Raw genomic sequence first — 57,671 nt, forward strand, 5'->3', positions numbered from 1 at the left:
ATCTAGGGCGGTCCAGGACCCCTGTCCCGAAAGGAGGCGCCCCGCGGAGCTGACAGCTCCGCGGGGCGCCTCCTTTCCGGTCGAGTCGAGGGCACGGCAGATTCGGCAGCCGACACGGGGGGTCGGTGTGCGGCAGTGGATCGACGACTGCCCGACCCTCGCCGGCATGTCTCGTCCGTACGCGTTGACGCGACCGGGCGGCGCGTGGTCGGGGTCCGGCTGCGTCATCCGGGAACACGTAATCGGTGGAAATGTGCAGCAGGGCAGCGCGACTGTCCCCCGCAGGTCCGCGCGAGATGCCGGACGCCGGTGCCGCTCAAGATTGTGGCTGCCGCCTCGGCAGGTTCGGCGCCGTCGTCCGGAGCCGTTGTTCATGACAAAGGTGCCCGGACCGCGAGTTGTACCGATGGCCGAGCTGCTCCCTGATCGGAAACGCGGACGGTGCCCCGAGGCCGAAGCCTCGGGGCACCGCCCACTCATTCCCAGGTCAAGCGGAGAGCCTGTACGGCACCACCGCTCACACGGAAGTTACGACGCGTTGTGGCAGATCGCGTAAGCGGTGAGCGCTCCGAGAGTGTCGGAGGCCTGCCAGCCGTCGGGCGGCCCGGCGACGGTGTTGACCGGCTGACTCTGCTCGACGCCGTTGGCGCTTACGAGGGCGGACTGGTACCCGCCGCCGGTGGCAACGTCGCCGGCGTCGCACACGGCAGTCGACTGGGGTCCCTGGGTGCCGGTCCTGACGTAGGTGTCAAGCGTCGCTGCGCCCTGGGCGCCCTGCGCACCCTGGGGGCCGGCGTCACCCTGGAAGCCCTGCGGACCGAGGTCGCCCTGCGTCCCCTGGGGGCCGAGGCCACCCTGCGGGCCCTGTGTGCCGTCGAAGCCCTGGGGGCCCTGCGCTCCGTCGGTGCCGTCTACGCCCGGGGTGCCCTGGAGGCCCGTGCTGCCCTGGGGGCCGAGGGGACCCTGGGGGCCGAGGTCGCCCTGCGGGCCCTGTGCGCCGTCGACGCCGTCGACGCCGGGCGTGCCCTGGAGGCCCGTGCTGCCCTGGGGGCCGAGGGGACCCTGGGGGCCGAGGTCGCCCTGCGGGCCCTGTGCGCCGTCGACGCCGTCGGTGCCGTCGGTGCCGTCTACGCCCGGGGTGCCCTGGAGGCCCGTGCTGCCCTGGGGGCCGAGGGGACCCTGGGGGCCGAGGTCGCCCTGCGGGCCCTGTGCGCCGTCGACGCCGTCGGTGCCGGGCGTGCCCTGGACGCCTGTGGTGCCCTGGGGGCCTTGTGCTCCGTCGGTGCCGTCGGTGCCGTCGGTGCCGTCTACGCCCGGGGTGCCCTGGAGGCCCGTGCTGCCCTGGGGGCCGAGGGGACCCTGGGGGCCGAGGTCGCCCTGCGGGCCCTGTGCGCCGTCGACGCCGTCGGTGCCGGGCGTGCCCTGGACGCCTGTGGTGCCCTGGGGGCCTTGTGCTCCGTCGGTGCCGTCGGTGCCGTCGGTGCCGTCTACGCCCGGGGTGCCCTGGAGGCCCGTGCTGCCCTGGGGGCCGAGGGGACCCTGGGGGCCGAGGTCGCCCTGCGGGCCCTGTGCGCCGTCGACGCCGTCGGTGCCGTCGGTGCCGTCCACGCCCGGGGTGCCCTGGAGGCCCGTGCTGCCCTGGGGGCCGAGGGGACCCTGGGGGCCGAGGTCGCCCTGCGGGCCCTGTGCGCCGTCGACGCCGTCGGTGCCGGGCGTGCCCTGGACGCCTGTGGTGCCCTGGGGGCCTTGTGCTCCGTCGGTGCCGTCGGTGCCGTCTACGCCCGGGGTGCCCTGGAGGCCCGTGCTGCCCTGGGGGCCGAGGGGACCCTGGGGGCCGAGGTCGCCCTGCGGGCCCTGTGCGCCGTCGGTGCCGTCGGTGCCGGGCGTGCCCTGGACGCCTGTGGTGCCCTGGGGGCCTTGTGCTCCGTCGGTGCCGTCGGTGCCGTCTACGCCCGGGGTGCCCTGGAGGCCCGTGCTGCCCTGGGGGCCGAGGGGACCCTGGGGGCCGAGGTCGCCCTGCGGGCCCTGTGCGCCGTCGACGCCGTCGGTGCCGTCGGTGCCGTCCACGCCCGGGGTGCCCTGGAGGCCCGTGCTGCCCTGGGGGCCGAGGGGACCCTGGGGGCCGAGGTCGCCCTGGGGGCCCTGTGCGCCGTCGACGCCGTCGGTGCCGGGCGTGCCCTGGACGCCTGTGGTGCCCTGGGGGCCTTGTGCTCCGTCGGTGCCGTCGGTGCCGTCTACGCCCGGGGTGCCCTGGAGGCCCGTGCTGCCCTGGGGGCCGAGGGGACCCTGGGGGCCGAGGTCGCCCTGCGGGCCCTGCTCTCCGTCGACGCCGTCGGTGCCGGGCGTGCCCTGGACGCCTGTGGTGCCCTGCGGGCCCTGCGCTCCGTCGACGCCGTCGGTGCCGGGCGTGCCCTGGAGGCCCGTGCTGCCCTGGGGGCCGAGGGGACCCTGGGGGCCGAGGTCGCCCTGCGGGCCCTGTGCGCCGTCGACGCCGTCGGTGCCGTCGGTGCCGTCCACGCCCGGGGTGCCCTGGAGGCCCGTGCTGCCCTGGGGGCCGAGGGGACCCTGGGGGCCGAGGTCGCCCTGGGGGCCCTGTGCGCCGTCGACGCCGTCGGTGCCGTCGGTGCCGTCCACGCCCGGGGTGCCCTGGAGGCCCGTGCTGCCCTGGGGGCCGAGGTCGCCCTGCGGGCCCTGCGCTCCGTCGGTGCCGTCTACGCCCGGGGTGCCCTGGAGGCCCGTGCTGCCCTGGGGGCCGAGGGGACCCTGCGTGCCCGTGGTGCCCTGCGGGCCCTGCGCTCCGTCGACGCCGTCGACGCCGTCGGTACCGTCCAAGCCCTGGAAGCCCTGGGAGCCCTGGGTGCCCTGGGAACCGAGGGGACCCTGCGTGCCCTGCGTGCCTGTGCCGCCCTGGGGGCCCTGCGTGCCGCTCAGGCCCGGGACACCCTGGGAGCCCTGAGTGCCCTGGGAGCCGAGGGCACCCTGCGCGCCCTGCGTGCCCGTGCCGCCCTGGGGACCCTGCACGCCGTCCACGCCGTCGACGGCGTCGTCGCCGTCGTCGCCCGGCTCACCCTGGGGGCCCTGAGAGCCCTGGGGGCCACCGAAGGCACCCTGGTGACCCTGGTGGCCCTGGGGGCCCTGAGTGCCCACGCCCGTCACACCCTGCGGGCCCTGTGCGCCGTCGACGCCGTCCACGCCGTCCACGCCCGACTCACCCTGGGGTCCCTGCAGGCCTACTTGGCCCCGCGGTCCCTGCGGGCCCCTTTGTCCCCGCGGGCCCTCCGGGCCGCGGTCGCCGTCGCGGTCGGCACTGGTGGCGCCGTTCGGGCCCGGCAGCCCCATGCTGTTCTCGGTGCCGGACCTGTGGATCGCGTCGGCGATCGCCGCCGTGCTCGGGACGACATTGAGTACAACGGCAAGGGTGCCCGCAGAAACCAGCGTTGCGGTTTTGATGCGGGAGCTTCGGATCGTTTTACGGCTCACCTAGGGAACCTTCCTCACGGAATCTGGAGTGACCACACCGCGTGCGGGCGCACTCGATAAGCGCGGTTAATTTGCATGCGTGTCACGTCGCTAGCGGCCACGGACATCGGCATCCTTCACTCTCAGTGATTGAACGTGTGTGGAAGGTTCCGTGTCGTGGATGAAGATCACCCAAAGGGCGGTGATGTGCCGCAGGCACCATCTTCCTGTCGTATCTATGGAACCGATGAGGCGGAACTGTTGGCCTCCCCTGACCAGCGTGGCGATCTCCGGTCCGACCTCGGTGCAGGTCGCGAGGGTGTGCTGCGCCGGTGGACGAACTCGACTCCCCCTCCACGGCGGACGCCGCGCTGCACGGTTCGCCGGGAGGGGATGTCCTTCACGTCGCCACCGGACGGGACAGTTGGTGGCTGTCGCGGGCCCGAGCGCGAACGGATGCGCGAGTCGGGCGTGTGAGGTTCTGTGACGTCTCGGCGACTTCCGATGCAGTAGCGCTTGGCAACAGTGAAGAGTGCAAAAGAGTCGGGCCTGTCTGCGGGCGACGGCGGAAAAGTGGTTTTTGGATCACATTTCGTACCGCGGTCGCGGTTCGCTTGCCGCGCGGCTTTCCCGCGTATGGGCGCCGCGGCGTCTTCTTTCGGTACCGAGTGTTTGGTCCGACCACATGTCGTGTGTGACATAGTGAGATGAAGAGGCTGAGGCAGGGGGTGAACGATGCCCGTCGAGTGGCAACCCGTACGGCAGTCCCGTACGCATGAACTCGTGCTCCAGAGCATCGAGGAGCGGGTATTCGCCGGCGAGCTCAAGGCCGGGGACCGGCTGCCGCCCGAGCGGGAGCTCGCGCCGGTCCTCGGGGTCAGCAGATCCGCGCTGCGTGAGGCGCTGCGGGTGCTGGAGACGATCGGAGTCCTCGTCGCCCAGCCCGGCCGTGGCCCGGACGCCGGGGCGCGGATCGTACGCAACCCCGACGGCGCCCTCGGCCGGCTGCTGCGACTGCACTTCGCCCTCGGCAGCTACAGCCTGGAGGACGTCCTGGAAGCGCGCGTAGTGCTGGAGCGGTCCAGTTTTGAGGCGGCGGCCACACATGCCTCCGCGGAGGACCTCGACGAAACGGAGCAACTGCTCGTGCGGATGGCGGAACCGGACGTCGGCGTGGCCGAGTTCAACGACCTGGACACCCGGTTCCACGTCCAGATCGCCCGCAGCTCCGGCAATGAACTGACCTCCACGCTCACCTCCGCCGTGCGCGAGTCCGTGCGCCCGCTGATCCTGCGCGCACTGGAGGAGGCCGAGGACTGGCCGGCCACGGCGGCCGGCCTCAACGCCGAGCACACCGAACTCCTGCGGCTGGTGCGCGCGGGCAAGGGAGCGAAGGCGGCCGGTCTGGTCGAGCGGCACATCCGCAGCCTGCACGGCACGCTGGTGGACGAGAAGTCGTAGCCGCAACACGACAGCAACCAGGGGACGGTGCGAACGCGTGCCGTCCCCTCGGCATGTCCTGACCCTCTTCACGTTCCGGACCGAGGCTAGTATGGTCCGACCATACAAAGGCCAGAGAAACGATCGGAGAGGCCCCATGCGTATCGGACTCTTCGCCACCTGTCTGGGAGACACGCTCTTTCCCGAGGCGGTGAAATCCACCGCGGTCCTGCTCGCCCGCCTGGGGCATGAGGTGGTGTTCCCGCCGGAGCAGACCTGCTGCGGCCAGATGCACGTCAACACCGGCTACCAGCGCGAACCCGTCCCGCTCGTGCGGAACTTCGCCGAGCAGTTCGGCGACGCGTCGATCGACGCCGTCGTCATGCCCTCGGGATCCTGCGCCGGGTCGGTCCGCCACCAGCACGAGATCATCGCCGAGCGGTACGGGGACGCGGCGCTGCGCGCGGGCGTCGCCACGGTCAAGTCCAAGACGTACGAGCTGTCGGAGTTCCTCGTCGACGTCCTGGGCGTCACCGGTGTCGGCGCCTACTTCCCGCACCGCGTCACGTACCACCCCACCTGTCACTCCTTGCGCATGGTGCGCGTGGGCGAGAAGCCCCTGAAGCTGCTGCGGGCCGTCGACTCCATCGACCTCGTCGAGCTTCCCGAAGCCGACTCCTGTTGCGGGTTCGGCGGCACCTTCGCCGTGAAGAACGCCGAGACGTCGACCGCGATGCTCCAGGACAAGATGCGCAACATCACCACCACCGGGGCAGCCGTGTGCACCGCGGGCGACTCCTCCTGTCTGATGCACATCGGCGGCGGACTCTCCCGCATCGCATCGGGCACTCGGACCCTGCACCTCGCGCAGATCCTCTCCTCCACCCGCACCTCGCCGTACGTCCTGACGGAGGCCGTCCGATGAGCAGCACCTTCCTCGGCATGCCCGCCACCCCGCCCCGTTCCCCGTACGGGACGGGCAATCTGCGCGGCGACCGGAAGTTCCCCGCGGCCGCCCACGACGAGCTGCGCAACGAACAGCTTCGCCGCAACCTCGGCAAGGCCACCCGTACGATCCGCGCCAAACGCCTCAACGTCACCGGTGAACTGCCCGATTGGGAGCAGCTGCGCGACGCCGGCTCGGCCATCAAGACCGACACCATGAACCGGCTCCCCGAACTCCTTGAGCAGCTGGAGCGGAAGGTCACCGAGCGCGGCGGCACCGTCCACTGGGCGCGCGACGGCGTCGAGGCCAACGAGATCGTCGCCCGGCTCGTCCGCGCGACCGGATCGAAGGAGGTCATCAAGGTCAAGTCGATGGCCACCCAGGAGATCGGCCTCAACGAGCACCTCGAATCGATCGGCATCACCCCGTACGAGACGGACCTCGCCGAGCTCATCGTGCAGCTCGCCCACGACAAGCCGTCGCACATCCTGGTGCCCGCGATCCACCGCAACCGCGACGAGATCCGGCAGATCTTCCTCAAGGAGATCCCCGGTGTGGACCCGCGCCTCGACAACGTCCCCGCCCATCTGGCCGCCGCGGCCCGCGCCTATCTGCGCGAGAAGTTCATGACGACGAAGGTGGCGGTCTCGGGCGCCAACTTCGGGATCGCCGAGACCGGCACCCTGTCCGTCGTCGAGTCCGAGGGCAACGGCCGGATGTGCCTGACCCTGCCCGACACCCTGATCACCGTCATGGGCATCGAGAAGGTACTGCCGCGCTATCAGGACCTCGAAGTCTTCCTGCAGTTGCTGCCGCGCTCGTCGACCGGGGAGCGGATGAACCCGTACACCTCGATGTGGACGGGGGTGACGCCCGGCGACGGTCCGCAGGACTTCCATCTGGTCCTCCTCGACAACGGACGCACCGCCGCGCTCGCCGACCGGATCGGGCGCGAGGCGCTGAACTGCATCCGCTGCTCGGCCTGTCTGAACGTCTGCCCGGTGTACGAACGGGCCGGCGGTCATGCGTACGGATCGACCTACCCCGGCCCGATCGGGGCGGTCCTCACCCCCCAGCTCGCCGGGATGCACGCGGCCAAGGACGACCCCAACAGCTCCCTGCCGTACGCCTCCAGTCTCTGCGGCGCGTGCTTCGACGCCTGCCCGGTCAAGATCGACATCCCGTCGCTGCTGGTCGAGCTGCGCCACCAGCACACCGAACAGTCCGGTACGACGGCGGAGAAGCTGGCCATGAAGGCGGCGGCCGGCGTGATGAGGAGACCGACACTGTTCACGGCCGCGCAGAAGGTTGCGGGGCTGGGCCGGGTCCTCGCCGGGCGGGACGGGAAGTTCTCGCATCTGCCGCCCCCGTTCAACGGGTGGAGCGACAGCCGTGACACCGCGGCGCCGCCGAAGCAGTCCTTCCGCGCGTGGCTGGCGTCGGACGAGGGCGCCGCGACCATGCGGGCCGCCGCCGAGGACGGCAGGAACCAGCAGCAGGAGGAGGAGAAGTGACGACCGCTCGCGAAACGGTGCTCGGCCGGATCCGGGACGCCCTGGCTCTCGCACCCACCCCCGACACCACCGTCCCGCGCGACTACCGGACCGGCCGCACACTCCCCGACGACGAGCGTCTCGCGCTCTTCACCGACCGGCTCGTCGACTACAAGGCACAGGTGCACGCCTGCACCGGCGACCGCACCGCCGAAGTGATCGCGCAGGTCCTGCGGGAGCGTGGTGCCCGGAAAATCGGGGTGCCCGCCGGGCTCGACGAGCGGTGGCTCGACGCGTACGACGGAGAGGTCCAGCAGGACTGTGCCGACATTCCGGCGCCCCGGCTCGATGCGCTGGACGGTGTCGTCACCGGGTCGGCCGTCGGCTGCGCCGAGACCGGCACGATCTTCCTCGACGGCTCGCCCGACCAGGGGCGACGGGCGCTGTCGCTCGTCCCCGACCTGCACGTGTGCGTGGTGGATCTGTCGGCGGTCGAGGTGGGGGTGCCGGAGGCGGTGGGCCGGCTGGTGCCGGAGCGGCCGACGACGCTGATCAGCGGGCCGTCGGCCACCTCGGACATCGAGCTGGAGCGGGTCGAGGGGGTGCACGGACCGCGGTCGCTGGTGGTGGTGATCCGCATCGACGCGTAGGGCGGGGTCGTCCGCCGGACGGCCACGAGGCGGTCCGGCGGACAGATGGTCAGCGGTGCTCGACCTTCAGCGGTTCGAAGGCGATACGGGTCGTCGCCCCGTCCTCCGCCCAGCCGATCTCGACCGTGTCGCCGTCCACGTTCACCCCGCTCACCGCCGCCGCGAGCGCCGTCGCGTCCGGCTCCGCCGTCAGGGACGCGAGGGACACCAGCAGGACCGTCCCCTCCGCGTCCGCGCCCAGCCGCGGTACCACCGCCCAGCGGGTGTACGCCGTGCCCTGCGGAGCCCGTACCTCGTCCGAAGTCTCCCAGCCGTGCAGTCCGTGCAGCGCGGACCGTACGCCGTCGTCCGGGCCGGTCGCCCAGCCCGTCTGCTCCACCCGTGCCCCGGCCGGCGCGCCCAGCACCCGGTGCACCCGCAGCTCGTACCTCCCGCGGCCCACCGTGACGCTCTCGACCCGCAGCCCCGGCACCATCGGCGCACCCGACGTGAAGACGGGGCGGTGCCAGGACGCGGCCCAGCCCCAGCCGTCACCCTGTCCGGCGCCCAGCGGGCGGATGCTGCGGCGGCCGCTGCGCACCCCCGCGACGACGACGGCCAGATGGTTGTCCGCCGCGTTCACGTTCGACGTGGGGCCGGTCACCGTGGAGTACGACTGGCGGCTGTACAGCGGATCGTCCTGCACACCCGACTCGCCCTCGTGCGGCCGGACATGGTCACTGCCGTGGTTGTGCAGCCGTACGACGCCGTCCGCCCGGGTGGACTGGATCAGCAGGCCGGGTGCGGGCAGCGCCAGCACCCGGTCGGGGCCCTCGCTGGGCGCGGGTTCCTCGGTCGCGGTCCACAGCGGATGGCCCTCCGGGGCCAGCAGCGAGACGAACGCCTTGGACGCCCAGTAAGGGGACGCGGGGCCCGAGTAGTGCTGCAGAGTCGCCTCGTGCGGGCCGTGCCAGCCCAGGCTCAGCAGCCCGTCCGTGCCCGTCGCACCGCGGTCCAGGAAGTAGCGCAGCGATCCACTGATCACCCGCCGTGAGGCACCGGGGGAGAGCGGGGTGTGCCCGGTGACGGCGCCCAGTGCGACCGCCGAACCGGCCGCGAAGCGGTAGGTCAGCGAGCGGCCGAAGTGGATCGGCGCCCCGTCGCCGCCGAACAGCAGCGAGAAGCTGTCCAGGTGTTCGCGCAGCCGGGAGCCGTAGTGCGCGGACAGCTCGGGGTCGCCCGACAGATGCGCGTCCAGTACCGGGTACAGGTGCAGCGCCCAGCCGTTGTAGTGGTCGAAGGCGCGGTGGTCCCCGTCGGAGTACCACCCCTGTCCGCAGTACCAGCCCTCCAGCAGACCGAGCGCCCGCTCCTTCGCCCGGGTCGTCTCCGCGTCGCCGCGTCCGACCGACTCCAGGAACGCGGCCACGGAGTAGGGGAACAGATACCAGTTGTTGGGTGCGGGGGTGTGCCGCAGCGCACCGCGCAGCCACTCCTCGGCCCGGTCCTGGACGCCCGGATCGAGCCGGTCCCACAACCAGGGGCGGGTCAGCCGCAGCCCGATGGCGACCGAGGCGGACTCGACCATGGGCTGGCCCTGCACATGGTGGTCGAGGATCAGCGGCCAGGACTCCGGATCGTCCCGGCCGGGCGTCCGGGTACCGGCGGCGAGTCCGTCCGCGTACCGGTCGAGCCAGCCGTGCGGATCCTTCCCGTCCGCGCCCGCGACCCGGAACGCCGCCGCGAGGAACGTACGGGCATACCCCTCCAGACCGTCCGAGCGCACCCCGGATCCGGACGGCCGGCCCGGCAGGTCCAGCAGCGCGCGGCCGGGTGTCGACCACTGCCATGCGGCCCGCAGCAGGCCGTCCGCCGCCGCCTCCCAGTGCGCCCGGGTGTAGCCGGTGTACGGGCTCAGGTCGCGGTCGTCGGAGGGAAGTTCAAGGGGGGAGGTCATGCGAGGAATGCCAGCCTTTCGCGTCGTACGGGGTGGGCGAAACCGTCGCCCGCGGCCCAGCGGCCGATCTCGCGGACCGCCAGGTCGACCAGCCGCTGCCACTCGTTGCCCTGCGAGCCCGCGAGATGCGGAGTGATCAGGGCGTTGTCGCACTCCCACAGGGGGTGTGCGGACGGCAGCGTGTCGGGGTCGGTGACGTCGAGGATTGCGCGGATCCGGTCCTGACGGAGTACGTCGGTGAGCGCGTCCTGGTCGACGACGGCGCCCCGCGAGGTGTTGATGAGCACACCGTCCGGGCGCATCGAGGTGAGGAGTTCACGACTGACGAGCCCGCGGGTGGCGGGCAGCAGCGGGGTGTGGACGCTCACCACGTCGCTCTGCGCGAACAGCTCGGCGAGTTCGACCGGCCGGACACCCAGCTCGGCGGCGTCCGCCGCGGAGACGTAGGGATCGTGCAGCAGCACCCGCAGGTCGTACGGACGCAGCAGTTCGATGACGCGCCGGCCGATCAACGAGGCGGACAGGATGCCCACGGTGCGGCCGTAGTTGCCGACCTCGGGCGAGGTGCGCAGCCAGTCGTCACGGCGGCGCTCGGCCCGGTAGTCGCGGGCCCGCTCCAGGGCCCGCTTCCCGGAGAGCAGGATCATCGCGACGGTGTACTCCGCGACCGGCAGCGCGTTGGCGGCGGCGGCCGAGGAGACTTCGATGCCCCGGTCCCAGCAGGCCTCGGTGATGTGCCCGCGGACGGAGCCCGCCGTGTGCACGACGGCGCGCAGCCGGGGAGCCGCCGCCAGCACGGTCTCGTCGAGCGGGGGGCAGCCCCAGCCGGTGACCAGGAGTTCGGCGTCCGCGAGTGCGGCGCGGGCACGGTCGGTGGTGAAGTCGTCGAGGACGGGCAGCGGGGCGAGAGCGCACACCTCGGCGAGTGCGGCCAGGGATCGGGGGGCGAGGACGGCGGCCGCGGCATCCGGCTTCATGGCGACGGCGGCGCGCGGCCGACGGGCTGTGGTGAGGGTGGTGCTGGGCATCTTGCTCCTGGTACGGGAGTGGTCCGGGTGGCCCGGCTACTTGACGGCGCCCGCGGTGAGCCCCGACTTCCAGAACCGCTGGAGCAGTGCGAAGGCGAGGATCAGCGGGAGGACGGCGAGCAGCGAGCCCATGATCACGACGGGGTAGTACTCGGGGGACACGGTGGCGGCACTGTTCCAGGTGTAGAGCCCCAGACTGACCGGATACAGGTCCTGGTCGGAGAGCATCACCATCGGCAGGAAGAAGTTGTTCCAGATGGCGGTGAGCTGGAAGAGGAAGACAGTGACCAGACCGGGCCCCAGCATCCGCAGCGCGACCCGGAAGTAGGTGGTCAGCTCGCCGGCGCCGTCCACACGCGCCGCTTCGAGCACCTCGTTCGGCACGTACCCCTGACTGAATATCCGGCCGAGATACACACCGAACGGATTGAAGAGCACCGGGATGAAGACCGACCAGAAGGTGTTGACCAGCCCGGTGCCGGACGCCATCAGATACAGCGGGAGGGCCAGCACCGTCTGCGGCACCATGACGGCGGCGAGGACCAGGCCGAACAGCTTCTCCTTGTGCGGGAAGCGGTACTTGTCGAAGGCGTAGCCGCAGGCGATGCTCACGAGGGCGCCGATCGCGGCGCCGAGGACCGCGTACAGCAGGCTGTTCCCGTACCACCGCCCGTACAGTCCGCCGTCCATCGCGAACAGGTCCTTGAGGTTCTGCACGAAGGCGAAGTGGTTCAGCGACAGCACGTTGCTGCCGAACAGGGCGTCCCGGTCCTTCGACGCGGCGAGCACCAGCCACAGCACCGGCAGCAGCGTGTACAGCACCGAGATGCCCACCACCACATTGACGACGGAGCGGCCGAGAAGCCGGGGCCGCAGCGTGGCGGCGGTACGGGTGGGGCTCGTCGCGCTCATCGGGCGTCCTCCTCGGGGGCGTTGGCGCGGTTGGTCCAGCGGGTGACGCCGTAGGAGAGGGCGATCGTGCAGATCAGCAGGACGACCGAGGCGGCTGCGGCCAGCCCGTAGTTGTTACGGGTGAACGCCGCGTCGTAGATGTACATGCTGGGCGAGAACCGCGAGTTGATCATGGGGGTGGACTGGCTGAGCAGCATCGGCTCGGTGAACAGCTGGAGCGCGAAGATCAGGGTGAACATCGCCACCATGACGATGGACGAACGCACCAGCGGCGTCTTGACCTGGAGCGCGGTACGCACCGGTCCGGCCCCGTCGACGACCGAGGCCTCGATGACCTCGTGGGGCATGGCCTGCAGGGCGGCGTAGAAGACCACCATGTTGTAGCCGAGATTGCTCCACAGGGCGATGTTCACGATCGAGGGCAGGACGGTGTGCACGCCGAGGAAGTCGATGGTGATGTCGGCCTTGCCGAGCAGATCGATCACCGGGCTGAGCCCGGGCGTGTACAGATACAGCCAGATGACGGCGGCGATGATGCCGGGCACGGCGTGCGGCAGGAACAGGCCGAGCTGGGCCCAGGAGCGCAGCCGCACCACCCCGGAGTCCAGCAGCAGCGCCAGCGCGAGCGCGGCGATCACCATCACCGGGATGTAGATGACGCAGTACAGGAAGACGGTGGCCAGACCACCGAGGAACGTCGGGTCGGTGAGCACGGCCGTATAGCTGCGCAGTCCGACGAAGACGGTGCGCTCCGGGCCGAAGCCGAGCCCCGGCTGGTCGTCGCTGAAGAAACTGAGCCAGACGGCCGTTCCGACGGGGATCAGGAAGACCGTCACGAGAAGTACGAAGAACGGTGTCATCAGGGCGCCGCAGGCACCGAGTTCACGGCGCCGGGCCGACCTGCGGGCGGAGCGCGCGGGCGCGGCGGCCGACCGGGCGTTCGCCGGGTGCACGGGGGTGATCGAGGGGGTGGAAGCGGGGGCGGTCATGAGTGTCACCTGCCTCTCTGCTGCTGGGAACGTGGGAAGTGGCGAACGGGGTCAGTCGCTGCGCTCGGTGGTGGCCAGGCCCAGTGCCTTGAGGTCCGGCATGGTGCCCTGCTGGGCGGCGCGTACCGCGTCGATCAACGAACCCTGGCCGCCGCCCGCGCGTGCGAAGCCGTCCTGCATCACCTTTCCGGTGGCGGTCATCCGCGGTCCCCAGAGCCAGCCGTGCCGGATCTTGTGTGCCTCCTCCTCGAAGACCGTGTAGATGTCCTGGCCGCTGTAGTAGCTGCGGTCGAAGGCCTTGCGGCCGACGGCGACGAGACCGGGGGCGGCCGGATACTGGCTGCTGCTGCCACTGGAGAGCCGGGCGCGCAGTGCGTCCGGGTGCGACACCTGCCACTCGATGAACTCCAGGGCGGCCTCCGGGTGCCGGCTGTCCTTGGTGACCGCGAAGGTGGAGCCGCCGTGGGTGCCGACGGCCGGATTTGCCGGATCCCACTGGGGGAGCGGGGCCACGGCCCACTGGCCCTTCTGGGCGGGCCGGGCGTTCATCTGCGCCCCGGCGTCCCAGGCGCCGCTGAGCCGGACGAGGATCTGGCCGTTGCTGATCTGGGCGTCGCTCTGCCGGCTGTCCACGGCGTTCATGAAGACCAGGTCCTGGTCGATCAGCCGTTGCCAGTACGACGCGACGCGGCGGGTCGGCTCGTCGGCGAGCGACACGTTCCAGGCGCCGTCCGAGGTGTCGAACCACTGGGCGCCGGCCTGCCAGGCGAGCGCCGCGAACTGCATGGCACCGTCGGTGGCGAAGGTCGCCAGGCGCCGGTCCGGGGCCTGGCGGCGGACGGTCCGGGCCACTTCCTCGAACTCGTCCCAGGTGCGCGGCACTTCGAGACCGAACTGCTGGAACAGGTCGGTGCGGTAGTGCATCAGCATCGGCTCGACGTCCAACGGCACACTGAAGACGCGCTTCTCGAAAGTGGTCAGTCCCAGTGCCTGCGGCAGCAGCTTGGCGCGCAGTCCGTCGCCGATCAGACCGGTGAGCTCGCGTGCCACCCCGTCGATGGCGAAGCCGGGGACCTGGGGGTACTCGATGGTCGCGACATCCGGGGCGTTGCCCGCCCGGGACGCGTTACTGAGCTTGGCGTAACCGCCCTGGCCTCCCGTGGGGATCTGCTGGAAGTCGACCTGGACGCGGTCGTGGGTGCGGTTGAACGCGTCCACGACCTCCTGGCTGCCGCGCAGGGCCGACCAGAAGGTGATGTGCGTGGCGCGCTTCGCGCCCTTGCTGCTGATGGTGCTGGTCTTGCTCGTGCTGCCCGACTTCGATGCGCCGTCACTGCTGCTGCAGGCGCTGAGCGCGCCCGTCAGCGGCAGGGCGGCGATCGAGGCGAGCACGGATCGACGGCTCTGTCGACCAGGCATGGGTGCCTCCCGCGGCTCCTGATTCGAGACACGGGAATCCTGATCGGCTGATCGGTACGGGTCAATAGATCGCTCAGAAGAAAATTAAAGCGGTCAAACGATCAGACTTCGGAAGTGGGAAGCGACTGCGCCGAACCACGGATCTTCAGAGTGGGCAGCAACTCCGTCCTGCGCACCGGACCGGTGGCACCGACGGTCCCGGCCAGCCGGTACAGCAGCAGCTCGGCCGCCGCCCGCCCGATCTCCGCCTTCGGTGGCGCCACCGCGGTCAGCGGCGTACTGCCCAGGGCGGCGACCACATCGTCGTACGCCACCACCGAGCAGTCCCGCGGCACTTGGACGCCGCCCTCCGCCAGTCGCTGCACCAGCATCAGCGCGTCCACATCGCCGTGCAGCACCGCCGCCGTGGCGCCCCGTTCGCGCAGCAGCGCGGCAAGGTCGACCGCTGTGGCGTCGCCCTCGGGATCGGGAGCGGGCGCGGCTTCGTCCGGTGCGCCGGGCGTCTGCGGACCGGGGCCGGGCGCCGCCGCCGGCGAACTGAGCACTATGGACCAGTCCTCCACCTCCGGACGGGCCGCCGCGATCTCGGCGAACGCCGTCCGGATGGTGCGCGCCGTCGGACTGTCGTCGCGGGCGGCCAGGACGATACGGCGGTGGCCCAGCGACACCAGATGGTCCACGGCCAGATGCGTCCCGTACCAGTGGTCGGAACAGACGGAGTCCAGCGCGTGCAGCGCACTGCCCGGCCGGGGCCGCCGCTCCATCAGCACGGTCGGCACTCCCACCTCCGCCAGCCAGCCGTAGTCCAGCTCCTCCGAGAGCGCGTTGCGCCACCGGGGGGCGATCAGCAGCCCGCGGGCCCCGTCCGCCAGAGCCCGCTCCACCAGCGGCCGTTCGGCGCCCGCCGACTGCGGCGCGATGTGCAGGGCGATCCGCATCCCGGACTCCTCCAGCACGGTCCGGGCGCCGTGCAGCGTCTCGTACAGGTACGAATGCCGCTCCGGTACGACGAGGGCCACCGCAGCGCCGTCCCCGGTCGGCTCCCCGGTCCGCAGTGCCGGGACCGTGGCGGGTTCCGGCACGTCGACCACCGGACGGGCCACCCCGTGTCCGCGCCGCAGCCTCCCCACCCGGGTCAGCTCCTCCACGTCCCGCCGGATCGTGACCACCGAGACATCCAGCTCGGCGGCGAGCACGCTGACCTTGACGGCGCCCCGCGACTGCACCACCGACAGGATTCGCTGACGCCTGAGTTCAACCGGCTCCCGCATGCTGTTGGCCCCCTCGCCGTACCGCCGCGCATTGTTCGTTTGAACGCTTCCTGTGAGCGCTTGCGTCGCAGCATAGCGATCAGCTCGGCGCCGTCCATGGCGTCCGAGGCCCTCATGGCCTCCATGAAGGGGCGGGCGGCGGAAACAGGTCCCGTGCCTGCCCTCTCGTGGCGTGGGAGGCGCAGTGGTCCCCGACCCGGCCGACCCCCGGCACACCTCAGGGGCCGCTGAGGAACGGCCCCTGAGGTGGATCCGCCGGCGACTCTACGGCTGTCCCAGCGACAGCCGGTCGAGGTCGGGCGCGGACTCCTCGTCGTTGTAGATCCTGATCGTGTTGGCGCCCGCGGCGAGCGTCACCGGAACGGTGGTCGTCGCCGGCGTGCTGTTCCCGATGCCGCTCACCGCCGCTTCGACCGGCGCTCCGCCGTTGACGCTCACCAGGAACGAACGATCCCCGTTCACCGTGTAGTCGATGAACAGCGTGTATGTGCCGGCCCGGTCCACGGTGACATCGGGGAACCGGACATCGGCAGCCGCACTGCCTCCGATGTTGCGCACCTTCTCGCCGCCGGAGCAGGGCGAGCAGCCGGTCAGACCCGCGGTGCCGAGCGTGTTCCGCGAGTCCTCGGCCTCGCGCATGAACACCCGGTCCGCCGGGCGCGGCCGGACGCCGACGCTCTGCGTCACCTCGTGCGGTGTGCCGAGCGTCAGGAAGGCCGCGGTGACGGGCACCGTCGTCGACGCGACATCCGCGCCGGGCGGCGAGGTCAGCGTCCAGCTCGCCGCCAGGGTCTCGCCCAGCCGCATCGACGACGCCGTCGCCGGATCGCCCTCGACCGACCAGCCCGCGGGAACCTTCGGGGCGAGCCGGACACTGTCGAGTATGTCGTCGGCGTCGAGCCGCAGCTTCGCCGTCACCTTGATCGACTGCTGCCCGGCGCCGACCCATTGCAGCCCGTGCGGATCGACCGTCATCGTCGTCTTGGGCACGTACGACGTCGGCGGCAGCGGTCCGACGGCGATCCGGTCGAGGCCCGGTCCCCGGGCCGCCCTGCTGAACACCTCGACCGTATTGGCGCCCGCGACCAGCGGCACGGAGACAGCTGTGGACCCCGGCACGTCCGGGTTGCCCGCGGGCACCGCCACATCGATGGCCGCGGCGCCATTGACCCGCACCGACAGCGAGGTCGCGGATCCGGCGGTGTGGTCGAACTGGAGCCGGTAGTTCCCGGCTTCGGCGGCCGTCACGTCGCGGAACGTCACTGAGTTACGTGCTCCGCCGCCGAACCCGACGAGCCGGGACGATCCCGAGCAGGCCCCGCACGCGGACGCCCGTACGCCACCGTCCCGGTCGTTGCTCCGGGACTCCGCCTCCAGCGGCACCTGCGCCGAGCCCGACACCGGCGCCCCGTGGGCCACCTTGATCTCGTCGATCCTGAGCCGGCCGAAGAAGTCCGGTGCCTGCGGACCGGCCCAGGTGTTCCGTACGTCGAGCTTCAGATAGCGGGCCGTCCGTTCACCGATGTCGATGAGCTGCACCCCACGGGCGCTCGGCAGCGCCCCGGTACGAACCGTCCTCCAGAGCCTGCCGTCGTTGCTCGTCGAGACCGAGTAGTCCTTGATCCGCGCGGAGTCCTCCGGCCTGCCGAACGTCGACCGCGCGTGCGTCGGTGACCATTCGCGCTGGTTGACCGCGAGCGAGGTCGCCTTGCGACGGCTGCCGAGATCGATCGTCACGGACGCGGGGAGCTTCCCGTCACTGTCCCAGTAGTTCTCGTGACTTCCGTCGACGACATCGGCGGCCGGGTGCCCGGTGGCCGCGGACGAGGCCGTGGCCCGCAGGGAGTTCTGCGGGTAGTAGGACTGCTGCCGGCCGTCCGTCTCGACCTTGAACACCGTGTCGTACGGATCCCAGTCGGCGATCCCGAGGATCGTCAGGTAGCCCCCGGACTGGCTGAACGCCATCACCTTCCCGGTGCGCACATCGGTCACCTTCGTCGCCCGGTACCCGTTGTCCCGCAGACGCACCAGATCCGTTCCGGGTCGGGTCACCACATGCACGTACTGAGTCCGTGCCCCGGGCCCGACGGTGACGACACCGTGCGCGCCGTCGTTCCAGAAGCCGGGCTGCATCCCGCCGTACATGTAGCCGCCGCCCTCGGTGCCCTGCAGCGAGGACCGGATCGGGGCGGTCCAGTCGGCCATGAAGTCGTTGTACTCCTGCTGGCTCGGCGGGAACCTGCCGTTCACCATCGCCGTCTCCGCCATCAGCGACTTCATGGACGAGCCCGCATTGGTGATGTACCGGCCCGTGCTCAGCCGGAAGTCCACCGGGTGGTCCTTGCCGTCGTACCACCAGTCGCCGCTGGTCGGCAGCTTGTAGTCACCCTCGGAGATGCGGGGCATCGGCGTGAACGCGGCCGAAGGATAGTCGTACGCCGGAGTCATGCCGGTCTTCTGCTCATTGCTGACCGTGTCCATGATCGGCGTGTCCTCGTTGTTGTTGGTCAACAACCAGGACGGCCGCTTCGCCCGGATCTGCTCGTAGAGGTGATGGTTCTCCCAGTACTCGTTGTCGTTGTCGATCCAGAACCCGGCCAGATCCGGGTAGTCCTCCATCACTTCGAAGAACTGGTCGTAGCTGAACCGGCCGAACCCGTCGCGCGTCGTCAGGTCGACCTTCTCGCCCTTGTACGCGGAGTACGCGTCCGAGTCGAGCGTCTGCACCCCAGGCACCTCGTTGTGCCACTGCGGATCGTCGGTCATGTACAGCATGACCTTGATGCCCTTGGCCCTGCCCGCGTTCACGAGCTCGCCGAGGAAGTCGCGCTCCGTGGAGCAGCTGCCGGGGATCTTCGAGGGCCACGGCCGCGCATAGCCCAGTCTGCTGTGGAAGGTGGCAAGGACGATGTACGAGGCGCCGAGCTTGCGGGCCTCGTCGACCCAGTAGTCGGCGGTCCAGCCGCCCGCGGTGACGTCGTGCTCCCACGCCTCACAGTCGACATGGCGGGGCGCGGTGAACATGCCCCAGTGGAGGAACAGACCCGCCGTGGACTCGCGCATCCACTGCTGGCGCGGATGCTGAACCTCGGCGGTGGCGGCGGGTGCGCCGAGGAGGGCCGCTGCCATGGCCAGGGCCAGGGACAGACAGAACAGGGTCCATCTGCGCCCCGCCGGTGAGGTGCGTGGTCTGCCCGTTGACCGAAGTGCTGGAGATGTGCGGCTGTGCGGTACGAATGCCATGGCCGTCGCCCTCTCGCCGGGGCCGATGTGGGTGCAGCCACGGTGGCTGCCCACTGAGACATCCGATGCTTACAACGCCCCTATCCGGGGTCAAGACTTCTGACGTGCAACTACCCAGTAGGTGTGGTCAATTGGGCCGGTGATGGAGGGAGCTTTGTGACAACACATCGGATGAGTCGGTGCAAAGTCGGGCGTTGAGCGAGGGACTCGATCGCGGCCCGAAAATGGGTGCGACTACCATCTGTTCCTGGCATGGACACCCTCACACTCTGGCAACTGGCGGCGCTGGCCGCGGCATCCGCACTCGTAGGCTTCTCCAAGACGGCCGTCAGCGGTGCCAATACGATCAGTCTCGCGGTTTTCGCGGCCGTACTCCCGGCCCGCGAGTCCACCGGGGTACTGCTCCCGATCCTCATCGCGGGCGATGTGCTCGCCGTCCTCACCTACCGCAGGCACGCGCACTGGCCGACGCTGCTGCGGCTGTTCCCCGCCGTCGCCGTTGGTGTGGTGGCCGGCACGCTTTTCATGATGTGGGCCGACGACGACGCGGTGAGGACATCGATCGGCGCGATCCTGCTCTTCATGGCAGGCGTCACCGTCTGGCGCCGCCGTTCCGGCGTCGAGGGCAAGGAAGCTCCGGAGGAGTCCGGCCGCCCGTCCCGGACGGGCCGGCTCAAGGCCCGTTCGTACGGAGTGCTCGGCGGCTTCACCACCATGGTCGCCAACGCGGGCGGCCCCGTGATGTCGCTCTATCTGCTCTCGGCCGGTTTCCGGAAGCTCGGCTTCCTTGGTACGTCGGCGTGGTTCTTCCTGATCGTCAACACCTCCAAGGTGCCGTTCAGCGTGGGCCTCGGCCTCATCGATGCCCAGTCGCTGCTGCTGGACGCCGCGATGCTGCTGTTCGTCATTCCCGGCGCCTATATCGGTCGCAAGTGCGTGGACCGGATCAACCAGAAGCTCTTCGAACGACTGGTGATCGGCGCGACCGTGCTCGGCGGCCTCCAGCTGCTCGTGGGCTGACCGCACCCGGCGGCACGGCAGAGCCCTCCCGGACCCGAGGGTCCGGGAGGGCCCGAAGAGGCCGCGACAGCCGCCGCGTCAGACGATGTCCGCCGCGATCTCCGCCTGCTCACGGGCGTTCCCGTACGCGGACGGCGTGCCGTACGAACGGCGCGCGACGAACCACCACACGGTGGCCAGCACCAGGACCGCCACCAGTGCGATCGAGGCATAGTTCATCGAGTCGATGGTCACCGGCGACGACTGCGGAAGCAGGAACAGTACGGTCACGATCGCCACCCACACCACGGCGATCCAGCCGATCGGATTCGACCAGCGGCCCAGGTGCCAGGGGCCGCGCTGGAAGCGGTCGCCCGCGCGCAGCTTCAGGAAGATCGGGATCGCATAGGCGGGCGTGATGCCGATGACATTGATCGCGGTCACCGCACCGTACGCGGTCGCGGAGTAGAGGGACGGAAGCGCGAGCAGTCCGGCGACGACGACCGACAGCCATACCGCGTTCACGGGTGTCTGGGTGCGGGCGCTCACCTTGCGCCACAGCGCCGAACCCGGCAGCGCGTTGTCCCGGCTGAACGCGAACACCATCCGGCTGGCCGCGGCGACCTCGGCGTTGCCGCAGAACAGCTGGGCCGCGATCACGATCAGCAGCATGGCGGTGGCGCCCGAGGCGCCGAGCGCGTCGATCAGGATCTGGGCGGGCGGTACACCGGTGGCGGTGTCCTGGGTGCCCGCGTAGTCCTGGATCGCGAACGTCAGACCGGCGAGCAGCACGAACCCGGCGATCCAGGAGACCCAGATCGAGCGGACGATGCCGCGGGCCGCCGTCACCGAGGCGTTCGACGTCTCCTCCGACAGATGGGCGGAGGCGTCGTAACCGCAGAAGGTGTACTGCGCGAGGAGCAGACCGATCGCCGCCACATAGAGCGGGTTCTGCCATCCCGTGTCATTGACGAACTCGGTGAAGACGAACGACGGCGACTGGTGGTGCGAGGGGACGATCGCCAGCACGGCGACGATCACGGCGACACCGGCCAGATGCCACCACACGCTGATCGAGTTGAGAACGCTGACGAGGCGGACCCCGAAGAGGTTCAGCACAGCGTGCAGCAGCAGGATGCAGACAAAAATGATCATGGTGTGGCCGGGCGTCGGGTCGAAGCCCCACTGCAGGTTCATCAGCGCGCCGGTGAACAGCGCGGCGCCGTAGTCGATGCCCGCGATCGCACCGAGCAGGCCGAGCAGATTCAGCCAGCCGGTGTACCAGCCCCACTTGCGGCCACCGAGCCGGTCCGCCATGTAGTACAGCGCGCCGGACGTCGGGTATGCGCTGGTGACCTCGGCGAGCGCCATGCCGACGCAGAGCACGAACAGGCCGACACCTGCCCAGCCCCAGAGCATCACCGACGGTCCGCCGGTCGACATGCCGAAGCCGTACAGGGTCATGCAGCCGGACAGGATCGAGATGACGGAGAAGCTGATGGCGAAGTTGCCGAAGCCGCCCATGCGGCGGGCCAGCACCGGCTGGTAGCCGAGTTCGCGCAGCCGCTGCTCCTCGTCCTTCTGGGGGTTGGCCTCCGCGCCCGGCTGGGCCGAGGTGGATATGGACATGACAGGTACCTCCGTGAGCGGGATGGGGACGGGATGGTCATCTGCGGGGCGACGGCTCGGTGGGCTCAGCCGTGCGGTCCGCGTCCTGGTTCGCGTGCTGTGGCGAGACAGCGGCTCCGGGCACGCAGGAACACGTCCTCGGCGGCCGAGGGGTCGCGGGGGGTGCGGGTGCGGTGCGACCAGGGCAGCGTGGTGAAGTACGGCCCGAGCGCCCGGAACACGGGGGCCGCGTCGGCGAACCGCAGGGAGCCCCACAGCGCGTGGGCGAGATGATTGACGTCGAGCAGGGACTGTCCGGCGGGATCCGTACGGTGGAACCACAGGCGCAGGGCCCGCTCGGCATCCCGTTCGGCGTCCTCGGTGACCCAGTGAAGATCCAGAGCCTTTTCCTGCCCGTGCTCGCGGCGGTAGCGCTCGACCCGCACATACAGCGGCAGGACATGGAGCGCGGAGCCGTCGGGTGCCGAAGAGGCTGCCCACTGGGCGAAATTGACCGCCTCCGAGAGGGTGCCGCCGGCCTTGCGCGCGTATACGAACTGGAGCATCCGGTGGTAGGCCTCGCGGTTGCCCGGATCGCGCCGGTCGGCTTCCGCCAGCAGGCTCCACGGACCGGGAAAGAGCATCGGCCCCGGCGGATGCAGCCGGTGCTCCTTCAGTCGCTGCTCCTCGTCCAGCTGGGACAGGGCCAGCAGGCACACCCATGGCACCGGGTCGGTCGGGGTGGCGTGGGCGGCGGCGCTGCAGGCCTCCCAGGCTTCCTGCCACAGTTCCTGCGCCCGGTGGTGTCCTTCGCGATGAGCGCGTACCGCCCGCTCCACGACGACCCGTGCGTGCATCACGACGGCTGCGACGCTTCCGGGCTCCTCGGCCCGCCAGGCCTGTACGGCGTCGGATCCCGCGGCGACCGCTCCGAGCACCTGGGTGCGCTGGGTCCACAGCGTCCAGTCCGGAGTGCTCTCCAACAGATTGCGCATGGAGACCCAGCGACCGGTACGCAGGTCCTGTAACGCGGCACGTAACTCGTTGTCATGTCCGGCAGGGTGATAGACCGGCCGGAAATCACTGTTGGCCATGGGCTCGCCCCGCTCCCGTGCGACAGCGCCGAACGGGGCGGATCGGAGGTGTTCTCAGCGCGTCACGCCACCCGGAGGTGGTACAGCCGTGCAGGAGCGGAAGGCCCGGTGACCGTGATGTCGGTGCACGGGAAAGTGTGTCGGTCTCATCAATCCTCAAGCACGTGGGGGGTGAAGCAGCCTTTGGAGAACGAACTGCTCAGGAGTGTCCGGTTGTTGCTCGGCGGTGAGTGTAGAACGCCTGGTGTCGACCACCTGACAGATTCGCGGATCTTACTCAAGTCCTGTGAATCAACGGTCAGTTGACCACCATGCGGTCGCTCCGTCAGGGGTGTGGACGGCGCTTGACGTACGCGGTGGTCTGCACCACTGTGTGCGTCAGCGACCAGTGATCACGATTCCGTTCAAGCCGCAGAGCTTCCGTACAGCTGGAGTGTCGATGACAGGCCCGGTACTCGCCGTGGACCAGGGCACCTCCGGCACCAAGGCGCTGGTGATCTGCCCGGAGCGCGGAGTGATCGGTTCCGGATCGGCTCCGGTGCGGCCTCGGTACGGCGCCGGGGGAGTGGTCGAGGCCGACCCCGCCGAGCTGCTCGCCTCGGTCGTCGACGCCGGACGGCAGGCGGTGCACGAAGCCGGTGAGCCGGTGGCCGCCGTGGGACTCGCGAACCAGGGGGAGACCGTGCTCGCCTGGGACCCCGCGACCGGGCGGCCGCTCACCGACGCCATCGTCTGGCAGGACCGGCGGTCCGCATCGCTGTGCGCCGAACTCGCCGGTCACGACGAGGAGTTGAAACAACTCACCGGACTGCCGCTCGATCCGTACTTCGCCGCCCCGAAGATGGCCTGGATCCGCCGCGAGCTGACCCGCGAGGGCGTGGTCACCACCAGCGACGCCTGGCTCGTCCACCGGCTGACCGGGGCGTTCGTCACGGACGCGGCGACCGCGGGACGAACCCAGCTGCTCGACCTCGACCGGGTCGGCTGGTCACCCGCCGCCCTGGACATCTTCGGCCTCTCCGGTGAACGGCTCCCGTCCGTCGTCGACGCCGCCGGGCCCGTCGGTGCGACGCGCGTCTTCGGCGGTGAACTCCCGCTGACCGGACTGCTCGTCGACCAGCAGGCCGCCCTCCTCGCCCAGGGCGCCCTGGAACCGGGTACCGCCAAATGCACCTACGGCACCGGTGCCTTCCTCCTCGCCCAGACCGGGCCCACGCCGCGCCGCGGCTCCACCGGGCTGGTCAGCTGTGTCGCCTGGCAGCTCGGCGGACGTACCAGCTACTGCCTCGACGGGCAGGTGTACACCGCCGCATCCGCCGTCCGGTGGCTCACCGACCTCGGAGTGATCTCCGGCGCCACCGACCTCGACCCGGTCGGCTCCACCGTCCCCGACGCCGGCACGGTCACGTTCGTACCGGCGCTCGCCGGACTTGCCGCACCCTGGTGGCGCAGTGATCTGCGCGGCTCGGTCACCGGCCTCGGCCTGGACACCACCGCGGGGCACCTGGTGCGGGCCCTGTGCGACGGCATCGCCGCGCAGGTCGTCGAACTGGCCGATGCCGTTGCCACCGACCTCGGCGGACCGCTGACCTCGCTCCGCGTCGACGGCGGCCTGACCCGCTCCGCGCTCCTCATGCAGACCCAGGCCGACCTGCTGCAGCGGCCGGTCGAGGTGTCCGCACTGCCGGACGTCACCGCACTCGGCGTCGGGGCCGTCGCCCGGCTGGGCCTCGACCCGCAGTTGCCGCTCCACCAGGCGGTACCCGCATGGGAACCGGCCGCCGTCTACGAACCCCGGATCGGCGCGGACGAGGCCGCCGAACGCCTCGCCCGGTTCCGCGCGGCGGTGGAGACCCTGCTGGACCGCGCATGACGGGCATCGCCGACCGGCGCGGCCCGGGAGAGACGACATGACACCGACGATCACCGCGACCGGAGCCCTGGCGCACCGCCTGCCTGACGGCGACGGGGATGCGACGACGTACGACGTGACCGTCATCGGTGCAGGAGTCGTCGGCACCGCCGTCGCCCGCGAACTCGCCCGCTACCGGCTCCGCACCGCCCTCATCGACGGATCCGACGACATCGGCAACGGGACGTCGAAGGCCAACACCGCGATCCTGCACACCGGTTTCGACGCCGTACCCGGCTCGCTGGAAGCCCGCCTCGTGCGCGACGGTCAACGCAGACTCGCCGCGTACGCCGCCGTGACCGGCATCCCGGTCGAACGCATCGGCGCCCTCCTCGTCGCCTGGGACGAGGAACAGCTCGCCGCACTCCCCGCCCTGGCGGCAAAGGCGGAACGCAACGACTACCACGCGGCACGCATCATCGACGCCGACGAGTTGCGTGCCCGTGAACCCCATCTGGGCCCGGGTGCGCTCGGCGCGCTGGAGATCCCCGACGAGAGCATCATCTGCCCCTGGACGACGCCCCTCGCGTACGCCACCCAGGCCGTGCGCGCAGGAGTCCATCTCCACCTCAACTGCCGGGTCCGGCACATCGACAGCGGTCAGGACGTCCACACCCTCACCACCACGCGCGGCCCGTTGCGCACCCGCTACCTGATCAACGTCGCCGGTCTGTGCGCCGATGAACTCGACCGGCAACTCGGCCACGACGCCTTCACCGTCACTCCGCGCCGCGGCCAGCTCATCGTCTTCGACAAGCTCGCCCGCGATCTCGTCGACCACATCCTGCTTCCGGTACCCACCGCGGCCGGCAAGGGCGTCCTGGTGGCACCGACCGTCTTCGGCAACGTCCTGCTCGGGCCGACCGCCGAAGAGCTCGACGACAAGACCGCCACCGGATCCAGCGCCGACGGTCTCGCGCTCCTGCGCGAGAAGGGCCGCCGGATCCTGCCCGGGCTGCTCGACGAGGAAGTCACGGCCGTCTACGCCGGACTGCGCGCCGCCACCGGCCACGAGGACTACCGCATCCGGGCCTACCCCGACCAGCGGTACGTCGCTGTCGGCGGTATCCGCTCCACCGGCCTCACCGCCTCCATGGCCATCGCCGCGTACGTCACCGAACTGCTCGCCGGCACCGGTCTCGATCTCGGTACGCCGACCGAACTGCCGCCGCTGACCATGCCCCAGCTCGGCGAGGCCTTCCCCCGCCCGTACCGGCGCGCGGAGCTGATCGCCGCCGACCCGGCCTACGGCACCCTCGTCTGCCACTGCGAACGGGTCTCCGCGGGCGAGATCCGGGACGCGCTGACCAGTACGATCCCGGCGCGGTCGAAGGACGGGCTGCGGCGCCGGACCCGGGCCGGCGGCGGACGCTGCCAGGGGTTCTACTGCGGGGCCGCAGTCCGTGCCCTGATCGAGGAGGCCCGGCCATGACCCGGCGCGAGCGGACCGTCGATGTCCTGGTCGTCGGGGCGGGACCGGCCGGTCTCGGCGCCGGGGCCGAGCTCGCCGCGTCCGGCGCGGGCCACGTCGAGATCCTGGAACGTGAACAGACCGCGGGCGGCATCCCGCGCCACTGCTTCCACGGCGGATTCGGTGCCGGCCGCATCGGGGGAGGGGCCATCGGGCCCGTGTACGCACGACAGTGCGTGGCCGCGGCCGTCCGGGCCGGAGCCACCCTCCGTACCTCCGTCACCGTCACCGGCTGGGCCGGACCCCGCACGCTCGACACCACCGAACCCACCGGACTCGAACGCATCACCGCGCGCGCCGTCGTCCTCGCCACCGGCGCGCGCGAACGCCCGCGCAGCGCCCGGCTCGTCCCCGGCACCCGCCCGCCCGGCGTCTACACCACCGGTGAACTCCAACAGTCGGTCCACCTCTTCCGACAGCGGATCGGTACGCGAGCGGTCGTCATCGGCAACGAACCCGTCAGCCACGCCGCAGCGGACACACTGAGGGTGGCCGGCCTCGACGTGGTCGCCCTGGTCACCGACCAGCCGCCGTCCCCGCTGCCCGCCGCCCCGGTACGCGCACGGCACCGCACACCGCTCCTCACACACGCCACCGTCACCGGACTCAGCGGCCGGGAGCGGCTCACCGGCGTCTCACTGCGCCACCGTGACGGCCGGACCACGACCCTGCCCTGCGACACCGTGGTCTTCACCGGCGACTGGATCCCCGATCACGAGCTGGCCCGGCGCGGCGGGGCGACCCTGGACCCCGGCACCCGTGGTCCCGCATACGACGCCTCGTACCGCACCCGGGCGACCGGTGTCTTCGCCGTCGGTAATCTGCTGCACGCGGTGGAGAGCGCAGGGACCGCGGCCGCCGAGGGCCGGGCCGTGGCCGCTCCCGTACTGCGTCACCTGGCAGCGGAGCCCTGGCCGACCAGCCGTCCGGCGCTCGCCGTCGACGCCCCGCTGGAGTGGATCGCGCCGAACCTCGTCGCCCTGGACGGCAGCCGCCCGCTGCACGACCGCTTCACTCTGCGCACCGGCCGGCGGCTGCTCCGCCCGTTCCTCGTCGTCGGCCAGGACGGACACGTACTCCACCGGGAGCGGCTGCTGCTGCCCGCCGTGCCGAACCGGTCGTTCCGGCTGCGGGGTGACTGGCTCGACCGGGTGGACCCGCACGGCGGAACCGTGCGGATCACGGTGCACTGAGCCCCAGGGCCTCTCGTTTGTCCCTGATCCAGCCTGATCCGAACGAAAGACCCTGGGCGCGGCGTCAGGGGATCAGCAGCCAGTCCGAACCGATCGCCGCCACCAGGCCGACGGCCAGCAGCCAACTGCCCAGCCGGGTCCGGCCGTTGCGGCTGAGCTCGATCACGACCCCGCACAGGATCAGCGCAAGCCCGTACACCCCGACCACCAGAACGGACGACCGGCTCGCGATCCGCAGCCCGAGCACGACCGCCATCGCCACCATGCCGACCGACGAGAGGGCGATCCGCAGCCGTCTCGCCTGACGTGGTGTCAGTCTGCGGCCCTCGGCCTCGCCCTCTGTCTCGGCCTCAACCTCTGTCTCGGCCTCGACCTCGGCCTCAACCTCTGTCTCGGCCTCGACCTCGGCCGCTGTACCGGCGTCGGGGGCGGGTATCGGGGTGTCCACGGACTGGTCCTGGTCAGAAGTGCTCATGACGCGGGATGGTAATAGCTTCGCGGCGTCGTGTTCGCCCGTCCGGGCGAGGGGAGCCCGAAAACGATCGCAGCCGGCCGGCTCGCCGCCTCACCGGTCTACCGGCGCTCCGGCCGCAGACACGGCGCCTCCTCGGCCGCATCCACCGGCTGCGCGTCCGCCGCCTCCACCCGTCCGGCCAGCTCCTGCGCCCAGTCGATCAGTCCATGGACCCCGATCCCGTAGGGAACCGCGTCCCCGAACTCCCCGGGTTCCACGAACCCGCCGGACTGCGCGCACTCCGCGAGCGCCGCCGCACCCCGTCGCAACAGCCGCGCCCCGCCCGTCGTATTGCCGCGGGCCGAATGCGTCAGCCCCACCGCCAGTTGTGCCAGCCCGCGCCACAACTCCCCCTCCTCCTCAGGACCCGACTTCCACGCATCCTCGAACACCTCGTGCGCATGGAACGGCATCCCCGCGTCCAGCAGGCGCTGCGCCTCCCGCAGCGTCTCGTCGGGGGACCGGATCACCCCCTCCGGCTGCCGCTCCACCCCGGGCGTCCCGTACGGCAGCGGGCGCCCCAGCCCGTCCCGGGGGCGCGCGTTGCGCGCCCGGCCCTCGGCGTCGCGGTCCCTGTGCGTCTCGTCCACCCTTCGATTGTGCCCCGCACCTGCGACGAACTGTCCGAACCACTGTCGGTGGCCCCCCGCGCACGACTAGTGTCGAGAGTCATCCGTACCACTATGGGGAGGGTAGGCATGAAGCCGTCCCGGCCGCTGTACGAGCGCGATCCGGAACTCGCTGCCGCCGCACAAGCCGTGGATGCCCTGTGCGGCGCCCAGGCCGTCGGCGGGCTGTTGATCTTCAGTGGCGAGGCAGGCATCGGCAAGACCGCACTGCTCGCCGAGATCGAGGCCCTGGCGGCGGACCGCTGCACCGTCTGGTCCGCGCGCGGCGGCGAGACGGTCACGTCCGTACCGTTCCACGTCGTACGCCAACTCCTGCAGCCCGGCCTCGACCAGTTCCCGCCCGACGAGGTGAAGAGTCTCTTCGGGGCCTGGTACGAGATCGCCGCGCCCGCCCTCGGGCTCGCCGAACCCACCGGCCCGCAGCCCGATCCGCAGGGTGTGCGGGACGGGATCGACTGGGTCGTCGCGCGGCTCGCCTCACGGCTGAGTCACCGTCCGCTGCTGCTGATCATCGACGACGCGCACTGGGCGGACGGCGAATCCCTCGCCTGGCTGGCCTCGTTCACCGCGCGCCTCGGCGAACTGCCCGTTCTGGTCGTCCAGGCGCACCGCCCGGACGAGCTGGCGGCGCGGAAGACGGAGGGCGGCAACGGCAGCGGACACCCGGCACAGGTCCGGGTCGCGCTGCGCGCCCTCACCCCCGACGCCACCGCCGAACTGGTCAGGGCGGCGCTGGGCGACCACGCCGACGATCCGTTCTGCCGCGAGGTGTGGGCCGTCACCGGCGGCAACCCGTACGAGGCGGTCGAACTCGTCGCCAAGGTGCAGGACCGCGAACTGCCGCCACTGGAGGAGTCGGCCGGACTGCTGCGCGAACTCGGCGCATCGGCCCGCGGCAGCGGACTCGTCGCCCGGCTCGAACGGCTCGGCACCAACGCCAACCGGTTCGCCTGGGCCGCCGCCGTCCTCGGCACCGACATCTCCCAGGACCTCGCCGCCACCCTCGCCGGGATGAGTCCCGCCGAGGCCGCCGACTGCACCGCACGGCTGCGCGACGCCCGTATCGTCAGCGGCTTCGACCCGCTCGAATTCGTCCACCCGCTGATCGCCACCGCCGTCTACCGTTCCATCCCGCCGGCCACCCGCACCGCCATGCACGGCAGGGCCGCCTGGGCGATCGCCCGGGCCGGACTGGGTGCCGCCGCGGCCTCCCGCCACCTCCTCGAAGTCCACCCGGACGACGACCAGGAACTGGTCGAGCAACTCCGTGAAGCAGCCGGCCAGCACCTCGCCGTCGGCGCACCCGAGGCCGCGCGCCGCTGCCTGGAGCGAGCCCTGCGGGAACCGCCGCGCCACCAGGTGCGCGCCACGCTGCTGTACGAACTGGGCTGCGCCACGTTGCTCAGCTCCCCGCCCACCACGGTCCAGCATCTGCGCGCCGCCCTCGATCTGCCCGGACTCGACGACGACGTACGGGTCGACGCCACTTTCCGGCTGGCCGCGGCCCTCTCCCACAACAACCAGCTGAAGGAAGCCGCGCTCGCCCTCGCCGCGGAGGTCGGACGCACCGCCCCCGGCCCGGGGCAGATGCGCCTCCAGGCCGCGCACTTCATGTGGGAGGGCATGCAGGCCGCCGAGGACGACGGGCCCGGCCGCTCCCGTCGGCTCGCCCGCAACGCCGACCACCTCACCGGCAAGGACAACGCCGAACGCGCCCTGCTCACCATCCGCGCGTTCGACGCCATGCTGCGCGGCGAGAACTCCCAACTCGTCGTCGACCTCTGCGAACGCGCCCTGGTCGACGGGCGCCCCGCCCGCGGTCTGGGCTGGACCGACACCGAATGGGGCTTCGAGTTCCCCACCCTGGTCGGCATCACCTATGCCTTCACCGACCAGCTCGACCGGGCCGAGGAACTCTTCAGCGAGGCAGTGCGCGCCTTCGAGATCTCCGGCTGGAGCGGCGCCCACCTCGCATTCGCGCACACCCTCCTCGGCCTGGTCCACCGCCGTCGCGGCCGACTGGCCGAGGCCGAGGGCTTCCTGCGCGAAGGGCTGCGGCTCGCCGACCGTGTCGGCAGCGGTCTGCCCGTCCACTGGGACGCGGCCTGCCTCCTCATCGACACACTGCTGGCCCGCGGCCGCGTCTCCGAGGCCCGCACGATAGCTGACAGGTACCACTTCGGGCTGCCCTATCCCAGCGCCATGGTGCTGCCCGACGCGCCGTGCGTCCGAGGCCGTCTCCTGTTCGCCGAAGGCCGTACGAAGGAGGCCGTCACCGAACTGGAAGCGGCCGGCCAGGCGCTCGAGCCGCGCGGCAGGTTCAACGGCATCTGGGCCCCCTGGGCCGGCGATCTCGCCCGCGCCCTGGCCGATGACGACCCGGCCCGCGCCGCGCAACTCGCGACCTCGGCCCGGGTGCACGCGGAGAGGTTCGGCACGGAGACCGCGATCGGTGAGGCGCTGCGCTGCGTCTCGCTGTTCGCCCGTCCCGAGGACGCCCAGCACCTGCTCGCCGACGCGGTCCGGCACCTGGAGGCCTCCCCGTCCGCGTACGAACATGCCCTGGCCCGCTTCGACTACGGCGTCGCGATCCGCTCCCCGAAGGAGCTCGCCCGGGCGCAGAAACTGGCCACCGCGTGCGGCGCCGAATCGCTCGCCACCCGCGCCCACCAGGCACGGGCGTCGATCCGGTCAACGGAGTGAGGTAATGTTTGTCCTGCGCGGCCGCCTGGGAACACCAGGGGGAGTCGTAGCGGGACGTGGCGCAGCTTGGTAGCGCACTTGACTGGGGGTCAAGGGGTCGCAGGTTCAAATCCTGTCGTCCCGACTCGTGAGAGTCGCAGGTCAGGGTCGGTTTCGGAGAGATCCGAAACCGACCCTTGATCATTCTTGGGGACTAGTTGGGGACCAGTGTCCCTGACTGAGGTCAGCGGGTGATCACGATCGGGCTCGGCAGGGAGCGTAGCGCGCTGAGGTGCGCGGAGAGTGCTGTGCCAGCGGCCGTGATCTTGTGTACGTCCGGGTGCAGGTAGCGCTGGGTGGTCATCAGCGATCCGTGGCCGGCGATCCTACGAAGGACGTGAACCTGGACCCCCGCGTCGGCGAACCAGGTCAGTCCCGTGTGCCGGAGATCGTGGCGGCGCAGGTGTTCGTAGCCGAGCTTGGTGACCACGTCGTCCCAGTGGGTCGCGTCGCGCAGGACCGCAGTGGAGATGCGACCGCCGCGCGGGCCCGTGAAAAGGCGAGCGGCGGGATTGGGGCCAGCGGACAGAATGCGCTGAGCGACCAGGGGGCGGATTTCCTCGATGATGGGAACCTTGCGGGCCCGCTTGCCCTTGGTGCCCTTGTCAGTCAAGCCACCGGGTGCAGGAGTGGTCTGGCGCCGCACGGTCCAGATCCTTCGCCCTCCTGACCCACGTTCTGCGCCAGCCCTCGGACTACGACCAGGCCCTTGCCCTGCCCCTCCCCCTCCACTTGGCCGGCCTGGCGCAGGAGTACGTATTGCCGACACCGAAGGGCGACGAGACGGAGGAGGCGGATAGGGCAGCGGCGGAGGCCGTGGGTCGACCGGCTGGTTCGGAGGATCCGGACGACGGGCAGGACGCATCGCCGGTGGAACAGCCGGTGCCGAACCTGGAGTCGGAGGCAGCGGACGCCGACACTGACGGGCAGCTGCAACTGTTCGACGTGTGACGCCTGGACGAGATGCTGGCCCCACGCCCAAGCCGGTGCAGTTCCGGGATTCCGCCGTCCAGGCGGACAGGCTTGCTCCGCGCCTGATCACCCAGAGTAGGCGCAAGGGCGAACCCGCCGTCGCCCGGCCTGGATGCCGGGCCTCGCCGAGTTCGTGGTCCTCGGCTGCCACACCGACGACGGTTACGACCCCGAGGCCCTCGCCATGGTCGCCCATCTGCTGCGCCAGCCCCCGGACTACCCGCAGGCACTCGCCCGCCCTCTGCCGCTGGATTTGGCTGCCTCGCCCAGGAATACGCCCTGCCCACCCGTGTCGAGGAGACGGCGCAGGAGGCGGACGAATCAGGTGCCGCTGGGGACCCAATGGACGACGCGGACCCCGCATTGCAGGCGGCCGCCGGACTCGACGCGGCACCGCGTCCTGAACGACGCCCGGCGCGGCGCTGATGCTGCGGGGCATCGGCGTGCTCGAACTGCTCCTCGCCACCGGACTGCTGCTGCTCCCTAGGGCAGCAACGCCGGGGTGAGCGACCGCCGTGCTCGGGATGGGTTTTCTCGGCTACCTCGGTTACGCCAAGGCGACCATGCCGGATTCCCTCCTGCGGTTGCAGCGCCCGGGACGACGACCGGATCACCTGGCACTCCTTCGCCCGGGCGGCCCTGGGGTGCTCGGTGGCCTCGCCGCGCTCGCCCCGTCCGCACCGCGGTGGCCGGAACTCGGGCGGCAGCCGCTGGCCTCGGCCGGCTTCCTCGCCGGCTGGGCGGCTGTGGGGGCAGTGCTCGGCAGCGAGCTGGAGCGCCGGTTGCTGATGCCGCTGTGCAGGCTCAGGCTGCGGGTCTTCGGCCACCCGCTCGTCGGACGCGGGGACCAGGTACCGGTCGTCGCCTCGGTCGAGCTGCTGGAGGACTCACTGGCCTGGGAGGCGGCATCGCCCATCGTCCGGTCGGCGCTGGTCGACCACTGGGACGAAGGCGGGTGGCGCATCCTGCGGTACACGGGCGTGTACGGCTCGGGCGTGCGGGCGCGGCCGGTGTCGGTGCTCTTCGCCATGGACACGGGCGCCAGCCAGGACACCACCGTCCATCCGGCCGTGGGCGTCACCGTCATCGACGACGACACCGACGAGGTGGTGGCGGTCGATCTGCTCACCGGTCGGCCGGCACGGCCGGCACTGCCGCTGGTGACCTGAGCCGAAGTGGGGCGGGGCGCGCGGGGTGGGGAACCGTGCGTTCCCGCCGCGGTCCGGTGTGCGACTGTTGCCCAGGGTTCGCACGCGCACAGGATCATTCTCGCGGCGACTCACGGTGGCCGGAATCCGGTCGGCGATCATCCAGCGGGGCCTCCACCGTCACGGCCGATCGATGCGGCTCCACGACGATGCCCCGTTCACAGTCTGACCAGCGTGGACGAGGTTTCTGACGCAAAGAGGATCATGCCCGGAATCGTGTTTGCGGGCGGGTCGGGCGCAAGCTGCCGAGGACACTGTCCGACATGGGGCGAACTCGACCGAATAAATTATGCTTCGTCAACTGGGACCTGCTGAACACGCGAAGGGTTCGGCTGTGTTTCGCCCGAGGGTTGTGCGTTGTTCGCCGAACCAAGGCCTGGCCAGTTGTGGCCCGAGGAGTCCCAGAATGCTCCACTGGCGGAGCGTGATAATTCCGCAGGGGCAGTGACATATCGGTCCTGAGGCTCCGTCGGCCGGTGGTGAGCCGTAAGTGATCGAATTGCACCTCGCTCGTTGAAGTCGGTGCGGAGTATTGACGTCGTCGTTACAGGGGCGACACAATCCTCCCCGGTGGACGCGGGTAGCGATGCCCCACCGTCGATAGGCGTTCGATCCTGTGAAGGGGCGATATGCAAATGATCGACAGTGCACCTCTGATGGAGATAAGACCCCGGTTGCGTAATGACGTGGTATTCCTTCGTGTCGACACCGGTATCTATCTCAGGAGTTCAGAGACTTCTTGCGTCCTCAAAGGCGCCGGCGCATATGAGTGGATGTCCGCCCTCGGTCCTCGAATGACCGGCGAATCCACCATGACGGAATTATGTGAAGGTCTGGACGAGAGTCGACGCAAAACCGCCGTCGGCCTGATGCGCACCCTGCTCGCCAGAGGTTTCGCCCGTGCCGTCCCGCGCCCTCACGAGCGGATGTTGCCGGCCGGTGTATCGGATCTGTTCGCGCCGCAGATCAACTTCGTAGAACATTTCATGCACACGGACCAGCGGACGCCACAGGAACTCTTCGCTCGATTCCGCTCTTCCCGGGTCCTGGTCAGCGGCCCACCGGGGGGCGTAGCGGCGGCAGCGGTGCGCGGTCTCCTGCGCAACGGGCTGGCCGAGATATCGCTGGACGATGCCGAGTGGGGACGGGAATTCGACGCGGAGACGGCTCGGCTCGCCGACGCGGACGCGCCGGCGCAGATCGTCGTACTGCCGTCGGCTCCCGAGGACCTGACCCTGTTCGACGTCGTGGTGGCTGTGGTCGACGGCTCCGGCAGCGGTGCGCTGCTCGAATTGACCAGACGACTGCACGGCGTTGCTCAAGGCCCGCGACTGGTCCCGGTGGTGGCCGACCCGAACCGCATGGTGGTGGGTCCCATCTCCGGACCCGCGGAGCAGCCGTGCTGGGTGTGCGCGCAGCTTCGGTTGTCCACCAACTCCGATCCCCGGCTCATGACCGACTTCTGGCGCGGACTGGCCATCGGCCCGACCGGTGCCGAGGCCCCGAGCGGCAGCCAGGTCGCGCAGTCCATGGTCGGCAACGCCGTGGCGTTCGAGATTTTCCGGCTGCGCACCGGCCAGTTGCAGCCGGACGACGAGCGGCACGCCGTGATCCAGGATCTGACCACGCTGGAGTCCCGCCGCGAACGGGTGTTGCCCCACCCCGGATGCCCGATGCGGCACCAGCGGGTGGAACCCGACGAGGCCGTGCGGCCGCCCGCGGACGACAGCGACGCCTACGGGCGCGCGGCTGCGTTGGTCTCTCCGGAATGCGGCGTGCTGTCCGGATGGACCGACGACTCGATCCGGCAGATCCCGCTCAAGACGGGCCGGGTGCGGCTGGGTCCGGCCGGCTCCACGGCCGACGGGCCGCGCGAGATGGTCGGGTTCGACATCGACACGGTCCTGGTCGCTCGCACTCGCGCGGTGGAGGCGGCGGTCGCCTGTTACGTGGGCCGGCTCGGCCCCGTCGGGTTGCCGGACGGGGCACTCCCGGAAGACGCCGAAGTGGTTGCGGCCGAGCAGCTCACCCTGTTCAGCGGCCTGCCCGCATCCGATGAGCGGCCGGCGGGCGGAGGCTTGCTCGCGGTGTCGCTGCACGACGGCAGCCAGTGGCAGGTGCCGGCCGCGGCCGTCCACTCCCTGTCGCCCGCCAACTCCCGGCTGGAGTTCGAGCCGAGCCCCGCGGGCGCGGCGGCCGGCTGGACCGTAGCGGACGTACAGGAACGCGGGCTGTGCTCGGCGCTGGCGCATCGCGGGCTCGTCCGCGCGATACGCGGCGACGAACCGGCCCGCACGCTCACCGAGGAATGGCTGGCCGACGACGACGAGACGGCGTTCGCGCTGGGCAGCCTGCGGCACATCGGCCGCAGCGCCCGGGTCTACGCGCTGCCCGGCGCCGCACCGTCCTTCGCGGTCCTCGCCGTGGTCGAGGGCGCCGACGGCGGGGCGATCGACTGGGCGACAGGCTCAGCCCTGTCGGTGCGCGATGCGGTACGCGAGGCGGTACGGGGCGCCGTCGGCCTCGCGGTCGGCCGGCACTACGAGGGCGTGCCCCTGGACCTCGGCGACCCGCTGGTGGCGGACTTCGACCCCAGGACTCTCGCCGAGGGCGACGCGAAGGCCGAGTGGTCCTTCGACCAGCCCGGGGTGCCGATGTCCGAAGCGCTCGGCCTGCTGGATGCCGACGGCACGCGCGCCCTGTTCGTCGACACGACCACCATCGACCTGCGCGCGATCCGCACGATGGTCGCAGGAACGATCCTGCTCGCTGAGAAATAGCGGGGCAGCGGGCCGGTCCGTGCCCTTGAGGCGCGCCACGGTTCTCGGAACACCCGTTCCGGGGTGCACATCCGACCAAATGGGAGGATCGCCATGTCCGTTGAGCTCAAGGACGAACTGAGCGTTCTGGAGAGTGCGACGTTCGAGATCGAGGAAATGACGGACGAGTCGGTCGAGTTGGCGTGGTCCAGCTCCTCCTGCTCGTGCTCCAGCTGCTGCTCGTGCTCCACCAGCAGCTGCTGCTCCTGCAGCAGCAGCACCAGCTGACGGCTGGTGGCTGATCGGGCCGGTGGGCACCTGCCACCGGCCCGGTTGTCAGGCTGAAAAGTGCGGCTGCCTGGCGCGACGGTCCCCGTGGAACACCGCGGTTCCCGTCGACAAGACAGGCAGCGGCACCCCCCATCTTCGGAGCGACTGGGTGGACGGATGAATGTGGTGTCGAACGCGGTGACCACCGCGACGGTCTTGGACGAACCCCGGGTGATCGACGTCCTCCGCGGCCATCTGGCCGGGCGCGTCGGCCCGGGCGTCACGGTTGACGTCGGGGTGCTCGGACTGCCCGCGCGAACCGCGCCGAGCGGGGCGCCGGCGGCCGACGGACTGGTCTACCCGGTGCGCCTGTACGGCGGGACGGTGCTGATGGGGCCGCTGTACCGGGCCGACGGCACGAGTCAGCCGTGCGGACGCTGCCTGGACCGCCGCTGGCTGGCGCTGCGCCCGGTCGAGGAGCGCCGGCCGATCGAGGAGGGCGCGGACGTGTGGATGGCGGGTGACGAATCCTCGCTCACCCCCTTCGCCCTGGAACAGCTCGCCCAGATCGTGCGCGCGGAGACGGCCGACGGCGACGTCGCCCCCGGCGAACGGCGGGTCGGACGGATCGTGGAACTGCGGACTCGCGACCTGACCGCCAGCCGCCATGACCTGATCGCCGACTCCGAGTGCGAATGGTGCGCCACCCCGGTACCCGACACCGCCGAGGGCGCGACGCTGCCCCTGAGCCCGCGACCGAAGCCGAGTCCGACCACCTACCGGGGCGCGTCGGCGGCGGATCTGACGCTGCCGACCACCGGCCTGGTCAACGACGTGTGCGGAGCGCTGGCGAGTGCGGCCCGCCGCGTCTACCAGTGCAGCGCCACCCTGCCGGTCAGCGGGTACTTCCGGGTACGCAGCAAGTACGACTACCACGAGATGTGGTGGAGCGGGCAGTCGCAGAGCTCGGCGAGCAGCGAGCGGTACGGCATCCTGGAGGGGCTGGAGCGCTACGCGGGACAGTTCCCACGGGCCAAGCGGCCTAAGGCGTACGCCAGTTACAGCGAGCTGGCGCCGGACGCCCTCGACCCCACGAGCATGGGCTCGTACCGTCCGGAGTTCTACATCGGGCACAACGACTACTACCAGCCCTACCATCCGGACACCCCCACCCACTGGGTGTGGGGCTATTCGTTCAGCGAGCAGCGGCCGCTCCTTGTGCCCGAGCAGTTCGTCTTCTACCTGGACCGCCGCCCGGACCGGAAGTTCGTCCAGGAGTGCTCCAACGGTTGCGCCAGCGGCAGCAGCGTCGAAGAGGCACTGCTGCACGGCATGCTCGAACTCATCGAGCGCGACGCGTTCTTGCTGTGCTGGTACGGCAGCGCCAAGCTGCCGGAGATCGATCAGGCGACCGTCGTCGACGAGGAGGTCCAGTTCGTACTGGACCGGGTGGCGAGACTCGGCTACCGGATGCGGCTGTTCGACATGCGGGTGGACATCCCAGTGCCCGCCGTGATGGCGGTGGCCGAGCGGCTGGACGGCGGTCTCGGCAGGCTGTGCTTCGCGGCGGGCGCGAGCCTGGACCCCGTGGAGGCGGTGCGCGCGGCGATCGCGGAGACGGCCTCCTACATCCCGGGCATGGACGAACGAGTGGAGGCGAAACTACCCGACCTGCGCGCGATGGTCACCGAATACAACCGGGTGCACGAACTCACCCACCACGCGCTGCTGTACGGCCTGCCGGAGATGGCGTCGGCGTGCGACTTCCTGCTGGACGCGGCGCCGCCCCGGTCGATGGACGAGCTGTACGGCTCTTGGCTCGCGCAGCGACCCGAGAGCCTGGACCTCGCGGATGACGCGCGGTTCGTGATGGAGCGGCTGCGCGATGCCGGCAGCGACGTCGTCGCGGTGGACCAGACCTGCCCGGAGCAGGACGGCACCGGCATTCGCACCCTGAGCGTGCTGGCGCCGGGACTCGTGCCGATCGACTTCGGCTGGGAGCGGCAGCGCGCGCTGGCCCACCCCCGGCTGCGGGCCTACCTCGACGGCGAACTGGCCGAGATCCACGCCCGCGACGAGGGGTTCGGTCCCACCGGGCTGAACCGACGGCCGCACCCGTTCCCGTAAGCGTCTGCCCCGTCAGCGCAAGACCCGGCCGTCCATCCCGCCCGCGAGGTCGGCCGCTCCCGGCCGAAGGAGGAGATTCCGTGTCCGAGGACCGAACGCAGGTCGTGAGCGACTATGTGGGGTCGGTGTTCCGGCGCGGCCGGGAGCCGATGGAGCCGATCGGCTTCAGCCCCGACTGGGAGGACCAGCCGTCCCGGCACAAAACCTACCTGGGGGTACGGCGCTTCCCGCTGCCACCGGGCATCGGTCTGCCGCTGGCCGGCGCCGCGGACGTACTCTTCGGCGAACCGCCCGCCGACCAGGGCCCTCCCTGGACCATCGATTCGCTCGCCGCGTTGCTGCGCCTGTCCTACGGCGTTCTCGACCGCAGGCTGCGGGTGAGCTGGAACCAGGACAGCCATGTGCGGGTGCTGTATCCGGAGGCGCTGTGGGGGAGAGGCACTGCCTCCGGGGGCGGAATGTATCCGCTGGAGGTGTACTGGGTCGCGGGAGCGGGCGGCCCGCTGACCCCCGGCGTCTACCACTACTCGACGGCGCACCACAGCTTCGAGCGGCTGATGGCCGGCGATCTCACCGACGAGGTGCGCGCGGCCTGCGAGTCCGAGGCCGGAGCTGGGGCTGGGGCCGGGCTCGGTGAGGCGGACGGCTTCCTCGTGGTCACCGTGCGCTACTGGAAGAACTCCTTCAAATACAACAGCTTCTGCTACCACGTGGTGACCCAGGACGCCGGTGCCCTGCTGGGCAGTTGGGAGCTGATGGCACGGGGCATGGGCCGACGCGTCAACCGCGTGCTGTGGTTCGACGACGAGCGGCTCAGTCGACTGCTGGGGCTCGACACCGAGGAGGAGTGCGCGCTGGCCGTGGTTCCGCTGTCCTTCGGGCTGCCGGTCGAGCGTCGGACCGACTCGGCCGATCCGGTGGACCGCGGCGGACTGATCGACCGGCCGAGCTTCGAGAGGTCGGCGCGCACCCGCACCTTCGAGCAGATCGAGCAGGTGCACCGGGCGGTCCTGGCCGACCGCCGTGAGCGCCCGGAACCCGCAGTGGCGCGCGGTCTCGTACCGGTCGCGCCCGCGGGGGGCGAGGATGTCGTACTGCCCGAGCCGCTGACGGACCGGCTGGGCCCGGACGTCGGCGAGACGCTGCGCTCCCGGCGCACCAGCTTCGGCTCGTTCACCCGCTCCCGCCCCCTGCGCCTCGACGAGTTGGCCACCGTACTGGCGGGCACGGTCTCGGGACAGCGGTACTTCTCGGACGTGGTGCCCGAGGAGGTCGGGCTGACGGGGCTGTACGTACTGGCGAACCGGGTCAGCGGGCTGCCGAGCGGGACGTACCGCTACGACGGCAGCGGTCACCGACTGCGGGTGGTGAGCGAGATGCCGCTCGCCGAGAAGCTGCAACGCAGTTACTACCTGAGCAACTACAACCTGGAGCAGGTCGGCGCCGTGCTGGCGATCTCGGGGCGCTGGCGGAGCACGCTCGACGCCTATGGCAGCCGCGGCTATCGGGTGCTCAACTCCGAGGTGGGCGCGGTGGCGCAGACGGCCTACACGGCCGCTGCCGCGCTCGGCGTCGGCTGCGGGGCGGTACTCGGCTTCGACAACATCGCCATCGACGAGTGGGCCGGCCTCGAGGACGGTGACGAGCGAACCTTCCTCTTCGTGCTGCTCGGCCATGAACGCGCGGACAGCGCGGACTTCGACTGTCGGCTGGACTGAGAGGGCTGATCCGTGAAATCCAGCGCGATGCAATCCGCGATGCCGTCGATGACGCCACGTGCGGCGTCGGCCGCGACCCTGCCCGAGCACCACGAGACCGCGGAGCGCGTGAAGTGGCACCTGGTGCCGAGGTTCATGCTGCGCGTCGGTGGTCTGCCCTTCGAAACCGCCGGCGCGCTGGCCACTTCGGCGAGCGCGTCATGGGCGGACGACGTGCTCGACGCGCGGCTGCGGCTGCGTGAGCGAGGGGCCCGGCTCGCCGACTCCCTGCAGGATCGCGTGGCACGCAGCCTCGACGATCCGGCGGCGCGCCGCACGTTGATCAATCTGCGCCGTGACGTCTTCAACGTTCGCGCTCCGCGAGGCCTGGCGGCGGCCGAGCCGCTGCTGTCGGCCGGCGAACTCGCCGAGCTGCGCGCGTGGTTCGCCGACTGGCAGCGTCACGAGGCGCTGCTGCGGACCGGCTCCGGCATCCTGGCCGAGGAGATCGCCGCGGGCCGACGGGAGCTGCGTCGTGCGGCGACGAAGACGGACCTGCGGTACGGCATCCAGCTCTCGTCCCCGTTGCTCGACGAGTATCTCGACGGTTACCTGGAGCGCGCCGACGGCCCGCTCAGCAAGAAGGAACGGCGGATCGAACGGTCGCTGCTGGAGTACCTGCTGCGCACGGCATGCAAGACCAGCCCGTTCAGCACCCTGACGGCGGTCTCCGCGGGCGCCTTCGCCGAGGCTGACGGGAGGCCGCTCGCCGCGACCGTCAGAGGATGGGACAAGCGGGGCAGCACGCGACTGAACATCGCCGTACTCGCCAGGCTCTCGGAACTGCTGACCGCCAGCCCTCAGGTCCGTCATGATCTTCCCCTCCGGGCCACCAGCGGACTCCAGGTGCACCGCGACCGGGTCCGCTACCTGCGCAAGCTGCGCGGCGCCGACGGCAACGCGGACGCGGCGGTCACCCTGGACGCGGTGCACGAAAGCCTGTTCTTCCTGCCCGGTGGGGACGCCCTCGCCGATGTGCTCACGCTGTTCGGCGACGGCACGAGGCTGCGGTTCGCCGACGCCGTACAGCGGCTGTGCGCGATGGACCCGAAGCGACCGGAACCGGAAGTGGAGCGGTATCTCGCCCAGTTGCTCAGGCTGGGCCTGCTCGTCGTTCCGGATCTGCACATCGACATCCACGACCCGGACCCGGTCGGCACCTACCGCAGCGGGCTGCGGAAACTGGGAGCGGACTGGGCCGACGACGTCGCCGTGCTCGTGGAGCGGATAGGCGCGGACGTCACGCGATTCGCCGGAGCCGGACTGCGGCGCAGGCGTGAACTGCTCACGCAGGTCAAGGAGTCCGTGACCGAGACGTACCGCCTGCTGGGCCACGACGACATCCCGGTCCTTCGCACCCTGGTCTACGAGGACACCACACTGCCGGGGCTCTCGGTGACCGGCGACGCCTCGACCTGGACCCGGCAACTAACCCCGGTGCTGCGCCAACTCGCCAGAATCCTCCCGGCTTTCGACGGAAACGCCGTACGCAGGCTCGTCACCAAGGGGTTCTTCCGCGCGCGTTATGGGGAAGGCGGACGCTGCGAGGACTTCCTCTCCTTCGCCCACCAGTTCAACCAGGACTTCTACGACAACTACAACAAGCGGCTGATGCGTCATCAGCGCTTCGACGGCACCGACTTCCGTACGTACGACAACTGGTTCCGGCAGGAGGAGATCGCGGAGATCGACCGCGCCCGGGTCGCCGCGGCCGAAGAAATGAAGCGCCGGTACCTGAGTGCCTCCGCCACCGGAGCCGACGTGGAACTGGACGAGGGCTTCCTGACCACCGTGGAGGATCTGCTGCCGCGGTCGGAGGGCCTGCGGTCGCTGTCGTTCTTCCTCCAACTGGCCGAGAACGGCTCCGAGGACCCCCTGGTGGTCGTCAACCGGGTCTACTCCGGGCTCACCCTGCTCTTCTCCCGGTTCGCGCACTGCCTCGACGACGGTCTCACCGCATCACTGCGCCGCTCGCTGGACGACGTCGTACCGGAGGGAGCCGTGTTCGCCGAGCTCAAGGGCGGCTACGAAGCGACCAACCTGAACCTGCACCCGGTTGTGACCCCTTACGAGGTGGTCTGCCCCGGAGAGACCAGCTTCCGGCCGCCGCACGAGCAGATCCCGGTGGAGGACCTGGTCGTCGAGCACGACGCGGCGACCGACCGGCTGCGCCTGCGCTCACGCCGGCTGGGCGTCGAGGTGATCCCCGTCTACCTCGGCTTCCTGCTGCCTATGGCGCTGCCCGAGGTGCAGCAGGTGCTGCTGAACTTCTCCTGCACCACCATGGTCCAGCTCGACCTGTGGGAAGGCACCGGCATACCGGAGGGCGACAGCGGCGTCCTGCCGCGCGTCCGGCTCGGCAACGTGGTCCTGCAGCGCAAGACGTGGCGGTTCGCCGCCGGTCAGCTGCCGCCGGCGGTGGCCGGACAGGCGGATCAGGACTGGTTCCTGGCATGGCGGCAATGGCAGCGCGCCGCCGGGCTGCCGCGCCATGTGTTCGCCTCCCTGGGCGGTGAACACAAGCCGCAGTACGTGGACTTCGACTCGTACGCCTGCGTCCGGCTGCTGGAGACCGCGGTCCGCAAGAGCGAGTCGGCGGTGGTGCTCACCGAGATGCTGCCGGGGCCCGACCAGCTGTGGCTGCGCGACGGCGGCCACCGGTACGTCACCGAACTCACGGTCCAGCTCGACGGATTCGAGAGACACGACGGGGTCGAGGGACACGACGGACTCGACGAAACGGAGGCGGAGCGGTGATGGACGGCAATGGCGGTGCGAACGACGGCGAGCGCGTCGATACGGATCGGCACGGGGACAGCGGGCGCATCGAGACGCAGTGGGACGGCGACGGCTGGATCAGCCTGCACGTCTTCTACGCCGCGAACGCCAACCCGGTGCTGGTGAACTGTGTGCGGCCGCTGGTGGCCCGCCTGCGCGAACAGGGTCTGCTGCGCTCGTGGTTCTTCATCCGCTACTGGCTGGAGGGTCCCCACGTCCGGCTGCGTCTGCTGCCGGCCGACGCGTCTGCGGCCGCCGAGGTCGCCCGGACCGCGCGGGAAGCGCTCGAGGAGTACCTGCGCGAGCGCCCCGCCCTGTACGAGGAGGACCGCAACTCCAGCGGAGACCTGTACAAGAACATGTTCCTCGCCGAGTACAGCGAGGAGCGCTGGAACGAGCTGTACGGGGCGGACGGCGCGATGCCGTTCCGGGACAACAACAGCGTCGCCCACATCCCCTACGAGCGGGAGCTGGATCGCTACGGCGGCCCGGCCGGCATGGAACTGGCCGAATGGCACTTCCAGGAGTCCAGCGAGCTGGTGCTCACCCTGCTGGAGACCACCAATGTGCATGTACGGACCGTACTGCTCGGCCAGGCTGCGCAGTTGACCGCCTGGCTGTGCTTCGCCCTGCTGCGGGACGAGGAAGCGGTGGCCCAGTTCCTGGTCCGCTATCGCACAATGTGGGAGACCTCGTACCAGGAGCCGAGCGAAAGCCAGCACGAACGCTTCGACCGGAGCTACGAGCGGATGAAGGAACGCCTGGTGCCCCGGCTGCGGCATGTGCGCGACAGCGCCAGGGACGAATCCGCCGCCTCGCCCACCCCACTGGAGCGGTCCTGGTTCGCCCACTGCACCGAACTCCGCGACAGAGCGCTGAAACTGGCCGACGCGGGAGCCCTCTCCTTCCACGAGGGAGCCGTACCCGACCCGCAGGCCGCGTTGGCCATCGTGCTCAGCTCCTACGTCCACATGACCAACAACCGGATCGGTGTCAGCATCCTCGACGAGATCTACCTGTCCTACGTCATCTGCAAGGCGCTGTCCGACATGGCCCCCCAGGAGGCGCTGCGGTGACCGAAACGGCCTACGACCGGCCCCGGCTCCGGCCGGAGGTAGTACTCGGCCCCGCCCTGCGGTCCGGCCCGAAGACCGTGCACCACGTCAAGGACGCACGCACCGGCTGTTACTACCGGGTCGGCCCGCGCGAGCACTTCATCATGGGGCTGATGGACGGCAGCCACACCCTCACGGACATCGGCCGCAAGTACACCGATACCTACGACCGCAGACTCGGGCCCGCGCACTGGCAGCAGATGTTCACCCTGCTCGGCCGCTACCAACTGCTCGACGGATACGCCGACGACGCGGCCCTGGACAAGCTCAGACAGGCCCACGAGGCCAAGCAGGCGGCGCGGCAGGGCTGGCTGCGCCGACGGTGGGTGGTGCTGCGCCCCGACCAGCTGTGCGCCGACCTGGCGGCACGACTCGCGTTCGCCTTTCGGACGGCTTTCCTGATACCCGCGCTCCTCCTGGTCGGCGCTGTCCAGGTGCTCGTCTGGACGCATGTCGCCACCCTGACCCACGAGGCGACGCATCAGAGATCCTGGGCGCTCACCCTGCCACTCTCGGTGGTGCTGCTGTGGGGAATCACCGTGCTGCACGAGTTCGCACACGGTGTGACTTGCCGTCATTTCGGCGGCACAGTGACCGAGATCGGGCTCAGCTGGCGGTTTCCGATGCTGACCCCCTACTGCCGCACGGACGACATCGTGCTGTTCCACCGGCGCAGGGCCCGGGTGGGCACAGCGTTCGCCGGCGTCTTCGTCAGCCTGTTGGCCCTGGTGCCGGTGATGGTCTGGTGGTGGCTGGCCAGTGACGGCGGGCTCGGGCGCTCGCTCGCCGCGGGCCTCCTGCTGTTCGGCAGCGGTGGCGCCGCGATGAGTCTGCTGCCGATTTTGCGATCGGATGGTTATGTGATGCTCACGCATGCACTGAACATTGTTGACCTGCGCCGGGAGTCCTACCGGTTCTGGCGGCTGCGACTGCGCCGGCGCGACCCCGTCGCCCGGGAACGGCTCAGCGCCTACCCACCCCGCGACACCCGCGCCTACGCTCTCTACGGAATCGTCTCGCTGCTCCTTCTCGGGCTGGGCTACTGCGCGTTGATGTGGGTGTGGTTCGGCAGCCTGCAGCGCTGGACGGGCCCGGTGTGGGCGGTGGTGATCCTCGCCGCGGAGTCCGCGGTCCTGCTCGGCGTCCTGTCGCTGGCCGCGCGAGGCCGCTCCGGCGAACGGGAGGCCACCGATGCCTGACAGCGGCGACGACATCGCGATCCGCACCAGCGGACTGACCAAACGGTACGGCCCGGAAACCGGCGTGTTCGACCTCGACCTGCTGATCCGCCGGGGGGAGGTATACGGCTTCCTCGGTCCGAACGGGGCCGGAAAGAGCACCACCATGCGGATGCTGGTGGGGCTGATCCGGCCCAGCTCGGGGACCGCCACGGTGCTGGGTCACCCGGCCGGGACCCGGGCCAGCCTGCGCGGGGTGGGGGCACTGATCGAGTCCCCGGCCCTGTACCCGCATCTGTCCGGCCGGGACAACCTGCGCATCCTCGCTGGATACGCCTCCGTGCCCGCCGCCCGCGTCGAGCAGGCTCTCGAAGAGGTGGGGATGACAGCCAAGGCGGACGTCGCCTTCCGGGCGTGCTCGCTCGGCATGAAACAGCGCATCGCGGTGGGCGCCGCACTGCTGAAGGACCCCGCGCTGCTCATCCTCGACGAGCCGACCAACGGCCTCGACCCGGAAGGCGTGGCGAGCATGCGCGACCTGATCACCGGTCTGCGCCGCTCCAACCGTACCGTGCTGCTGTCCAGCCATCAGCTGACCGAAGTTGAGCACCTGTGCGACCGGGTGGGGGTGATCCGCCGGGGCCGGCTGGTCGCCGACGGCACCGTGGCCGAGCTGCGCCGAGGCATCGGCGAGGGCGGGGTGTCGGTGACCGTGGACTCGCCCGAGCGCGCCGCCGAACTCGTACGGCAGTTGCCGGCCGTCCGCTCGGCGACGGTCGTCGACGGGGAGCTGCGCATGACCGTCGACCCGAGCGAGGCGGCCGCCGTCAACCGGCTGCTCGTGGTGAACGGGCTGGAAGTCAGCGAACTGCGCAGACAGGTCCTCTCCCTGGAGGACGTGTTCTTCGACCTGGTCGAGGACCAACGGCCCACCGGACCGGAACCCGTGGAGGTGGTCAACCGTTGAACGGCGTCCTTCAGGCAGAGCTGCTGTCGACCCGCAAGCGTCCCGGCGTCTGGATCGTCGGCGGGGCGTGGGCCGGCCTGGCGTTGGTCTTCGGCGTGGTGGTGCCGTACATCGTCTGGCTGGCCATCAGGAACAAGCCGGTCGGCTCGTCGGGTGATCCCGAGCAGCTGATCAATGGCGTGCTGCCGGACAGGTTTCTCTCCGGCACGGTGGACCTGTACCCGATGTTCGGCAGCGCGCTGATGCTGATCCTCGGCGCCGTCCTCGTCGGCGGGGAGTACCGGTGGGGGACCTGGGGCACACTGCTGGTCCAAGGGCCCGGACGGATTTCGGCGGTTCTCGGAAAGGCCGGGGCGACAGCGGTGTCGGTGCTGTGCGTCACGGTGCTGGTGCTGACGGCGAGCGCGGGGGCGAGCGCGCTCGTCGCGGCGCTCACCGGTCGGCGCGCGCACTGGCCGGGCGCGGCGACGCTGCTCGGCGGTATCGGTGCCGTCTGGCTGATCAGTATGGCCGCGGCGAGCCTCGGCATCCTCCTGTCGATCTTGCTGAGGGGCACCGGGGCCGCCATCGGGGTGGGCCTGCTCTGGCTGCTGGCGGTGGAGAATCTGGTCTCCGGACTGGCCGGCACGCTGCCCGCGCTGAAGTGGTTGCAGCGGCTCCTGATCGGACCGAGCGCGGGATCGCTCGCCACCGCCCTTGACCCGTCGGGCAAGCCGAACACCTCGGTCCCCGGGGTCGTCTCGGTCTCCGGGCCGTTGACCGCGAGCTTGGTGCTGGTGGCGTACGTGGTGGTGTGCCTCGGCCTGTCCTCGCTGCTCGTCTCACGCCGTGACGTGACGTGACGTGGCGTGAAGCCGGATCTTCTCAGAGAGTCGGCCGGGGTCGATAGTCCAAAACTAGCAGCGCTAATTAATAGTTCGGCGATCCATCGCCCGTGTCCGCGATCCGGTGACCCCGACCCGCGTGACCGGGTGATGGTCCGGTGTCCGTCAGGAGTCCTGTCGTGCGCGCCGTCCACTTCGCTGCTGCTTGCCGCACCCCCATCGGCAAATTGCGCGGAGCCCTGTCCTCCGTGCGGCCCGACGACCTCGCATCCACCGTCATCCGCGGCCTGATCGCCGAACTGCCCGCGCTCGACCCGGCGCGTATCGTCGACGTCTACTGGGGCGCCGCCAACTGGGCGGGCGAGGACACCGCAACGTCGCCCGCATGACCGCCCTCCTCGCCGGGCTGCCCGAGTCCGTGCCCGGCGCCACCGTCAAGCGGCTGTACGCCTCCGGCCTGGAGGCGGTCACGACGGCGGCCTGCGCCATCGCCTCCGGCGAAGCCGGCATCGTGTGCGCGTTCTTCGACAAATAGGCTGTGAACCGCATCAACCAGCGGCTGTTCGAGCGCTTGGTGATCTCGGCGACGGCCCACGTGCCCCGTGCCGGCTCCGGGACTTCCTGGGGTCTGCCTCAGCCCTCGCGTGTGGCGTGCCGGTGGTGTCATCGCAGCTTCGCGCCGGTGTGGGGACCAGTTGGGCGCCACGCGGTGTGCGCGATACCGCACGGCAGGCGCGGCGGCGCACAACTTGCGACCGGATTCAGTCTGATATGTGGAGATAATGCGGGTGGCTCTCACTCCTGGGGGTCAAGGGGTCGCAGGTTCAAATCCTGTCGTCCCGACAGGATGTCGGAATTTTCCGCAGGTGACGCGTGAGGGGGGCCGTGCGGGAGCCCTCTTCGGATGCCGAAGCGGCGGCATCATACCGAGCGTTGTCCACGACGCAGGGTCACGCGCGGTCAGCGCCCGGGCAACGTCTCCTGCAGCCAGTCGAAGACGACCTCGCAGTGCTGCTGCGGGGCCATCGGGGAGCAGTGCAGCTGCGCGCCGGTCGCAGCTGTGAGCTTCACGTAGTCCTTGGGGGACGTCAGTTTGTCGAACATCTGTCGCGGCTGCCCCGGATAGAACTGCTCGTAGTCGTAGTCCAGGACCAGCGTGGGCATCTTGATGCGCCCTACGACATCCGTGATGTCGAGCGACTTGATCAGCTGGGCGGGGGTGTAGAAGTCCGTGAACATCTTCCCGTCGCGGGCGGCGAGCATCGCCGGCACGGAGAAGGGTTCGAACCGTTTCTTCAACGTCGCGGCCTCGGCCGGAGTCAACCCGGGGGCGACCTGCTTGTTCCAGATGTTGTTCGTCTCCGCCTTGTCCGGGGTGAGGATCTTCCGGATCTCCGGGGGGAAACCCAGCCACGGAGCCAGAACGCCGGGCATCGCCACCAGGGCGGCGATCCTGTTCTCGAAGGCGGCGGCCCGCGGTGCCAGGCCGCCCGCCATGCTCAGCCCGGTCAGGGCGATCCTGCCGGCGTCCACGTCGGTGCGGGCGACCAGCCAGTCGACGAGGGGAGTGACGACCGTTTCCCAGCGCGGCGTGAACACCACCCGGTCCACGAAGAGCAACTGCCCCTGACCTGGTCCGTCATACACGAGGGCGTTCCAGCCGCGCTCCAGGGCGGCCTGGACGCCGTAGGTCCACATGTCGACGTTCTGACCGTCGCTGCCGTTGGTGAGGATCACGGTGGGGCGTCGCTCGCCGGAGTCGTCCGGTCTGAAGAACCAGACAGGAAGCGGCGTCCTCCCGTACGGGACGTCCGCCGTCACCGGTGGCGGGGCGGACAGCCTGCAGAACGTGTCCCAGCCGCGGCGCCCGGACTTGTACAGCCCTTCCTCACCGCCGGGGTCGTCGGAGCCGAGGACGAAGAACAGCGCCTGGCCGTAGTACTGCGATGCCCGTAGCGCGCGAAGGCGCGTCGTCTCCGTCCCGGCCTTGCTCGCCACGGGCGCCACCATCAGCTGATCACCGAGGTTCTTGAACGTCCCGGTGTACGTCTGCGCGGAAGGCCCGGCCTTGTTGATCTCGTTCACGGCGGTGAGCACCTCGCCCACTTCGCCGGCACCCTGGCCTGCGGCGCCGAGTGCGAGAAGCCCGTTGAAGTTGAACCCCGGATCCTTGAACAGGGTCATCACCCCGGGCGTGGCACCGTCCGCGGAGCCGGTGGCCGATCCCGTACGACTGGGTGTGGGCCCTTGCGCGGAAGTTGCGCCCGAGGGCGTACAGCCACCTGCCAGCAGGACCCCGGCCCCACCGGCGAGCCCGGTGAGCGCGGTCCGCCGACTGAGGCCGGCTGCGTCCTTCGATACGTGCGTCATGCCAGCCGACCGTAGGAGCCCCGACCCCTGCACCTCGATGCACGACACCGGCCGTTCCCCCGAACAGCCTGCTTGCCGCCGAGGGCTGCAGCCCGGGGTGCGGAGCCCGACGGCACGATGCGTCCGGCCGCTGCTGTGCCGCCCGTGGCCTTTGGTGCCGCCGCACAGGTGCATGGGCGAGGCCCGCTTGTCGCGGCGCCCCGGCGGAAACAGGCTGGTTGACGCGTTCTAAGCGACCGCTTAGTATCCAGAAAGTCCGCACCCGCCCGATCACCGCCCCTGGAGTCCGCCGTGACCTCACTGTTCTCCGTCTCCGGCAAAACCGCCCTGGTCACCGGAGGGTCCCGCGGTATCGGCCTGATGATCGCCCGAGGCCTGGTCGCGGCCGGGGCCCGGGTCTACGTCAGTTCCCGCAACGCAGCGGCCTGCGAGGAGGCCGCGCGTGAGCTCTCCGAGCTCGGCGAGGTGATCGCACTGCCCGCGGACCTGTCGCAGGAGGAGGAGTGCCACCGGCTCGCCGCGGAGATCGCCGAACGCGAGGAGCGGCTGCACATCCTGGTCAACAATGCGGGCGCGACCTGGGGTGCCCCACTGGACGAGTTCCCGGTCAGCGGCTGGGACAAGGTGATGGACCTCAACCTGCGCAGCCCCTTCCTGCTGACCCAGGCACTGCTGCCGCTGCTGCGCAAGGCCGGCTCGCATGACGACCCTGCACGCGTGATCAACGTCGGTTCCATCGACGGCCTGCACGTCAACCCGCTGCCCACTTACTCCTACGCGGCGAGCAAGGCCGGACTGCACCATCTGACCCGGGTACTGGCCAAGGAACTCGGCCCGCAGGGCATCACCGTCAACGCGATCGCCCCCGGCCCGTTCGAGTCCAGGATGATGGCCGCCACGCTGAAGGCACAGGGCGACGCCGTGGTCGAGTCCGCTCCGCTGCGCCGGATCGGACGCCCTGATGACATGGCCGGCGTGGCGGTCTATCTCTCCAGCCGGGCCGGGGCGTACGTCACCGGCGCGGTGATCCCCGTCGACGGCGGCATCGGCACCACCGTCTGAACCGCCGCTCGGACGCGTACCCGTTTCCGCTGCCCTCCCCGATCGGACCCATGCGCATGGACTCCCTGCTGCTCTCCCGCCGCGACCTGGACTTCCTGCTCCACGACTGGCTGGACGTCACCGCCCTGACCCGCCACCCCCGTTACGCCGACCACGACCGGGACACCTTCGACGCGGTGCTGGACCTCAGTGAGGCCATCGCGACCCGGCACTTCGCCCCGCACAACAAGAAGAACGACGCCGAGGAGCCGCGCTTCGACGGCGAGCGGGTGCATGTCATCCCGGAGGTCGGGCAGGCGCTGCGGGTCTTCGCCGAGGCCGGCCTGACCGGCGCCGCGATGGACTACGAGGTCGGTGGGCAGCAACTGCCCACCGTGGTCGCCAACGCCTGCATGTCCTGGTTCCAGGCCGCCAACGTGGGCACCGCCGCGTATCCGTTCCTCACGATCGGCAATGCCAACCTGCTGCTGGCGCACGGCAGCAAGGAGCAGGTCGACACCTATGTGCGGCCCATGGTCGAGGGCCGGTTCTTCGGCACCATGTGCCTCTCGGAGCCGCAGGCCGGCTCCTCGCTGGCCGACATCACCACCCGGGCGGTGCCGCAGGACGACGGTACGTACCGGATCACCGGTACCAAGATGTGGATCTCCGGCGGCGACCACGAGCTCAGCGAGAACATCGTCCACCTGGTGCTGGCCAGGATCCCCGGTGGGCCGGCGGGCGTGAAGGGCATCTCACTGTTCATCGTGCCCAAGCTCCTGGTCGAGCCGGACGGCAGCCCGGGCGAGCGCAACGACGTGGTGCCGGCCGGCCTCAACCACAAGATGGGCTACCGCGGCACCACCAACACCCTGCTCAACTTCGGCGAGGGCCGGTACACCCCGGGCGGCGCCCCGGGTGCCGTGGGCTTCCTCGTGGGTGAGGCCCACCACGGGCTCGCGTACATGTTCCACATGATGAACGAGGCCCGCATCGGCGTCGGGCTCGGAGCCACGGCGCTCGGCTACACCGGCTATCTGCACGCCCTCGACTACGCGCGCACCCGCCCGCAGGGCCGACCGCTGACGGGCAAGGACGCGAACGCCCCGCAGGTCCCCATCATCGAGCACGCCGACGTACGCAGAATGCTGCTGGCACAGAAGAGCTACGTGGAGGGCGCCCTCGCGCTCAGCCTCTACTGCAGCCGCCTGCTCGACGAGGAACGCACCGCCGAGCAGGAGCACGGGCGCGCCCGCGCCCGGCTGCTGCTGGACGTCCTGACGCCCATCGCCAAGAGCTGGCCGTCGCAGTGGTGCCTGGCCGCCAACGACCTCGCCATCCAGGTGCACGGCGGCTACGGCTACACCCGCGAGTACAACGTCGAGCAGTTCTACCGGGACAACCGTCTCAACGCCATCCACGAGGGCACGCACGGGATCCAGGGACTGGACCTGCTCGGCCGCAAGGTCGTCACGAACGGCGGAGCAGGGCTGAGTCTGCTCCTGGAGACCATCTCGGCAACCGCCGCCCGCGCCACCGCGGGCGGCGGCGAGGCGGCCGAGCTGGCCGCCTCGTTGGAGCAGGCCGCGGGCCGAGCCGGGCGCACCACGGCCCGGCTCTGGTCGACCGGAGACCCCGCGACCGCCCTGACCAACGCCTCCGTCTACCTGGAAGCCGTCGGCCACGTGGTGCTGGCCTGGATCTGGTTGGAGCAGTTCCTCGCGCTCAAGGACGGCACGGACGACTTCCACGAGGGCAAGCGACAGGCGGCCCGGTACTTTTTCCGCGTGGAACTACCGCGTACGGGACCTCAGTTCGACCTGCTCGACAGCCTGGACCGCACCGCGGCGGACAGCCGGCCCCAGTGGTTCTGATCCAACGATTTCGCGGTACCTGCCCTCCGCCGACCCGCTGTTGACAGGTCGCACCCGACTCCTGGAGACCCGCACCTGTACGGCTGGGGCGCACGTGTGTGCGGTGCGCCGCCGGCTGACAAAAACGCTTGGACTCCGCGGGCGTCATCGCGGGACACTGTGATGCCGGGCCCGCCCGTACTCGCACGGTGGCGTCGCCGCGATCTGCGCGGGGGGCTTTGTCGTCGTGCCCCGCCTGTCGGAGGACGACCCGAGCGCGGGCACTCACTCGAACCGAAGCTCCGCACGGCCATGGAGACAGCGGCATGCCCCCGAGAGGCGCACGGCGGGCTGCCGCACGACAACACGGGGTTGGGATGGGCTTATCTGAATCGCGCGAGGCCCCTCGGAGCAGGGGCTCGGTACTCCTCGCACTTCGTTACTACGGACGGGAGTTGGCCCGGTGTCCGCGGTTGACGGTGCCCGCGATGCTGCTGCCGGCGCTGGGCAACATCGGTATCAACTACATCGCGCCGCTGGTCGTCGCGAAGCTCGTCGGCCGAATCGCCGGCGACAACGGTATGTCCATCGGTTCGACGCTGCCCTACGTTCTCGGCTTCGCCGGCGTCCTTCTGTTCGCGGAGACGCTGTGGCGTATCGGCTTCCACTGCCTGAACCGCGTAGCCGCCCTCGCCATCGAGCACCTGTACGTGATCGGCATGGACGAGCTGTTCGCCAAGGACGCCGCGTTCTTCCATGACAACTTCGCCGGGTCGCTGACCAAACGGGTCCTCAGCTTCGCCTCTCGCTTCGAGGAGTTCATCGACACGCTTACGTTCTCGGTCGTGGGAAGCTTCGTGCCGCTGCTGTTCGGGTCGGTGGTGCTGTGGCGCTACGACCCGCTGCTCGTAGTCGGGCTCCTGGCGATGATCGCACTGACGGCGCTGTGCGTGGTGCCCCTCATCCGCCGCCGCCAGGCGCTCGTCAAACAGCGCGAGGAGGCGATCGCCCGGGTGTCGGGCCACGTCGCCGACAGCCTGACGAACATCGACACGGTCCAGGCGTTCGCCGCCCAGGAACGTGAGGCCGCCGAGCATCGGTCCCGCGTCGCGCAGTCGCGGCGGCTCACGCTGAGGTCGTGGGACTACGGCAACCTGCGCATCGACACGCTGGTCGCGCCGATGTCCGTGCTGACCAACGCGCTGGGCCTGCTGCTCGCGGTCACGCTCGGCGGGGGCGGGCATGGCGTGGAGGCGGTCGTGGTCGCCTTCACGTACTACAGCAACGCGACGCGGATCATGTTCGAGTTCAACCAGATCTACCGCCGCCTGGAGAGCTCGATGACGGAGGCCGCGCAGTTCACCGAACTGCTGCTGACGCCGCCGACCGTGCTCGACCCGGCGTCGCCGGAGCCGTTGCTGTCCCAAGCCGCCGACGTCCGCTTCGAGCAGGTGACCTTCGCCCACGGGGGCGGGAAGCCGCTCTTCGAGGGCCTCGACCTGGCCGTGCCCGGCGGGGCGAAGATCGGTCTCGTCGGCCGGTCCGGCGGGGGCAAGACCACGCTCACCCGGCTGCTGCTCCGGCTGACGGACATCGACGCCGGCCGGATCCTGATCGGAGGTCAGGACATCAGCAGGCTGCGTCAGACCGACCTGCGCAGCCTGATCGCCTACGTGCCGCAGGACCCGGCGATGTTCCACCGCACGCTGCGGGAGAACCTCGCGTTCGCCCGGCCGGACGCCACCGATGCCGAGATCCGCCGCGCGGCCGAGGCGGCGCACGTCACGGAGTTCGCCGACGCGCTGCCGGACGGCTTCGACACCATGGTGGGCGAGCGCGGTGTCAAGCTGTCCGGCGGGCAGCGCCAGCGGGTCGCCCTCGCCAGGGCGATCCTGCGTGACGCGCCGATCCTGCTGCTCGACGAGGCGACCAGCGCCCTGGACTCCGAGAGCGAGATCCTCGTCCAGGAGGCGCTGTGGCGGCTCATGGACGGGCGGACGGCGCTCGTGGTGGCGCACCGGCTGAGCACGGTCGCCACCATGGACCGGCTCGTCGTCCTGGACCGCGGACGGATCGTCGAACAGGGCACCCACCAGGAGTTGCTCGCGTCGGACGGCTCCTACGCGAAGTTGTGGCAGCACCAGTCGGGCGGCTTCCTCGACGGCAGCTCCGCGCGGGCCGACCTGCACTGAAGGCGAGTGTGTGCATGGATCTGTCGATCATGGTCTCTTCCTTCCTAGAATGACGGCCGTGAAGGGACTGCTGCTGCGGCTGTCGGCGCTGGATGCGGACGCCGCCACCGCCGTCCGTGTGATCGCCCACTTCGAGGCGTTGCTCGGTGGTGGTCTCGATCCGGTGTCCCTGACCCGGTCCACCGCCGCGCTGGCCGGGTGCGCCGCGGGGCTGGAGCTGCCCGACGGCCGCTCGGCGCGGTTCGGTTCGGCCGGTGTCGCCCTGCCGGGCGCACCCGAGCAGGTCTCCGGCCGGGTCGATCTGGAGCCGGCCGGACGCGTCTGGTTGGAGCGGCCCGGTGCACCGGGCCCGTTCGACGAACTGGTCCTGGAGTGGATGGCCATCACCGCGCGGGTGCTGGCGGGCCGGCCGCGGCGGACCCGGGTGCCCTCGGCCGCCGATCCGGCGCTCGTCGAGCTGGTGCTGTCCGGGCGGGAGGATGCCTCCGACCGGGCCCGCGCGCTGCGCCTGCTGGGCCTGGACCCCGAGGCGCCGTTGCGGGTGGCCGCGGTGGCCGGTGGCCCGGGGACGGACGTCGGGGTGGAGACGGTGGCGCTGCTGGGGCGCGGCTCGCTGCACGGCATCGTCCGAGTGGCGCAGGTCGGGTCGGTGGGCGCGGTGCTGGTGCAGCGACCGATCGGTTACCCGGCCGGTTCCGAGCCCGGTGACGGGCCCTCGGGTCGTACCGCCTCACCGGCCGCGGAGCTCCGTACGGCCCTGCGTGAACGCCTCCGCGACCGGGGGCCGTCCCGCAGGTCCGCGCACGCGATACGTGTGGGGGTCGGCGGCGGCGCCGATCCGCTGGACGCGCGGGACTCCTGGGCACAGGCGCGCTCGGCCCTGCGGTTTGCGGGGACGGGCACCCCGGAGGAGGCGGTGGCCGACCATGACGAACTCGGCCCGGTCGCAATGCTGGCGGACATCCCGGTGGAGCGGCTGCGCGCCCAGGCCGACGTACGGAGGCTGGCGAAGCTGGAGTGCGGTGAGCGGGGCGGCCGGTCCGGGCACGGCAACGACCTTCTGGATGCCCTGGCCGCGTTCTGCCGTACGGGCTCGCTGCGCCAGGCCGCCACGGAACTGCACCTGCACCACAGCTCGGTGGCCGCCCGTCTGGCGCACGTCGAGGACGAGTTGGGGTGGCGGTTGCGCGACCCGCAGGACCGGTTCCGCGCCCAACTCGCGCTGTACGCGCTGCGGCTGTCCGAGGACCGCGAAGGTGAAAGCGAAGGCGACGGGCATGGCGGCCGCGGCGGCGACAGCGGATGAGCCGCACCGGCTCATCGCCCCAGCGCCCTGCGGAGCACCGTGATCGCCTCATCGGTCGCGCGCTGTATGACGGCGGCGTGCTCCACGGCCCACGCGCCGTGAAAAGTGCCGGGGATCAGATGCAGCTCTGTGGGTACCGAGGCGGCCAGCAGGGCGCGGGCGTAGTCGATGCCCTCGTCCCGCAGCGGGTCGAACTCCATGACCGAGACGTACGCGGGCGGCAGCCCTGACAGGGTGACGGCCCCGGCGCGGCCGGGGGCGGCGTAAGGGGATACGCCTGGGGTGCCCCGTACCCCGTACCCGAGATAGGCCTCCCAGCTGAGGCGGGCGCTGCGCCGGTTCCACACGGGCGTGTCGGTGAACAGCCGGGCGCTCGGGGTTTCCAGCCGGTCGTCGAGTGCGGGGCTGCACAGATGCTGGAAGCAGACCGCGGGCCCGCCGCGGTCACGGGCGAGCAGGGTCAGTGCGGCGGCCAGACCGGCGCCGGCGCTGTCGCCCCACAGCGCGATCCGGTCGGCCCGGACGGTCGTCCCGCCGGCGTTCGTCGCCAGCCAGCGCAGCCCGGCGTAGCAGTCCTCCAGTGGGGCGGGGAAGGGGTGCTCGGGGGCCAGGCGGTAGTCGACGGAGACCACCAGCGCCACCAACTCCCGGCAGAGCAACAGGTTCCAGTCGTGATCGACGTCGGGCGAACCCAGGACGAAGCCGCCGCCGTGGATGCTGTAGACGGCGGGGAGCAGCCCCTGTACCCCCTGCGGCCGGTAGATGCGCAGCCGTAGGTTCGGTGCGCCGTCCGGGCCGGGTACGGAGACCTCCTCGACATCCACCCCCGTCGTGTCCGCCGCCGCGACCACCGCGGCCAGCTGCTCCGCCTGCGCGGCCCGGGCCATGTCCACATCGGTGATGTCGACCTCGGGCATCATGGCGAGCGCGGCGGCCAGTTCGGGATCGAACCGGTGGCGCGAGAGCATGTCCTGCTCCGATCGTCGGCATACGGAGTACGGGGTACGGGGACGCCGTTCCGTGAGACGGCGTGGCGTCCGGTGAGACCGTGTCACGGACGTTCCCCCAGGTCACCAGACGGGTGTCGGGAGATCCACGGCTCCGACCCGACAACGCCGCGTTTTTTCACCGTGTATGCGGCGGCGACCAGCCCCCACAGGTCTCCTCAAACAGCTGTGACCTGCAAAAACGCACCCCTGGACGGAGTAATGGACCGCTCTTGACGTCGGCGCCGGGCCTTTCTAGGTTCTCCCTGCTCGACCGGAGGATTCCGACGAGGTCCCGGCTCGCGCCGGCGGGCCGGCCTTGCCCCGACGGAGCGTCGGGCCCGGCAACGCCAGGAAAGGAAGCAGCTTGACCACCACCAGCACCACCGAGAGGGCCGTCCGTGAAAGGACGCGCTCCCGACGCGCACGCCGGCTGCGCCGTCTCGCGACACCCCTGTTGCTCTCCGGCGGAATGTGTCTGGGCGCACTGACCGTGGCGGGGCCGGCCCAGGCCCGGCAGGCCAACGCCCAGGTCGTCGAATCCACCCGGCACGGCGGCAGGGCCGTCGCCCTCACCTTCGACGACGGCCCGAACCCCGCCGACACCCCTCGACTGCTGGAGGTGCTGCGCAAGCGCCATGTCAAGGCGGTGTTCTGCCTGTGGGGCGACCACGTCAAGGAACATCCCGAACTCGTGCGCGCGATCGTCGCGGGCGGCCACACGCTGTGCAACCACACCATGCACCACGACGACATGGGCACCTGGTCGGCGGAGGACATCCGCGCGGACCTGGAGCGGACCAATGCCGAGATCCGCCGGGCCGCGCCGGGTGTACGGATCCCCTACTTCCGTGCGCCGTACGGCAGTTGGGGCAAGAGCTCGCAGGTGGCGGCCGACCTGGGGATGCAGCCGCTGGGATGGCGGCTGGCGATCGGCGACTGGGAACCGCCCGGCACCGACGAGCTCGTCCGCCGCGTCGAGGAGGGCATCACGCCCGGGGCCGTGATCCTGATGCATGA

At 70.6% G+C, this 57,671-nt stretch carries 39 protein-coding genes, 1 tRNA gene and 3 pseudogenes (1 of these 43 running past the window's edge); 28 read left to right on the forward strand and 15 right to left on the reverse strand.

All coding sequences use genetic code 11. The features are described 5' to 3' along the window. Positions 1 to 528: 528 nt before the first annotated feature. Positions 529 to 3,480, reverse strand: coding sequence for a hypothetical protein (locus tag OHA03_RS36400; RefSeq protein WP_267008297.1), 2,952 nt, complete (start codon positions 3,478 to 3,480; stop codon positions 529 to 531). Positions 3,481 to 4,194: 714 nt separating this feature from the next. Between OHA03_RS36400 and OHA03_RS36405 the strand changes: the two genes are divergently transcribed. From OHA03_RS36405 to OHA03_RS36420, 4 genes are all read left to right on the forward strand, one after another. Further along, complete coding sequence (locus tag OHA03_RS36405) at positions 4,195 to 4,920, forward strand: FadR/GntR family transcriptional regulator (RefSeq protein ID WP_267008298.1); 726 nt, start codon at positions 4,195 to 4,197, stop codon at positions 4,918 to 4,920. A gap of 136 nt (positions 4,921 to 5,056) precedes the next feature. After that, positions 5,057 to 5,824, forward strand: coding sequence for a (Fe-S)-binding protein (locus OHA03_RS36410; RefSeq protein ID WP_267008299.1), 768 nt, complete (start codon positions 5,057 to 5,059; stop codon positions 5,822 to 5,824). After that, positions 5,821 to 7,359, forward strand: a complete 1,539-nt coding sequence (locus OHA03_RS36415) for a LutB/LldF family L-lactate oxidation iron-sulfur protein (RefSeq protein WP_267008300.1) — start codon at positions 5,821 to 5,823, stop codon at positions 7,357 to 7,359. The genes OHA03_RS36410 and OHA03_RS36415 overlap by 4 nt, the downstream gene beginning before the upstream one ends. After that, entirely contained in the window at positions 7,356 to 7,988 is a 633-nt protein-coding gene (locus OHA03_RS36420; RefSeq protein WP_267008301.1) for an LUD domain-containing protein, read from the forward strand. The genes OHA03_RS36415 and OHA03_RS36420 overlap by 4 nt, the downstream gene beginning before the upstream one ends. 49 nt (positions 7,989 to 8,037) lie before the next feature. Here OHA03_RS36420 and OHA03_RS36425 read toward each other — a convergent pair whose 3' ends face one another. The 7 genes from OHA03_RS36425 to OHA03_RS36455 form a co-directional block, all read right to left on the reverse strand. After that, the gene (locus OHA03_RS36425) at positions 8,038 to 9,924 is read right to left on the reverse strand and encodes a DUF2264 domain-containing protein (RefSeq protein WP_267008302.1); all 1,887 of its coding nucleotides are present in this window, start codon (positions 9,922 to 9,924) and stop codon (positions 8,038 to 8,040) included. Further along, the gene (locus tag OHA03_RS36430) at positions 9,921 to 10,952 is read right to left on the reverse strand and encodes a hydroxyacid dehydrogenase (protein WP_267008303.1); all 1,032 of its coding nucleotides are present in this window, start codon (positions 10,950 to 10,952) and stop codon (positions 9,921 to 9,923) included. Before OHA03_RS36430 ends, OHA03_RS36425 begins: the two co-directional genes overlap by 4 nt. Before the next feature lie 36 nt (positions 10,953 to 10,988). Then, complete coding sequence (locus tag OHA03_RS36435) at positions 10,989 to 11,864, reverse strand: carbohydrate ABC transporter permease (protein ID WP_267008304.1); 876 nt, start codon at positions 11,862 to 11,864, stop codon at positions 10,989 to 10,991. Continuing rightward, on the reverse strand, positions 11,861 to 12,853 hold the full coding sequence (locus OHA03_RS36440; protein WP_267008305.1) for a carbohydrate ABC transporter permease: 993 nt from the start codon (positions 12,851 to 12,853) through the stop codon (positions 11,861 to 11,863). Before OHA03_RS36440 ends, OHA03_RS36435 begins: the two co-directional genes overlap by 4 nt. A 51-nt stretch (positions 12,854 to 12,904) precedes the next feature. Further along, the gene (locus tag OHA03_RS36445) at positions 12,905 to 14,272 is read right to left on the reverse strand and encodes an ABC transporter substrate-binding protein (protein WP_267008306.1); all 1,368 of its coding nucleotides are present in this window, start codon (positions 14,270 to 14,272) and stop codon (positions 12,905 to 12,907) included. 101 nt (positions 14,273 to 14,373) lie between these two features. Beyond that, positions 14,374 to 15,543, reverse strand: coding sequence for a substrate-binding domain-containing protein (locus OHA03_RS36450; RefSeq protein ID WP_267008307.1), 1,170 nt, complete (start codon positions 15,541 to 15,543; stop codon positions 14,374 to 14,376). A 264-nt stretch (positions 15,544 to 15,807) separates the two neighbouring features. Next, the gene (locus OHA03_RS36455; protein ID WP_267008308.1) at positions 15,808 to 18,672 is read right to left on the reverse strand and encodes an alpha-L-fucosidase; all 2,865 of its coding nucleotides are present in this window, start codon (positions 18,670 to 18,672) and stop codon (positions 15,808 to 15,810) included. Between the two features lie 366 nt (positions 18,673 to 19,038). On the opposite strand from OHA03_RS36455, the gene OHA03_RS36460 reads away from it, so the two are divergent. Further along, a complete protein-coding gene (locus tag OHA03_RS36460) occupies positions 19,039 to 19,806 on the forward strand; it encodes a sulfite exporter TauE/SafE family protein (RefSeq protein WP_267008309.1) in 768 nt (255 codons plus the stop codon). 78 nt (positions 19,807 to 19,884) lie between these two features. Here the strand turns inward: OHA03_RS36460 and OHA03_RS36465 are convergent, their stop codons facing one another. Together OHA03_RS36465 and OHA03_RS36470 are read right to left on the reverse strand one after the other, a co-directional pair. Next, on the reverse strand, positions 19,885 to 21,414 hold the full coding sequence (locus OHA03_RS36465; protein ID WP_267008310.1) for an amino acid permease: 1,530 nt from the start codon (positions 21,412 to 21,414) through the stop codon (positions 19,885 to 19,887). Between the two features lie 65 nt (positions 21,415 to 21,479). Further along, the gene (locus OHA03_RS36470) at positions 21,480 to 22,487 is read right to left on the reverse strand and encodes a hypothetical protein (RefSeq protein ID WP_267008311.1); all 1,008 of its coding nucleotides are present in this window, start codon (positions 22,485 to 22,487) and stop codon (positions 21,480 to 21,482) included. 439 nt (positions 22,488 to 22,926) lie between these two features. Between OHA03_RS36470 and OHA03_RS36475 the strand changes: the two genes are divergently transcribed. From OHA03_RS36475 to OHA03_RS36485, 3 genes are read left to right on the forward strand one after another with little or no spacing between them, the layout of a single operon-like run. Then, positions 22,927 to 24,360 carry an FGGY family carbohydrate kinase gene (locus OHA03_RS36475; RefSeq protein ID WP_267008312.1) on the forward strand — a complete coding sequence of 478 codons (1,434 nt, stop codon included), beginning with the start codon at positions 22,927 to 22,929 and terminating at the stop codon, positions 24,358 to 24,360. A 37-nt stretch (positions 24,361 to 24,397) separates the two neighbouring features. Then, the gene (locus tag OHA03_RS36480) at positions 24,398 to 25,831 is read left to right on the forward strand and encodes an FAD-dependent oxidoreductase (RefSeq protein WP_267008313.1); all 1,434 of its coding nucleotides are present in this window, start codon (positions 24,398 to 24,400) and stop codon (positions 25,829 to 25,831) included. Then, positions 25,828 to 27,063: an FAD-dependent oxidoreductase gene (locus tag OHA03_RS36485; RefSeq protein WP_267008314.1), complete on the forward strand. Its 1,236-nt coding sequence runs from the start codon at positions 25,828 to 25,830 to the stop codon at positions 27,061 to 27,063. The genes OHA03_RS36480 and OHA03_RS36485 overlap by 4 nt, the downstream gene beginning before the upstream one ends. Positions 27,064 to 27,127: 64 nt before the next feature. On the opposite strand, the gene OHA03_RS36490 is transcribed toward OHA03_RS36485, so the two are convergent. Next, complete coding sequence (locus OHA03_RS36490; protein ID WP_267008315.1) at positions 27,128 to 27,538, reverse strand: hypothetical protein; 411 nt, start codon at positions 27,536 to 27,538, stop codon at positions 27,128 to 27,130. Positions 27,539 to 27,636: 98 nt separating this feature from the next. Then, the gene (locus tag OHA03_RS36495) at positions 27,637 to 28,167 is read right to left on the reverse strand and encodes a DUF309 domain-containing protein (protein ID WP_267008316.1); all 531 of its coding nucleotides are present in this window, start codon (positions 28,165 to 28,167) and stop codon (positions 27,637 to 27,639) included. Positions 28,168 to 28,275: 108 nt separating this feature from the next. Between OHA03_RS36495 and OHA03_RS36500 the strand changes: the two genes are divergently transcribed. Beyond that, complete coding sequence (locus OHA03_RS36500; protein ID WP_267008317.1) at positions 28,276 to 30,909, forward strand: AAA family ATPase; 2,634 nt, start codon at positions 28,276 to 28,278, stop codon at positions 30,907 to 30,909. A 50-nt stretch (positions 30,910 to 30,959) separates the two neighbouring features. Continuing rightward, a tRNA-Pro gene (locus OHA03_RS36505) sits at positions 30,960 to 31,033 on the forward strand. A 99-nt stretch (positions 31,034 to 31,132) separates the two neighbouring features. Here OHA03_RS36505 and OHA03_RS36510 read toward each other — a convergent pair. Beyond that, positions 31,133 to 31,603: pseudogene (locus tag OHA03_RS36510) on the reverse strand (tyrosine-type recombinase/integrase); the annotation flags it as partial. Between OHA03_RS36510 and OHA03_RS36515 the strand changes: the two are divergent. The 13 genes and pseudogenes from OHA03_RS36515 to OHA03_RS36575 all read left to right on the forward strand — a co-directional run. Beyond that, positions 31,570 to 31,656, forward strand: a pseudogene (locus OHA03_RS36515) (hypothetical protein); the annotation flags it as partial. The pseudogenes OHA03_RS36510 and OHA03_RS36515 overlap by 34 nt on opposite strands. 51 nt (positions 31,657 to 31,707) lie before the next feature. After that, positions 31,708 to 31,899, forward strand: coding sequence for a hypothetical protein (locus tag OHA03_RS36520; RefSeq protein ID WP_267009696.1), 192 nt, complete (start codon positions 31,708 to 31,710; stop codon positions 31,897 to 31,899). 133 nt (positions 31,900 to 32,032) lie between these two features. Continuing rightward, a complete protein-coding gene (locus tag OHA03_RS36525; protein ID WP_267008319.1) occupies positions 32,033 to 32,407 on the forward strand; it encodes an RNaseH domain-containing protein in 375 nt (124 codons plus the stop codon). A gap of 28 nt (positions 32,408 to 32,435) precedes the next feature. Then, entirely contained in the window at positions 32,436 to 33,089 is a 654-nt protein-coding gene (locus OHA03_RS36530) for a hypothetical protein (RefSeq protein WP_267008320.1), read from the forward strand. An 833-nt stretch (positions 33,090 to 33,922) separates the two neighbouring features. After that, positions 33,923 to 35,908 (forward strand): TOMM precursor leader peptide-binding protein, encoded by a 1,986-nt coding sequence (locus tag OHA03_RS36535; RefSeq protein ID WP_267008321.1) that lies wholly within the window; start codon positions 33,923 to 33,925, stop codon positions 35,906 to 35,908. A gap of 426 nt (positions 35,909 to 36,334) precedes the next feature. After that, on the forward strand, positions 36,335 to 38,284 hold the full coding sequence (locus OHA03_RS36540; RefSeq protein ID WP_267008322.1) for a TOMM precursor leader peptide-binding protein: 1,950 nt from the start codon (positions 36,335 to 36,337) through the stop codon (positions 38,282 to 38,284). An 80-nt stretch (positions 38,285 to 38,364) separates the two neighbouring features. Continuing rightward, the gene (locus OHA03_RS36545; RefSeq protein WP_267008323.1) at positions 38,365 to 40,002 is read left to right on the forward strand and encodes a SagB family peptide dehydrogenase; all 1,638 of its coding nucleotides are present in this window, start codon (positions 38,365 to 38,367) and stop codon (positions 40,000 to 40,002) included. 48 nt (positions 40,003 to 40,050) lie between these two features. Beyond that, positions 40,051 to 42,798, forward strand: coding sequence for a lantibiotic dehydratase (locus tag OHA03_RS36550; RefSeq protein WP_267008324.1), 2,748 nt, complete (start codon positions 40,051 to 40,053; stop codon positions 42,796 to 42,798). Beyond that, entirely contained in the window at positions 42,798 to 43,895 is a 1,098-nt protein-coding gene (locus OHA03_RS36555) for a thiopeptide-type bacteriocin biosynthesis protein (protein WP_267009596.1), read from the forward strand. The genes OHA03_RS36550 and OHA03_RS36555 overlap by 1 nt, the downstream gene beginning before the upstream one ends. Further along, complete coding sequence (locus OHA03_RS36560) at positions 43,892 to 45,133, forward strand: M50 family metallopeptidase (RefSeq protein ID WP_267008325.1); 1,242 nt, start codon at positions 43,892 to 43,894, stop codon at positions 45,131 to 45,133. The genes OHA03_RS36555 and OHA03_RS36560 overlap by 4 nt, the downstream gene beginning before the upstream one ends. Continuing rightward, entirely contained in the window at positions 45,126 to 46,079 is a 954-nt protein-coding gene (locus tag OHA03_RS36565) for an ATP-binding cassette domain-containing protein (protein WP_267008326.1), read from the forward strand. Before OHA03_RS36560 ends, OHA03_RS36565 begins: the two co-directional genes overlap by 8 nt. After that, complete coding sequence (locus OHA03_RS36570) at positions 46,076 to 46,921, forward strand: ABC transporter permease (protein WP_267008327.1); 846 nt, start codon at positions 46,076 to 46,078, stop codon at positions 46,919 to 46,921. The genes OHA03_RS36565 and OHA03_RS36570 overlap by 4 nt, the downstream gene beginning before the upstream one ends. Before the next feature lie 161 nt (positions 46,922 to 47,082). Beyond that, positions 47,083 to 47,423, forward strand: a pseudogene (locus OHA03_RS36575) (3-oxoadipyl-CoA thiolase); the annotation flags it as partial. 440 nt (positions 47,424 to 47,863) lie between these two features. On the opposite strand, the gene OHA03_RS36580 reads toward OHA03_RS36575, so the two are convergent. Continuing rightward, the gene (locus tag OHA03_RS36580) at positions 47,864 to 49,273 is read right to left on the reverse strand and encodes a S9 family peptidase (RefSeq protein WP_267008328.1); all 1,410 of its coding nucleotides are present in this window, start codon (positions 49,271 to 49,273) and stop codon (positions 47,864 to 47,866) included. A 291-nt stretch (positions 49,274 to 49,564) separates the two neighbouring features. Between OHA03_RS36580 and OHA03_RS36585 the strand changes: the two genes are divergently transcribed. The 4 genes from OHA03_RS36585 (at position 49,565) to OHA03_RS36600 (ending at position 55,665) form a co-directional block, all read left to right on the forward strand. Further along, entirely contained in the window at positions 49,565 to 50,335 is a 771-nt protein-coding gene (locus tag OHA03_RS36585) for an SDR family oxidoreductase (RefSeq protein WP_267008329.1), read from the forward strand. Between the two features lie 56 nt (positions 50,336 to 50,391). After that, positions 50,392 to 52,188, forward strand: a complete 1,797-nt coding sequence (locus tag OHA03_RS36590) for an acyl-CoA dehydrogenase (protein WP_323181400.1) — start codon at positions 50,392 to 50,394, stop codon at positions 52,186 to 52,188. A 356-nt stretch (positions 52,189 to 52,544) separates the two neighbouring features. Next, on the forward strand, positions 52,545 to 54,359 hold the full coding sequence (locus OHA03_RS36595; protein WP_267008331.1) for an ABC transporter ATP-binding protein: 1,815 nt from the start codon (positions 52,545 to 52,547) through the stop codon (positions 54,357 to 54,359). 49 nt (positions 54,360 to 54,408) lie between these two features. Next, positions 54,409 to 55,665, forward strand: coding sequence for a CdaR family transcriptional regulator (locus OHA03_RS36600; RefSeq protein WP_267008332.1), 1,257 nt, complete (start codon positions 54,409 to 54,411; stop codon positions 55,663 to 55,665). Positions 55,666 to 55,676: 11 nt separating this feature from the next. On the opposite strand, the gene OHA03_RS36605 is transcribed toward OHA03_RS36600, so the two are convergent. Beyond that, positions 55,677 to 56,633 carry an alpha/beta hydrolase gene (locus OHA03_RS36605; protein ID WP_267008333.1) on the reverse strand — a complete coding sequence of 319 codons (957 nt, stop codon included), beginning with the start codon at positions 56,631 to 56,633 and terminating at the stop codon, positions 55,677 to 55,679. 385 nt (positions 56,634 to 57,018) lie between these two features. Here OHA03_RS36605 and OHA03_RS36610 point away from each other — a divergent pair, with 385 nt between their 5' ends. Further along, on the forward strand, positions 57,019 to 57,671 hold the 5' portion of the coding sequence (locus OHA03_RS36610) for a polysaccharide deacetylase family protein (protein WP_267008334.1). Its footprint extends 103 nt past the window's final position; only the first 653 of its 756 coding nucleotides appear in the window; its start codon is at positions 57,019 to 57,021; the stop codon falls past the right edge of the window.

Origin of the sequence: Streptomyces sp. NBC_00154 (assembly GCF_026342835.1) — a bacterium.
Lineage (GTDB): Bacteria > Actinomycetota > Actinomycetes > Streptomycetales > Streptomycetaceae > Streptomyces.

Excerpts from the sequence above, each read along its gene's own strand:
- OHA03_RS36405 (WP_267008298.1), top strand. The coding sequence starts at position 4,195 with ATGCCCGTCGAGTGGCAACCCGTACGGCAGTCCCGTACGCATGAACTC.
- OHA03_RS36410 (WP_267008299.1), top strand. The coding sequence starts at position 5,057 with ATGCGTATCGGACTCTTCGCCACCTGTCTGGGAGACACGCTCTTTCCC.
- OHA03_RS36415 (WP_267008300.1), top strand. The coding sequence starts at position 5,821 with ATGAGCAGCACCTTCCTCGGCATGCCCGCCACCCCGCCCCGTTCCCCG.
- OHA03_RS36425 (WP_267008302.1), bottom strand. The coding sequence starts at position 9,924 with ATGACCTCCCCCCTTGAACTTCCCTCCGACGACCGCGACCTGAGCCCG.
- OHA03_RS36430 (WP_267008303.1), bottom strand. The coding sequence starts at position 10,952 with ATGCCCAGCACCACCCTCACCACAGCCCGTCGGCCGCGCGCCGCCGTC.
- OHA03_RS36435 (WP_267008304.1), bottom strand. The coding sequence starts at position 11,864 with ATGAGCGCGACGAGCCCCACCCGTACCGCCGCCACGCTGCGGCCCCGG.
- OHA03_RS36440 (WP_267008305.1), bottom strand. The coding sequence starts at position 12,853 with ATGACCGCCCCCGCTTCCACCCCCTCGATCACCCCCGTGCACCCGGCG.
- OHA03_RS36445 (WP_267008306.1), bottom strand. The coding sequence starts at position 14,272 with ATGCCTGGTCGACAGAGCCGTCGATCCGTGCTCGCCTCGATCGCCGCC.
- OHA03_RS36450 (WP_267008307.1), bottom strand. The coding sequence starts at position 15,543 with ATGCGGGAGCCGGTTGAACTCAGGCGTCAGCGAATCCTGTCGGTGGTG.
- OHA03_RS36455 (WP_267008308.1), bottom strand. The coding sequence starts at position 18,672 with ATGGCAGCGGCCCTCCTCGGCGCACCCGCCGCCACCGCCGAGGTTCAG.
- OHA03_RS36460 (WP_267008309.1), top strand. The coding sequence starts at position 19,039 with ATGGACACCCTCACACTCTGGCAACTGGCGGCGCTGGCCGCGGCATCC.
- OHA03_RS36465 (WP_267008310.1), bottom strand. The coding sequence starts at position 21,414 with ATGTCCATATCCACCTCGGCCCAGCCGGGCGCGGAGGCCAACCCCCAG.
- OHA03_RS36470 (WP_267008311.1), bottom strand. The coding sequence starts at position 22,487 with ATGGCCAACAGTGATTTCCGGCCGGTCTATCACCCTGCCGGACATGAC.
- OHA03_RS36475 (WP_267008312.1), top strand. The coding sequence starts at position 22,927 with ATGACAGGCCCGGTACTCGCCGTGGACCAGGGCACCTCCGGCACCAAG.
- OHA03_RS36480 (WP_267008313.1), top strand. The coding sequence starts at position 24,398 with ATGACACCGACGATCACCGCGACCGGAGCCCTGGCGCACCGCCTGCCT.
- OHA03_RS36485 (WP_267008314.1), top strand. The coding sequence starts at position 25,828 with ATGACCCGGCGCGAGCGGACCGTCGATGTCCTGGTCGTCGGGGCGGGA.
- OHA03_RS36490 (WP_267008315.1), bottom strand. The coding sequence starts at position 27,538 with ATGAGCACTTCTGACCAGGACCAGTCCGTGGACACCCCGATACCCGCC.
- OHA03_RS36500 (WP_267008317.1), top strand. The coding sequence starts at position 28,276 with ATGAAGCCGTCCCGGCCGCTGTACGAGCGCGATCCGGAACTCGCTGCC.
- OHA03_RS36525 (WP_267008319.1), top strand. The coding sequence starts at position 32,033 with ATGCCGGGCCTCGCCGAGTTCGTGGTCCTCGGCTGCCACACCGACGAC.
- OHA03_RS36535 (WP_267008321.1), top strand. The coding sequence starts at position 33,923 with ATGACCGGCGAATCCACCATGACGGAATTATGTGAAGGTCTGGACGAG.
- OHA03_RS36540 (WP_267008322.1), top strand. The coding sequence starts at position 36,335 with ATGAATGTGGTGTCGAACGCGGTGACCACCGCGACGGTCTTGGACGAA.
- OHA03_RS36550 (WP_267008324.1), top strand. The coding sequence starts at position 40,051 with ATGACGCCACGTGCGGCGTCGGCCGCGACCCTGCCCGAGCACCACGAG.
- OHA03_RS36555 (WP_267009596.1), top strand. The coding sequence starts at position 42,798 with ATGGACGGCAATGGCGGTGCGAACGACGGCGAGCGCGTCGATACGGAT.
- OHA03_RS36565 (WP_267008326.1), top strand. The coding sequence starts at position 45,126 with ATGCCTGACAGCGGCGACGACATCGCGATCCGCACCAGCGGACTGACC.
- OHA03_RS36580 (WP_267008328.1), bottom strand. The coding sequence starts at position 49,273 with ATGACGCACGTATCGAAGGACGCAGCCGGCCTCAGTCGGCGGACCGCG.
- OHA03_RS36590 (WP_323181400.1), top strand. The coding sequence starts at position 50,392 with ATGGACTCCCTGCTGCTCTCCCGCCGCGACCTGGACTTCCTGCTCCAC.
- OHA03_RS36595 (WP_267008331.1), top strand. The coding sequence starts at position 52,545 with ATGGGCTTATCTGAATCGCGCGAGGCCCCTCGGAGCAGGGGCTCGGTA.
- OHA03_RS36600 (WP_267008332.1), top strand. The coding sequence starts at position 54,409 with ATGACGGCCGTGAAGGGACTGCTGCTGCGGCTGTCGGCGCTGGATGCG.
- OHA03_RS36605 (WP_267008333.1), bottom strand. The coding sequence starts at position 56,633 with ATGCTCTCGCGCCACCGGTTCGATCCCGAACTGGCCGCCGCGCTCGCC.